This window comes from Pseudomonas sp. 11/12A, assembly GCF_000800055.1.
Classification (GTDB): domain Bacteria; phylum Pseudomonadota; class Gammaproteobacteria; order Pseudomonadales; family Pseudomonadaceae; genus Aquipseudomonas; species Aquipseudomonas mohnii.
This window is the reverse complement of sequence record NZ_JUGV01000001.1, coordinates 4,982,879-5,038,826: the sequence shown is the minus strand read 5'-3', so window position 1 is coordinate 5,038,826 and position 55,948 is coordinate 4,982,879. Positions and strand designations below refer to the sequence as shown.

Here is a 55,948-nt window from a genome sequence, read left to right as displayed (position 1 = left end):
ATACGAATGGCGATACCGTAGGTCACCTGATTGAGGATCACCGAGTGCGGGCCGTCGGCCACCGCCGACTCAATCTCCACGCCACGGTTGATCGGCCCCGGGTGCATCACGATGGCATCGGGCTTGGCGCCGGCCAGGCGCGCAGTGGTCAGGCCGAACAGGCGGTAGAACTCGCCTTCGCTCGGCAGCAGGCCACCGGTCATGCGCTCGCGCTGTAGACGCAACATGATCACCACGTCGACGTCTTTCAGGCCTTCGGCCAGGTCGGTGTAGACCTTCACGCCGTATTGCTCGATGCCGATCGGCAGCAAGGTTTTCGGCGCGATCACGCGGATGTCCGGGCAGCCCAGGGTTTTCAGCGCCAGCATGTTCGACCGCGCCACCCGCGAGTGCAGGATGTCGCCGACGATGGCCACCGAGAGGTTCTCGAAACCGCCCTTGTGCCGGCGGATGGTGAGCATGTCGAGCATGCCCTGGGTCGGGTGGGCGTGACGGCCGTCGCCGCCGTTGATGATCGCCACTTGCGGGCAGACATGCTCGGCGATGAAGTGCGCGGCGCCGGAGTCACCGTGACGCACGACGAACATGTCGGCCGCCATGGCTTCCAGGTTGCGCAAGGTGTCGAGCAGGGTTTCACCCTTGCTCGCCGACGACGTGGACACGTTAAGGGTGATCACGTCCGCCGACAGGCGCTGGGCCGCCAGTTCGAAGGTGGTGCGGGTGCGGGTGGAGTTCTCGAAGAATACGTTGCACACGGTCTTGCCGCGCAGCAGCGGGACCTTCTTCACCGCGCGGGCGCCGACCTCGAGAAACGAGTCGGCGGTGTCGAGGATTTCCGTCAGCAGCTCGCGGCGCAAACCGTCGAGCGAGAGGAAGTGGCGCAGCTGGCCCTGATCATTGAGCTGCAGCGGGCGCTTGGTTTCTAGAGGCGTCATCGCAAGGGGGACTCTCAATAGGGCGAATTAAAGGGCGAGGTCTTGCACTTCGAGCTTGAGCTCCGGGCCGGACAGCTTCACGCGCTCGTGGGCGGCGAGTGACAGCGTGGCGCCAACCACGTTCGGGCGGATCGGCAGTTCGCCGGCGTCCAGGTCCAGCAGGCACACCAGCGTCACGCTGGCCGGACGCCCGTAGTCGAAGAGTTCGTTCATGGCCGCGCGGATGGTCCGACCGCTCATCAGTACGTCGTCGATCAGCACCAGGTGCTGCCCTTCGATTTCGAACGGCAGGGCAGACGGACGCACTTGAGGGTGCAGGCCGTTCTGGCTGAAGTCGTCGCGGTAGAAGGAAACATCGAGCGTGCCGAGGGGCTCATGGCTGCCCAGCTCTTTGAGCAGGGCCTGGGCGACCCAGACGCCGCCGGTACGAATGCCGATGTAACGCGGTTCGCTGATGCCACGGTGTTCCAGGTGTGCCTTGAGACGGATCGCCATCTGGCTGATCAGTTCGGTGGGATTGGGCAGGCTCATGGTTGCTCCTTCTTGGGCCCGAGTCGGGTTGTGCTTGGGTTGGCTCGGGTTGTTACTAAAAGAGCCGCATGGCGACTCTTCAGGATTGGGTGCATCAGGATTCGAACAATGCGCTGTTTTCGTCGAGCCAGCCTTGCAGCAGCAGGGCGGCGGCGATGGCATCGACCGGGTTGTCGCGGTAACTGCCTTTCTGGCCGCCACGATCACGGCGTTCGCCCTTGGCCTCGAACGTGGTCAGGCGTTCGTCGTGGGTATAGAAGGGCAGGTTGAAGCGGCCATTCAGGCGACGGGCGAACTTTTCCGCGCGGACGCACATGTCGCTGGGCGTGCCGTCCATGTTCAGCGGCAGGCCGACCACCACGGCGTCGGGTTTCCATTCCTTGATCAGGGCTTCGACCTGATCCCAGTCGGGAATGCCGTTCTGCGCTTTCAGGGTACACAGCTCGCGGGCCTGGCCGGTAATCACCTGGCCGACCGCAACGCCGATCTGTTTGGTGCCGTAGTCGAATCCCAGGATCAGCCGCAGGGCCATCAGGCGTGCCCCGCCTGACTGGTCAGCAGGCTGAGGTTGACGCCCAGGTGTCGGGCGGCCGCTTCCAGGCGCAATTCACAGCTGGTGTTGAACAGGATGTCGGCGTCGAACGGGCAGGTCAGCCAGGCGTTCTGCGCCAGTTCGGCTTCCAGTTGCCCGGCTTCCCAGCCGGCATAACCGAGGGCGATCAGGCTTTTCGCCGGGCCGACGCCGTCGGCGATGGCGAACAGGACGTCCTGGGAGGTCGACAGGGATAACTCGCCTTCCAGATCAACGGTCGCCTGATAGCTCTGCCCCGAAGGATGCAGGACAAACCCGCGATCGGTCTGCACCGGGCCGCCGATGAAAATCGGCACATGCTGGCAGAGTGCAGGCGGTTCGATATCGGGGCGCAATTGCTCGAGGATATCGGCCAGATTCAGGTCTTGCGGACGGTTGACCACCAGCCCCATGGCACCGTTGGCCGTGTGCTCGACGATGTAGGTCAAGGTGTGCGCAAAGTTCGGGTCGACCATGTGCGGCATGGCGATCAGGAATTGATGCTTGAGGTAGCTGGGGCTGACGTTTTTCATGAGCGCTAGTGTGGCGTTGGAGGGGCAAACTGACAAGCTGGGGATGCGCAGGAAATGCTGTAAATTGCTGTTGGCGACACAATGCCTGTAGGCGCGAGCCTGCTCGCGATAACCCTGAGAACACCGCGTAGTGTCAATCTTCCAACGTTATCGTTGACGACCATCGCGAGCAGGCTCGCTCCCACAAGGTTACGCGAGGTCAGTTGCTTGAGAGTCTGTCCCCACGGGCAAACTTCCAGGTGCGAATGATTTCCAGCCGGTCAATATCCGACAGATCCCCGGTAAATGGAGCAAAGGGCGCGGCCAGGCGCACGATGCGCTGTGCCGCCTGATCCAGCAACGGTTGCCCGGAGGACTCCAGCACCAGTACCTCATACAGCGAGCCGTCACGGTTGATCGACACCATCAGGCGCAAACTGCCGTAAATCTGTTGGCGCCGGGCTTCTTCGGGGTAATTGAGGTTGCCGATGCGCTCGATTTTCTTGCGCCAATCTTCCTTGTACCAGGCGCCCTTGTCTTTCATGGTCGAGGCGGCGCTCAGGCGGTGGATGCGCGGGCGCTTGGCGTACAACTGTTGTTCATTGGCCAGTTCCGCTTCCAGGCTGGCGATGTCGCTGGACAACTGTTCAGTGTCAAACGTCGGCGCGGCCACGGCGGGTTTGGTGTCGGTCTTGGGTTCTTCGGTCTTGGCTGCGGCTTTTTTCGGCTTCGGCGCGACGGTGGTCACGGCCGCCTTGGGCGGGGCCTCCTGCACTTGAGGCTTGGCCGCTGGCGGTGGCGTGACTTTCTGAACCTTGTTGTCCTGGAACGGCGCGACCTCGGTGGTCTTGGGGATCGCCTTTTTATCCAGAGTGCCGCTGCCTTGCTGATTTTCCTGGGCGAGGAAGTCGGCTTTCTCAGGCTTCTTTTCGCTTTTGAAAGTGGCGAGGGTGATTTCCAGGGTTTTGCTGATTTGTTTGGGCTCGACCATCGTGAAGCCGACGCCCAGCAGCAAGGCCAGGTGAATCAGCGCCGCGAGAAACAGGGTAAAACCGAGGCGATCAGCCGGGCGCACGCCACGGTGGGCGAGTTCGGCGGGCAGATCGGACGGGAGGGTCATGGGGCAAAAAACCAACATCGCGTTTTCGTGGGCTGGGCATGATAACGCAATGTTGGTTTTTAGCTTCAAGCTTCAAGTGTCGAGCGACAAGATGTAGGGGGGCAGCCTCAAGCTGCAAGCCTCAAGCTGCAAGCTGCAAGCTGCAAGCTGCAAGCTGCAAGCTGCAAGCTGCAAGCTACAAGCTACAAGCTACAAGCTACAAGCTACAAGCCTCAAGCTACAAGGGAGGGGCAAACTCGCGTGCGCTTCAAGCTTGGAGCTTGGAGCTTGCAGCTTGCAGCTTCTTGTCGATAGCCTCCATCAGCAGGCCGCCAATGTCGGTACCGAACGCATTATCGATCTCGCGAATGCAGGTCGGGCTGGTGACGTTGATTTCCGTCAGGTGCTCGCCAATGACGTCCAGACCCACGAACAGCAGGCCTTTTTCCCGCAGGGTCGGGCCGACTTGCGCGGCGATCCAGCGATCTTTCTCGGTCAGCGGACGCGCTTCGCCACGGCCACCGGCGGCCAGGTTGCCACGGGTTTCACCCGCGGCGGGAATGCGCGCCAGGCAGTAGTCCACCGGTTCGCCGTCGATCATCAGGATACGTTTGTCACCATCGATGATGGCGGGCAGGTAGCCCTGGATCATGATCTGCTGCTGACCGTGCAGGGTCAGGGTCTCGAGGATCACCGAGAGGTTCGGGTGGCCTGCGGTGTGGCGGAAAATCGACGAGCCGCCCATGCCGTCCAGCGGCTTGAGGATTACGTCCCCGTGGTGGTCGGCGAATTCGCGCAGCACATCCGGGCGACGGCTGACGATGGTCGGCGGCGTGCACTGCGGGAACAGCGTGGCGAACAGTTTTTCGTTGCAGTCCCGCAGGCTCTGCGGCTTGTTGACCACCAGCACGCCAGCACGCTCGGCCTGCTCCAGCAGATACGTGGAGTAGACGAACTCCATGTCGAACGGAGGATCCTTGCGCATCAGGATCACATCCAGATCACTGAGCAGTGCGTCTTGTTCGGCTTCCAGCTCGAACCATTTTTCCGGATTGGCGAAGACCTTCAGCGGACGCATCCGCGCCCGGGCCTGGCCTTCTGCCTGGTACAGGTCGCGCTGTTCCATATAGAACAGTTCCCAGCCGCGCTTCTGCGCGGCCAACAGCATGGCCAGCGAGCTATCCTTTTTATAGGAAATGCTGGCAATTGGGTCCATGACAATCCCGACGCGAACGCTCATGGGTGTTTCCTCAAAAGTGGGGGCGTATGTGTGACCTGTAGGAGCGAGCCTGCTCGCGATGGGCTTGAGGGCGCCGCGTTTTTCCAGCCAGCCTGCGTCATCGTTGACGACCATCGCGAGCAGGCTCTCTCCTACAAAAGATCAGGCCGTAAAGTGGCGTCAGATTGGCGCTGAGTGTGTTCCCGGTCAAGGAAAAACCACCGCGAAGGCTGGCCGATAGATTGGTGTTGGAGACTGTGCTAAAAAGGCTGCCAAGTGGTACTGGCCCTTGAACATCAAGGGTTTCGAGCCCTCCGGTTACCGGAAATGGACAATTTGATTCGCAAAGGCGACGGCAGAGCATTTATGGAACAGCATTCCAGCGCCTTGAAGGTCATGGTGATCGACGACTCGAAGACGATTCGTCGCACTGCCGAAACGCTGTTGAAAAACGTGGGTTGTGAAGTGATCACCGCCATCGACGGTTTCGATGCCCTGGCCAAGATCGCCGACAATCACCCCGGAATCATCTTTGTCGACATCATGATGCCGCGCCTGGATGGCTATCAGACCTGCGCTTTGATCAAGAACAACCAAGCGTTCAAGTCCACGCCAGTGATTATGTTGTCGTCCAAGGACGGGCTGTTCGACAAGGCCAAGGGGCGTATCGTCGGCTCCGACCAGTTTTTGACCAAGCCTTTCAGCAAGGAAGAACTGCTGAACGCGATCCAGGCCCATGTTCCGGGCTTTGCCGCCGTTTTGCCGCAGTAAGACACCTACAGTGACGCTCGGCCAACGGGCCTGGCGCCGACAAGAATGGGGAAGACCATGGCACGTATTCTGATCGTCGATGATTCGCCGACTGAGATGTACAAACTGACCGGTATGTTGGAAAAGCATGGTCATGAAGTGTTGAAAGCCGAAAACGGCGCCGACGGCGTGGCCCTGGCCCGCCAGGAAAAGCCTGACGCCGTGTTGATGGACATCGTCATGCCCGGCCTCAACGGGTTTCAGGCGACCCGTCAGTTGACCAAGGACCCGGAAACCGGGCATATCCCGGTGATCATCATCACCACCAAGGATCAGGAAACCGACAAGGTCTGGGGCACGCGCCAAGGGGCCAGGGACTACCTGACCAAACCCGTCGACGAAGAAACCCTGATCAAGACCCTGAACAACGTATTGCCCGGTTGATCGTCCAGCCATGAGCGAGTCACTGACCGCCTTCGAGCTCCTGCTGCAGATCGACCAGCGTTGTCGTCTGCTGGCCGCGGACTTGCCGTCCCAGCCGCCCCGGCAGGACAGCTGGAGTGGCATCGGTTTTCGCGTGGGCGAACACTGGTATGTCGCGCCCATGGGCGAAGTCGGCGAAGTGCTGCACGAGCCGCGCTTCACGCAACTGCCCGGGGTCAAGCCTTGGGTCAAGGGCGTGGCCAACTTGCGCGGGCGGTTATTGCCGATCATGGACCTGTGTGGCTTTTTTGGTTACGAACTATCGAACGCGCGAAGGCAGCGACGGGTATTGGTGGTGGAGCACGAAGATGTGTTTGCCGGCTTGATGGTCGACGAAGTCTTCGGCCTCCAACACTTCGCTCGGGACAGCCTGGAGGCCCTGCCCGCTGACGAATTGCAGGGGCCGATGGCGGCGTTCGTCGAAGGCTGTTTTCAGGGCGAACAGCATTGGCGGGTGTTCAGCCCGTTTGCGTTGGCGCGATCCCAGGGATTCATGAACGTGGCCTTGTAAACCCTGTGGGAGCGAGCCTGCTCGCGATTGAACGATAACGCGGTTTTCCTGATGCGCCGCGGCGCCTGAATGAGCAAGCTCGCTCCCACAGGTACTTCGGCAAGCTTTAAAGGGTGTTGGTGACCGATGATAAAAGCAAAAACAGGCAAGCCAATGGAAGGGTCGCGCAGTCGGTCGCAGATCATCGTGCTGTTCATCGCACTGATCATCTTCATCATGCTGTTGTTCGCCAACTTCGCGTACCTCAACACCCAGGCCACCTACGATAAGCAGTACATCGGCCACGCTGGCGAATTGCGCGTGCTGTCCCAGCGCATTGCCAAAAACGCCACCGAGGCCGCTGCCGGCAAGACCGCGGCGTTCAAGCTGCTCAGCGATGCGCGCAATGATTTTGCCCAGCGCTGGGGCTATCTGAAGAAAGGCGACCCGGCGACTGGCCTGCCGCCAGCGCCGGCTAGCGTGCGCCCGGAAATGCGCGCCGTGCAGCTGGATTGGGAACGCCTGCTGAAGAACACCGACGCCATTCTTTCCAGCGAGCAGACCGTGTTGTCGTTGCATCAGGTGGCCGCGACGCTCGCCGAAACCGTGCCGCAGTTGCAGGTCGAATACGAAAAAGTGGTGGAGATCCTGCTGCAACGCGGCGCTCCGGCGGGGCAGGTGGCGATGGCCCAACGTCAATCGCTGCTGGCTGAACGGATTCTCGGCGCGGTGAACACGGTATTGTCCGGCGACGAAAACTCGCAGCAGGCCGCCGACGCTTTCGGTCGTGACGCGGCGCGTTTCGGTCTGGTGCTCAACGGCATGCTTCAGGGCAACGTGTCGCAGAGGATCAGCCAGGTCGAGGACCGCGATGCGCGCGCACGACTGATCGAGATTTCCGAGCTGTTCGAGTTCGTCTCCGGCTCCGTGGATGAAATCCTCGAAACCTCGCCCGAACTGCTCAAGGTGCGCGAATCGGCCACCAACATTTTCAGCCTGTCGCAAACCCTGCTCGATGAAGCCTCGCACCTGGCCAGCGGTTTCGAAAACCTGGCGGGCGGGCGCACTACCGATACCATTGGCGGTTACGTGCTGGGTTTGTTGGCGTTAACCTCCATCATCCTCATCGGTTTGGTGATGGTGCGTGAAACCAATCGCCAACTGCGGGAAACCGCCGAGAAAAACGAGCGCAACCAGAACGCGATCATGCGTCTGCTCGACGAGATCGAGGACCTGGCCGATGGCGACCTGACCGTCACGGCATCGGTCACCGAAGATTTCACCGGCACCATTGCCGACTCGATCAACTATTCCGTGGACCAACTGCGCGACCTGGTGGCGACCATCAACCTGACGGCCGGCCAGGTCGCGGCCGCCGTGCAGGAAACCCAGGCCACCGCGATGCATCTGGCGCAGGCGTCGGAGCATCAGGCGCAGCAAATCGCCGAAGCGTCTACCGCCATCAACGAGATGGCCGAGTCCATCGATCAAGTGTCGGCCAACGCCGCCGAATCTTCGGCGGTGGCCGAGCGTTCGGTGGAAATCGCCAACAAGGGCAACGAGGTGGTGCACAACACCATCCACGGCATGGACAACATCCGCGAACAAATTCAGGACACCGCCAAACGAATCAAGCGTCTTGGTGAGTCATCCCAGGAAATCGGCGACATTGTTAGCCTGATCGACGACATTGCCGATCAAACCAACATCCTCGCGCTCAATGCGGCGATCCAGGCGTCCATGGCCGGTGATGCCGGGCGCGGCTTTGCGGTAGTCGCCGATGAAGTGCAGCGTCTGGCCGAGCGTTCATCTGCGGCGACCCGGCAGATCGAAACCCTGGTGCGGGCGATTCAGACTGACACCAACGAAGCCGTGATTTCCATGGAGCAGACCACCACCGAAGTGGTGCGAGGGGCGCGGCTGGCGCAGGATGCCGGTGTGGCCCTGGAAGAAATCGAAGGGGTTTCCAAGACGCTGGCGGCGCTGATCCAGAGTATTTCCAACGCCGCACAACAACAGACGTCGTCTGCCGGTCAGATTTCCCTGACGATGAATGTGATCCAGCAAATCACGACGCAGACCTCGTCAGGTTCCACCGCCACCGCCGAGAGCATCGGCAACCTGGCGAAAATGGCCAGCCAGTTGCGGCGGTCGGTGTCCGGTTTCACCTTGCCGGCCGCCCAGGCGCAGGCGACGGACAACGCTTGAACCGCCTTCGGGCGTTGGCATTTTGACTGAAGTGGTAACTGGAGTGGTTATGGGTGATCGGCACGACTATGTGGCCCTCGAATGGGTCAAAGGCGAGATTGCCGAAACGCTGAAGCAGGCTCATCACGCCATCGAAACCCTGCTGGATGATCCGCAGGCGACGCACGCGCTGAGCGATTGCCTGGCGTGCATCCATCAGGTTCACGGCAGTTTGCAGATGGTCGAATTCTACGGCGCGGCCCTGCTCGCCGAAGAGATGGAGCAGCTTGTGTACGCCCTGCAACAGGACCGCGTCAGCCACCGTGACGAGGCGCTGCACCTGTTGATGCAAGCCTTGGGGCAACTGCCGATTTACCTCGAACGGGTCCAGGGCGCGCGTCGCGACTTGCCGCTGGTGGTGCTGCCGCTGATCAACGATCTGCGTAGCGCCCGTGGTGAAGGCCTGTTGTCGGAAACCAGCCTGTTCAGCCCACAGTTGCCTGATCTGCCGCCCCTGGATGAGGAATCGCTGGCGCTGCTGGAACCGGCGGAGCTGCCGAGCGTGCTGCGCAAATTGCGGCAAATGTTGCAGATGGCCCTGGTGGGCTTGCTCCGTGAGCAGGATGACGAGGCTAACCTCGGTTATCTGGCCAAGGTATTCAGTCGCCTCGAAAGCCTGTGCGGTAACGCACCCTTGAGCCCGTTGTGGCAGGTCGCTTCGGCGCTGGTCGAAGGCATGCGCGGCGGTGCGATTGCCAACAGCCCCGCCTTGCGCAGCCTGTTCAAGGACGCCGACAAAGAACTCAAGCGCCTGCTCGAACAGGGCATGCCCGCGATCAATCAACCGGCGCCGCCGGAGCTGCTCAAGAGTTTGCTGTTTTACATTGCCAAAGCCGAACACCCCACCGGGCAGATGCTGACCATGAAAGATCGCTATGGACTGGATGACGCGTTACCCGACAGCGCGATGGTCGATGAAGAACGCGCACGGCTGGCCGGTCCCGACCGCGATGCCATGCGTTCGGTACTGGCGGCGCTCTGCGAGGAGCTGGTGCGGGTCAAGGAGCGTCTGGACTTGTTCGTGCGCAGCGACCGTCAACACGCCTCCGATCTCGACAGCCTGTTGGCGCCGCTGCGGCAAATCGCCGACACCCTGGCGGTGCTGGGTTTCGGTCAGCCGCGCAAGGTCATCATTGACCAATTGGCGGTGGTGCTGAGTCTCGCCCAGGGCCAGCGTGCGCCCGATGACGCGATTCTCATGGATGTGGCCGGGGCCTTGCTCTATGTCGAGGCGACGCTGGCCGGCATGGTCGGCACCGTGGAACCGGAGAGTCAGGAAGAAAGCCGTCTGCCGACCACCGACCTGACGCAGATTCACCAGATCGTGATCAAGGAAGCGCGCATCTGCCTGCAACAGGCCAAGGACATGATCGTCGACTACATCGACGCCGACTGGGACCGTCAGCATTTACAGGCGCTGCCGGCCCTGTTGACCCAGGTTCGCGGTGCGCTGGCGATGATTCCGTTGAGCCGCGCGGCCAGCCTGATCGAATCCTGCAATCACTTCATCCGCGAGCACCTGCTGCTCGATCCCGGCCAGCCCGACTGGCAGGAACTGGACAGCCTGGCCGACGTTATCGCCAGCCTCGAATACTACCTGGAGCGCCTTAACGATGACCCGGAAGCCCCCGGTGAGTCATTGCTCGATATCGCCGAAAAAAGCCTGGCGTCACTCGGTTTCTTCCCCAGCGAACAGCACGTGCCAGTACTCGAGGATGTGTTGAGCCCGAGCGAAGCGCAGGTCATGCAACAGATGCAGGAACTGGACGGCCCGGCCATCGCCCAGACCCTGGCGGATGTGATGGCCAGCCCGGTCTCGGCGCTGAACCCGCCCGCCCTGACCACGCCGGGCAGCCTGCTGCCGCCGCCTGCCGGTGAAGCGCCGGTGGATGACGAACTGCGCGAAGTGTTCCTCGAAGAGGCCGACGAGGTGCTGCAAATCCTTCGGGAATACTTGCCGCGCAGGTCGGCCGCCCCCGATGACCCGTCAGCCCTGGGGGACGTGCGTCGCGCGTTCCATACGCTGAAGGGCAGTGGTCGAATGGTCCGTGCGCTGGTGCTCGGCGAACTGGCCTGGGCCGTGGAAAACCTGCTCAACCGCGTGCTGGAGCACAGCGTCGCACCGTGCGCTGCCGTGCAACAACTGTTGGCTGATGTGGTGGCGCTGCTGCCGGAACTGGTGGCCGAATTTGCCGCCGGTGCACAACGCCAGCGCAACGACGTCGACCAATTGGCCGCCCGCGCCCATGCCCTGGCCAAGGGCGAGGAATGGGCCGTCGATGAAGATACCCAGGACGTCGCGGCCCTTGATCCCTTGCTGCTGGAGATCTTCCGCAAAGAAGCCGAAACCCATTTGAACAGCCTCAACCGCTTCCTGGATCAGGCTGCCGAACACGTGCCGCTGCAGGCCAGCGATGAGTTGCAGCGCGCCTTGCATACCCTCAAGGGCAGTGCGTCGATGGCCGGGGTGTTGCCGATTGCCGAGCTGGCGGCGCCGCTGGATCAACTGGCCCGGGAATACAAGGCCCACCAGATCGCCCTGGATCTGGACGAAGTCGAATTGCTGTTGGAAGCCGAAGGTTTGTTCCGCCTCGGCTTGCGCCAACTCAAGACGGACCCGTTGGCCGAGATCCCTGACGCTGTTGCCTTGATCGAGCGCACCCAGGCACTGTTGGCCGAACGTCTGGCCAGCCTGTCGAACACCCCGAGCACAGGGCTGCGCATCAAGCGCGATCCGCAATTGATCAACAACTTTCTGGCCCAGGGCATGGACATCCTGCTGGACGCCGAAAGCCTGTTGCAACGCTGGCAGCAACACCCTGGCGAACGCCAGGAACTCAGTGCGCTGCTGGATGAATTGACCACCCTCGGCGAAGGTGCACACCTGGCCGATCTGCATCCGGTGGACGAATTGTGCGAAGCCTTGCTCGACCTTTACGGTGCGGTGGAAGAAAGCAGTCTGGCGGTCAGCGAGGCGTTTTTCCAGGAAGCGCAAAGTGCCCACGAAGCGCTGATCAACATGCTTGATGAACTGGCTGCCGGCCAGGAAGTCAGCCCGTGTCCGGAAAGGATTCGTGCCTTGCACGGTTTGCTCGATCAGAGCCTGGACCCATCGGCCATGGGCCTGATTCGTAGCGACGGCAGCCGCACCCTGAGCATCCGCGAACTGTCCGATGTCACCGCCGAACTCGAAAACAGCCTGCCCCCTGTGGGCGCTGGCTTGCCAGCGATGGTCGTCAACGATGACGCATTTTTATTGGAAAAACGCGGTGTCGGTGAGTCCTTCGCTGGCAAGCCAGCTCCTACAGAGAACCGTGGTAAGGACCTGGACGACGAGATTGTTTCGATCTTCCTCGAAGAGGCCGTGGATATCCTCGAAAGCGCCGGCCAGGCCTTGCAGCGCTGGTTGGGTGAACCGCAGAACGTCGCGCCGCTGTCGTCCTTGCAAAGGGACATGCACACCCTCAAGGGCGGTGCGCGCATGGCCGAGGTCCAGCCGGTCGGTGACCTGGCCCATGAACTGGAAAACCTCTACGAAGGCCTGGTCGACCGTCGTTACAGCTACAGCGTCGGGTTGACCGATTTGCTGCAACGCAGCCATGAGCGGCTGGCGCAAATGCTTGAGCAGCTGCAACAGCACCAGCCCTTGGGCGACTCGAGCGAGTTGATCGACGCGATCCGCGTGTTGCGCCAAGGGCAAGCGGGCCACGCCGATGTGATCGAACCTGTGGCCAGCCATGACTCGGCCCATCACGACAGCGAGCTGCTGGACATCTTCCTCGAAGAAGGTTTCGACATCATCGAAAGCTCCGGTGCGGCGCTGGTGCGCTGGCAGGCCGAGCCGTCGAATCGTCAGGAAGTGGAAACCCTGCTGCGCGACCTGCACACGCTCAAGGGCGGCGCCCGTATGGTGGAAATCGCCCCGATCGGCGATTTGGCCCATGAGCTGGAGTTTCTTTACGAAGGTTTATCCACCGGGGTGCTGAAACCAACGTCGGCGTTGTTCGAGCTGCTGCAACGCAGCCATGACCGCCTGGCGCAAATGCTCGACGCGACCCGCGCTGGCGAACCCTTGCCGCCGGCCGATCGGCTGATCGACGCGATCAAGAATTTCAGCCACCCGGCGCTGCCTGAAGCGCCAGCGCCAATGTCGTTGCCCGTCACCACAAAAACCGAAGCCCCGCAGCAGCCCGATGCCGGGGCCGACATGGTCAAGGTTTCGGCGGAACTGCTCGATGACCTGGTCAACCTGGCCGGCGAGACATCAATCTTTCGCGGCCGCATCGAGCAGCAGGTCAGCGATGCGCAAATCGCCCTGAACGAGATGGAAACCACCATCGAACGGATGCGCGATCAACTGCGTCGACTCGATATCGAAACCCAGGGCCGGATCCTCAGTCGCCAGCAAGTCGACGCCGAACGTCTGGGTTACGAGGAGTTCGATCCGCTGGAGATGGACCGTCACTCGCAATTGCAGCAACTGTCGCGGGCGCTGTTCGAATCGGCCTCCGACCTGCTCGACCTCAAGGAAACCCTCGACCGGCGCAATCAGGACGCGGAAAACCTGCTGCAACAGCAAGGCCGCATCAACACCGAACTGCAGGAAGGCCTGATGCATACGCGCATGGTGCCGTTCGAGCGGATGCTGCCGCGCTTGAAGCGCATCGTTCGTCAGGTGTCCGAAGAGTTGGGCAAGGACGTCGAGTTCATCGTCGAAAACGCTGAAGGCGAGATGGATCGCAACGTGCTCGAACGCATGGCCGCACCGCTTGAGCACATGCTGCGCAACGCCGTGGACCATGGCCTGGAATCTACCGAGGCGCGAATAGCGGCGGGTAAACCGGCGCAGGGACGGATCACCCTCGATCTGTTGCGCGAGGGCGGCGACATCATTTTCGATATCCGCGACGACGGTGCCGGCGTTTCCCTGGAGGCGGTGCGGCGCAAGGCGATCAAGCGCGGTTTGCTCGATCCGAACAGCGAGATCAGCGACCGCGACGTGCTGCAATTCATCCTGCAGCCGGGGTTCTCCACAGCCGAGAAAATCACCCAGATTTCCGGGCGGGGCGTCGGCATGGATGTCGTGCATGAAGAAGTACGGCAACTGGGCGGCAGCATGAGCATCGATTCCGTGCGGGGGCAGGGCGTGCACTTCCGCATTCGCCTGCCGTTCACGGTGTCGGTCAACCGCGCGCTGATGGTGCAATGTGGCGAGGATCAGTACGCGATCCCGCTGAACACCATCGACGGGATCGTCCGCGTATTGCCCAACGAGCTCGAAGGGCATTTCCGCCTCGACCCGCCGACCTATGAATACGCCGGGCAGCGTTATGAACTGTGCTACCTGGGCGAACTGCTGAAAACCAGTCCACGGCCAAAACTGCTGGGCCAGAACCTGCCGCTGCCGGTGCTGCTGGTGCAGTGCAACGAACGGCACATCGCGGTGCTGGTCGATGCCATGGCCGGCACTCGCGAGATCGTGGTCAAGAGCCTCGGCCCGCAGTTCGCGGCCGTGAAGGGCGTGTCCGGCGCGACGATCCTGGGGGATGGCCGGGTGGTGCTGATCCTGGATTTGCTGGCGCCGATCCGCGCCCTGCAAGCCCATGAACCACAGCGTCCGGCGAATCCCGATACCGAGAGCGAGCCGCAACGGCCGTTGCTGATCATGGTGGTCGATGACTCGGTCACCGTGCGCAAGGTCACCAGCCGCTTGCTCGAACGCCACGGCATGAATGTGCTGACGGCCAAGGACGGGGTCGACGCCATGCTGCTGCTTGAAGAACACATGCCCGACGTATTGCTGCTCGACATCGAAATGCCGCGCATGGACGGTTTCGAAGTGGCAACGCTGGTACGCAGCGACGAGCGTTTGAAGCACCTGCCGATTATCATGATCACCTCGCGCACCGGGCAGAAACACCGCGACCGCGCCATGGCCATCGGCGTCAACGACTACCTCGGCAAGCCGTACCAGGAATCGGTACTGCTCGAAAGCATCGCCCTATGGAGCAAAACCCATGCTTGAGCGGCTGATCGACCAGCGCACCAGCCACCTCACCGGCCTCTTGCTGCCACTGGCCGACCGTAACCTGATCCTGCCCAACGTCGCGGTCGCCGAACTGATCGACTACCAGCCTGCGGCATTCGACCTCGACACGCCGCCCTGGTATCTGGGGCAAGTACCGTGGCGCAACCGGCAAATCCCGCTGCTCAGTTTCGAGTCGGCGTGCGGCAGTAAAATTATCATCGGTGAGCGCGCCCGAATCGTCATCCTCAACGCCCTCGGCGGCCGCCCCGAGCTGAAATTCATCGCCATGCTGGTCCAGGGCATTCCCCGCTCGTACAAGCTCGACAGTCAGTTGAGCTATGTCGACGTGCCGTTGTGCTCGCTGGAAAAAGCCGCGGTGCAAGTCGGCGATCAAGTGGCCAGGGTTCCGGATTTGCTGGCGTTGGAAGAGTTGTTGGTGGAGGCGGGGTTGGTCTGACTGGCCCCATCGCGAGCAGGCTCGCTCCCACAGGGTTTTATGGACGCCGCAGACCCAATGTGGGAGCGAGCCTGCTCGCGATGGCGTCCGACGGTTCAATCATTAACCTGACCGTAACAATCCACCTCGCTGCTTGATTGATACCCCCCACCCAACGCTCCTAAGGTGACTCCACGACAGCGAACCCGTGGAGTGGTCATGACAACAACAATATCCCCCGACTCGCGATGGACGCGGCGGCGCAGCGAAAAGCAGCGGCGTCTCGAACGGGTGCGGGGCCTTGCCGACGGTGTGGTGTTGCCCACCGACAAGATCGTGGCGGCGCTGGAGGCGTTGATTCTGCCCGGCGACCGTGTGGTGCTGGAGGGCAACAACCAGAAGCAGGCGGATTTTCTCTCCCGCTCGTTGGTCAAGGCCGATCCAGGCAAGCTGCATGATTTGCACATGATCATGCCCAGCGTCGGACGCGCCGAGCATCTGGACCTGTTCGAACGCGGCATCGCCAGCAAGCTCGACTTCGCCTTCGCCGGTGCGCAAAGCTTGCGCATCAGCCAGTTGCTCGAAGACGGACTGTTGGAAATCGGCGCGATCCACACCTACATCGAACTCTATGCACGGCTGGTGGTGGACCTGATTCCCAACGTCGTGCTCTCGGCCGGTTTCATGGCCGACCGCGCCGGCAACATCTACACCGGGGCGAGTACCGAAGACACTCCAGCCTTGATCGAGCCGGCGGCGTTCAGCGACGGCATCGTCATCGTCCAGGTCAATCAGTTGGTGGACGACGTCAGCGAGTTGCCCCGCGTCGACATTCCTGCGTCCTGGGTCGACTTTGTGGTAGTGGCCGACAAGCCGTTCTACATCGAACCGCTGTTCACGCGCGACCCCCGGCACATCAAGCCTGTGCATGTGCTGATGGCAATGATGGCAATTCGCGGTATCTACGAAAAACACAACGTTCAGTCACTCAATCACGGCATCGGTTTCAACACCGCCGCCATCGAGCTGATCCTGCCGACCTACGGCGAATCCCTCGGTCTTAAAGGCAAGATCTGCCGCAACTGGACGCTCAATCCGCACCCGACGTTGATCCCGGCGATTGAAAGCGGTTGGGTCGAAAGCGTGCATTGCTTTGGCACCGAACTGGGCATGGAAAACTACATTGCCGCCCGGCCTGACGTGTTCTTCACCGGGCGTGACGGTTCCATGCGTTCCAACCGCATGTTCAGCCAACTCGCCGGTCAATACGCGGTGGACTTGTTTATCGGCGCCACCCTGCAAGTCGATGGCGACGGCCATTCTTCGACCGTGACCCGAGGACGCCTTGCCGGTTTCGGCGGCGCACCGAACATGGGCCACGACCCGCGTGGTCGGCGTCACGGTACGCCGGCCTGGCTCGACATGCGCCACGCCGATGCCGCCGAACCGATGCTCGAGCGCGGCAAGAAACTCGTGGTGCAGATGGTCGAGACCTTCCAGGAGGGCGGAAAACCGACCTTCGTCGAAACCCTCGATGCAATCGAAGTGGCGAAAAAAAGCGGCATGCCGTTGGCGCCGATCATGATCTACGGCGACGACGTCACCCACCTGCTGACCGAAGAAGGCATTGCCTACCTGTACAAGGCCCGCTCGCTGGAAGAGCGCCGCGCGATGATCGCCGCCGTCGCGGGGGTGACCGCCATCGGCCTGCGTCATAACCCCAAAGACACGGCGCGCATGCGCTGTGAAGGCCTGATCGCCTTGCCCGAAGACCTCGGCATCCGGCGCACCGACGCCACCCGCGAGTTGCTCGCCGCCAAAAGCGTGGCCGATCTGGTGGAGTGGTCCGGTGGCCTCTATAACCCGCCCGCCAAATTCAGGAGCTGGTAATGCACGCATTCAACCTGCAAGCGAAAACCCTGACCCTGGCCGAACGGCTGGCGGACCTGGCGGTGGACGCGCTGATCGACGAAGCGGACCTGTCGCCGAAACCGGCGTTGGTGGACCGACGCGGCAGCGGTGCCCATACCGATTTGCACCTGGGGCTGATGCACGCCTCGGCACTGGCATTGTGGCCGGCGTTCAAGGAAATGGCTGAAGTCGCCATCGAGATCGGCGAGATCGGTTTGCCCCTGCGTGAGGCCATCGGGCTGATCGGTCGAGAGGGCGAGCAAGCGATGCTCGCCACCACCCACGGCGTGAATACCCATCGCGGGGCCATTTGGGCGTTGGGCCTGTTGGTTGCGGCAGCCGCGCTGGAGCCTGAATCCGCGGCCGCAAGTTCCATCGCCCTGCGCGCCGCACGCCTGGCCTTGCTCGACGACCGCCATGCGCCACGGCCCCTGAGCCACGGTGCCCAGGTCACCCTGCGCTACGGCGCTCGCGGTGCCCGGGAAGAAGCGCAGTTGGGCTTTCCGGCAGTCACCCAACGCGCCCTGCCGCAGCTCAAACGCAGCCGCGCCGCCGGCCATGGCGAACAGAACGCCCGGCTCGATGCGCTGCTGGCGATCATGACCCGACTGGCCGACACCTGCGTGCTGTACCGCGCCGGCGAACAAGGCCTGTACACCATGCAACGTGGCGCCCAGGCGGTACTCGACGCGGGTGGCAGTGCCAGCCTGGCCGGTCGCCGTCGTTTGCATGACCTGGACCAACAATTAATCGCGCTGAATGCCTCGCCCGGCGGTGCTGCCGACCTGCTCGCCGCCTGCCTGTTCATCGACCGCATCGAGTCCGGCGACGGCATCAACCAGGGAGCCTTTTGATGGAAACCTTATCCTTTGAATTCCCCGCCGGGCAGCCGCCACGCGGCCGCACACTGGTGGGCTGTGTCGGCTCGGGCGATCTGGAAGTGCTGATCGAGCCGGGTCAGGCCGGCAAGTTGACCATCACCGTGCACACCTCGGTCAATGGCAGCGAACAACGCTGGCAGCACCTGTTTGCACGAATGTTCGACGGTCAGACACCGCCGGCGATGGACATCGACATTCACGATTTCGGCGCCACCCCTGGCGTGGTGCGTTTGCGCCTGGAGCAGGGTTTCGAGGAGATCGGCCATGACTGACAGCGCAGAACTGCTGCACAAGCACAGCTTCGTCGAACTCGGCGCCCGCCAACGGGCAAAGGCCTTGCTCGATGCCGGCACCTTTCGCGAATTGCTCGACCCGTTTCAACGGGTCATGTCGCCCTGGTTGTCGCGTCAGGGCGTGGTGCCACAGGCCGATGACGGCGTGATCATTGCCAAGGGCAGCATCGACGGTTTGCCGGTGGTGGTCGGGGCTATCGAAGGGTCGTTCCAGGGCGGCAGCCTCGGTGAAGTGGGCGGGGCGAAACTGGCCGGTGCCTTGGAACTGGCGGCTGAAGACAACCGCAACGGCATCCCGACCCGTGCCGTGCTGCTGCTGGAAACCGGTGGCGTACGTTTGCAGGAGGCCAACCTCGGCTTGGCGGCGATTGCCGATGTTCATGCGGCGATTGTCGATCTGCGCCAGTACCAACCCGTGATTGGCGTGGTGGCGGGCAGTGTTGGCTGCTTCGGCGGCATGTCGATTGCCGCCGGCTTGTGCAGCTACTTGCTGGTCACCCAGGAAGCGCGTCTCGGCCTGAACGGCCCGCAGGTGATCGAACAGGAGGCCGGACTTGAGGAATACGACTCGCGGGATCGTCCGTTCATCTGGAGCCTGACTGGCGGCGAACAACGGTTTGCCACCGGCCTGGTGGATCGCTACGCCGAGGACGACGTGGCGCAGATCCGCCAGCAGGTCAGCGCGTTGCTCAAGCAGGGTTTGCCCGCGCAGCAACGCAGCACACAGGCCGAACTGTTTCTGCAACGGCTGGCGCGTCTGGACGCCGGGCCGCAAATCGAGCCTTCAGTGGTTCGCGATCTGTATCAAGGAGAGCGCTCATGAGTGCGTATTCCCTGAGGGGCTTGAACTGGTTCAACGCCTTGAGTGCTGGCGCCAAAGCGGTCGAAGGTTTACCGGCGTCGCTGAAGGTGGCGGATGGCTTTCTAGGTGAACAAGCCGTTCGGTTTATCGCGGTGGTGGCCGATCCGGACAACCGTTTCGTTCGTGCCCGTCATGGTGAAGTCGGCTTGCTCGAAGGTTGGGGCCTGGCCAAGGCGGTGGACGAAGTCATCACGGCCGATCAGGACAAACCGCAAAAACGGGCCTTGATCGCCATCGTTGATGTACCGAGCCAGGCTTATGGCCGGCGCGAAGAAGCGCTCGGCATTCATCAGGCCCTGGCCGGTGCCGCCGACAGCTATGCCCGTGCCCGACTGGCCGGCCATGCCGTGATCGGTTTGCTGGTGGGCAAGGCCATGTCCGGGGCGTTTCTCGCCCACGGCTATCAAGCCAACCGGCTGATTGCCCTGCGTGATCCTGGGGTGATGGTGCATGCCATGGGCAAGGCTTCGGCGGCGCGGGTGACGCTGCGCAGTGTCGAAGAACTGGAAGCCCTGGCCGCCAGCGTGCCGCCGATGGCCTATGACATCGACAGTTATGCCAGCCTCGGTTTGCTCTGGGAAACCTTGTCGGTGGAGCAGATCGAACAACCCTCGGCGAACGATCTGGCGCGAGTGGCTGAGTGCCTGACATTGGCCATCGGCGATGTCGCTGCCAAGGGACGCGACCTGAGTGGCCGCCTCGGTGCCACCAATCGCACGGCCTCCAGCCAGGTTCGCCAATTGCTGAGGGCGCAGTGGTGAACACGCTGCTGGCGCACGACCTGCTCTGGGGGATGACCCCGGAGCAGTTGCCAGCGGATGCGCCGGCGTGGGCGATCGAGTCGGTCCTCGCCGGGCAACCGGTCGTGGTGCGGCGCGCCTTGTCAGCGGCCGGGCAGGTCGCGGTCGGTGTGCGTGGCCGTCAGCGCGAACAGCGTTACGCGGCGTCGATGGCGATTGCTTCGATCACCCGTCGGGTGTCGCCGGAGGCGCTCTGTCATGTCGATATCGACCGGGACTTGCCGGTGCTTCAGGCCCTGGCTCAATTGCGGCCGACGCTGGAGGGTTGCGGTCGGGTCTGGGGTGTCAGCGGCAGTGCCGGGTTTGAACTGGCCAGCGGGTTTTCAGCCTTGCATGAGGGCAGCGATCTCGACCTGATACTTCGTACACCGCAGCCGCTGAGCCGTGCTGAATCTCGGGCGCTGGTGGCGATTCTGGACCGCGCCATCTGTGTAGTGGACATGCAGTTGCAGACGCCATTCGGCGCCGTCGCGTTGCGCGAATGGGCCGGTTCTTCGAATCGCGTGCTGCTTAAGAACGCAAGCCAGGCTTCTCTGGTGCTCGATCCATGGAACCCGCAGGAGCAGGCAGCGTGAGCAGCTTGTTGGTGTTCCCCGGTCAGGGTGCGCAGCAGCCGGGCATGCTTCAGCGCGTGCCTCGGGAAACCCTGATCGAGGCCAGCGACGTGCTCGGTGAGGATGTCTTGCTGCTGGATTCTGCTTCGGCTTTGCAGTCGACGCGGGCCGTTCAGTTGTGTCTGTTGATCGCCGGTGTGGCGGCTTCGCGGCAGTTGTCCGTCGCTGCGGACTACGTCGCCGGTTTGTCCATCGGCGCCTACCCGGCAGCGGTGGTGGCCGGTGCCCTGAGTTTCAGCGATGCGTTGCATCTGGTCAGCCTGCGCGGTGAGTTGATGCAGCAGGCTTATCCTCTGGGCTACGGCATGACCGCGATCATCGGTCTGGATCTGGCGACGGTCGAAGGTTTGCTGGCCCAGGTTCACGGCGACGACACGCCGGTTTACCTGGCCAACATCAACGCGGATAACCAGGTGGTGATCGCCGGCAGCGATGGCGCGATGAAAGCCGTCGCCGAACGGGCGAAAGGTCGTGGTGCCGGGCTGGCCAAGCGTCTGGCGGTGAGCGTGCCATCGCACTGCCCGCTGCTGGATGCCCCGGCGAAGGTCCTGGCCGAGGCCTTCGCCGGGGTGCCACTGAAAACGCCGGTCCTGGGTTATCTCAGCGGCAGCCGCGCGCGGATGGTGACCAACATCGAAGCGTTGCGCGACGACCTCGCTTTCAACATGTGCCGCGTGGTGGATTGGCGCGGCACGGTACAAAGCGCTTATGAGCGTGGCGTACGTCTACAGATCGAACTGCCGCCCGGTGCGGTGCTGACCGGGCTGGCGCGCCGGGTGTTCGAACAGGGGACCGTGATGGCTTTCGACGGTGCCCGGCTCGATACCCTGCAGGCGCTGTTGCGTGAGGAGGGAAGCCGCCAATCCTAGATCACTGACTCAGGCTTCGAACAACAAAAACAATATTCGACGATGCAATTTGAGGACTACAACAATGATTATTTACGGTGTGGCGCTGTTGGCGATCTGTACGCTGGCAGGGGTGATCATGGGTGACATGCTGGGCGTGTTGCTGGGCGTCAAATCCAACGTCGGCGGGGTCGGGATCGCGATGATCCTGCTGATCTGCGCGCGGTTGTGGATGCACAAGCGTGGCGGCATGACCAAGGACTGCGAGATGGGCGTCGGTTTCTGGGGCGCGATGTACATTCCGGTGGTGGTGGCAATGGCCGCGCAGCAGAACGTGGTCACGGCGCTGCACGGCGGCCCGGTGGCGGTGCTGGCGGCCATCGGCTCGGTGGTGGTCTGCGGCTGCACCATTGCTCTGATCAGCCGGACTCACAAAGGCGAACCCTTGCCCGATGAGCCGGCAGAAATAACCCCGGTTGGCGCATCGGCAGGAGGTCGCTGACATGTGGGATCTCATCGAGAAAGGTCTGGAACATAACGGTCTGGTCACGGCGTTCGCGTTCGTGGGCGTAATCATGTGGGTGTCGGTGGTGTTGTCCAAACGCCTGACTTTCGGGCGCATTCACGGCTCGGCGATTGCCATCGTCATCGGCCTGGTCCTGGCCTGGGTCGGCGGCACCATGACCGGCGGGCAAAAAGGCCTGGCGGACCTGACGCTGTTTTCCGGCATCGGCCTGATGGGCGGCGCCATGCTTCGCGACTTTGCCATCGTCGCCACGGCGTTCGAAGTGCAGGCGACGGAAGCGAAAAAGGCCGGTTTGATCGGGGTGATTGCGCTGCTGCTGGGCACGGTGTTGCCGTTCATTGTCGGTGCGAGCATCGCCTGGGCATTTGGTTATCGCGATGCGGTGAGCATGACCACCATTGGCGCTGGCGCGGTGACCTACATCGTCGGGCCGGTGACCGGGGCAGCGATTGGTGCCAGTTCCGATCTGGTGGCGTTGTCGATTGCTACCGGGCTGATCAAGGCGATTCTGGTAATGGTCGGCACGCCGATGGCGGCGCGCTGGATGGGCCTGGATAACCCGCGTTCGGCCATGGTGTTTGGCGGCCTGGCCGGGACGGTCAGCGGCGTGACGGCGGGGCTGGCGGCGACGGATCGGCGGCTGGTGCCTTACGGTGCGTTGACGGCGACCTTCCATACCGGGCTTGGGTGTTTGCTTGGGCCTTCGTTGTTGTTCTTCATCGTTCGGGGGATTGTCGGCTGATTTCAGATTCTGAGTTGTCTGGGCTATGCCATCGCTAGCAGGCTAGCTCCCACAGGGTGATCTGTTGGAACACCCTCTGTGGGAGCCAGCCTGCTGGCGATTGGCAGCAGCGCGGTCTCAGGCCTGTCGATTGGCATACATCCGACACTCGGCCAGCAACGCCAACAGATTCGGGTCACGCTCCTTGGCCTTGAGAAACACCACGCCGATGTGCTGCTGCAACCGGTATTTTTCCTGCAACGGGATCAGCTTCACCCGGTTCTCGTACACCGCCGCAATCCTGCCCGGCAGCAACGCATAACCCACCCCCGAACTGACCATGCTCAGCAAGGTGAAGATGTCGTTGACCTGCATCGCCACTTTTGGCTCGAACCCCGCCTGCTCGAATACCCGCTTGCCGTCCTGATGGGTGGCGAATCCCTGACTCAGGGTGATGAAGGTTTCGTCGCGCACTTCGGCGAGGTCGACTTCGGTGCGTTGGGCGAACTTCGAATCGGCCGGCGTGGCGAGAAAGATATCGTCGGAAAACAGTTGGATCTGCTCGCAATCCGGGTCGTTGATGCTGTCGTCCAGGGACACCAGGATCGCATCCACTTCCATGTTCTTGAGCTTGTAGAGCAGGTCGAAATTCGAACCAAGGATCAGGTCGATGTTGAGTTCGCTGCGGCGGATTTTCAGACCCATGATCAACTGCGGCACGGTTTTCACGGTCAGCGAATACAGCGAGCCCAGTTTGAAGCGTTCAGCGGAAAATCCGGCGGCCTCGCGCGTCAGGCGTACGCTCTCGACCACGTCCTGAATCAGCTTCTGCGCCCGTTCTTCCAGCACGTAGGCGCTTTCCAGCGGGGTCAGGTTGCGGCCTTCGTGTTTGAACAACGGGCAGCGCAAGGCGCTTTCCAGGGAGTGGATCGCCCGGTGCACGCTGACGTTGCTGGTCTGTAACTCGGCCGCGGCCCGGGCCAGATTGCCGGTGCGCATGAAGGCCAGGAACACCTCGAGTTTTTTCAGGGTCAACTCTTCGTCAATCAGCATGGCGCGGACTCTTTTTGGAATGACCCGATTGTGCCTAATTGCATTGGGTTACGCAGACCTTTGTGGGAGCTGGCTTGCCAGCGATGGCGCCAGGAAGATCAACGTAAAACTTGAGGCCCGACAGCAGAAAGCCGGCCATTGTGTTCTGAAACATTGCGCTTTTAAGCTTCAGGCCTAAGCCTTGTACGTTGGGCTAATGATTTTCGAGGTGGATGACCGATGTATCACGGGGAAAGACTCAATGCCTGGACGCATTTGATCGGGGCGGTGGCGGCGTTTGTCGGGGGTGTCTGGCTGATCGTCGTCGCCAGTCTGGACGGCAGTCCGTGGAAGATTGTCAGCATGGCGATCTACGCCTTCACCTTGCTGGTGCTGTACAGCGCGTCGACCGTGTACCACAGCGTGCGCGGGCGCAAGAAAGTGATCATGCAGAAGGTCGATCACTTTTCGATCTACCTGCTGATCGCCGGCAGCTATACGCCGTTTTGCCTGGTGACCTTGCGCGGGCCCTGGGGCTGGACGTTGTTCGGGATTGTCTGGGGGCTGGCGCTGATCGGCATTTTGCAGGAGATCAAGCCGCGCTCGGAAGCGCGGATTCTGTCGATCGTGATCTACGCGGTGATGGGCTGGATCGTACTGGTGGCGGTCAAGCCATTACTGGCGGCGCTGGGTGGCGCCGGGTTTGCGTGGTTGGCCTCGGGCGGGGTGTTGTACACCGTGGGCATTATCTTTTTTGCCCTCGATCATCGCCTGCGCCATGCCCACGGGATCTGGCATCTGTTCGTGATTGCCGGGAGCCTGCTGCACTTCGTGGCGATTTTCTTTTATGTCCTGTGATCGCTCCTACAGATCCGGCGCAAGACCAGCAATGCGATCGAGTTGTGCCTGGGCCTGTCGACTGAACACCTGCAACAGGTCGCTCAAAGTGTGGGGCGGCGGTTCCGTGGCGCGGGTCACCGCGTACAGGGTGATGGGCAGCGGTGGCGCGAGAGGGCGAATAGTCGTTGTGGCGGGGGAGGCACCCAAGGCGGTGAATGGATCGATCACCGCCAGCCCTGCACCGGACTCCACCATCGCCCGGGCCAGCGAATAGGTCTGCACCGCGATGCGCACCCGGGGCGGCGGTTCGACCGCTTCGAGGTAGCTGTCGAGCCGGGCGGCCAGCGGGTCGGCACTGGACAAGCCAATCAGCGGCGCATCGGCCAGGGCCATCAATGACAATGGCATGCCGGCCTGCGCCGATGGCCAGTAACCCGCCGGTGCCAGCACCACCAATACACCGCCCGCCAAGGCTTGGGCCTTGAGTCCCGGATGATCCGGTCTTTGCAGCGTCAGGGCGACATCCACTTCACGCATCAGCAGGTTCTGCACCAGCTCACGGCTATGGGCGCTGGACAGTTCGCAGGCGATGTCCGGGTAGCGTGCGGTCCACTCGTGAATGGCCGGCGGCAACAACGACAGGGCCAGCGCCGGCGTGGCGCCGATCCGCAGGCTGTGGCCCGGTTCGCGGCGCAGGCTCTGGGCCAGGCGCCGCACGCCTTGCAAGCTTTCGCTGACCTTGTCGACCTCGCGCTCCAGCTCCAGCGCTTCGGGCGTCGCTTGCAACTTGCCGCGAACCCGCAAGAACAACGGGAACCCCAACTGCTGCTCGGCGTGCTGCAGCACCTTGGTCACCGCCGGTTGCGAGACGTGCAGCAATTGCGCGGCGGCGCTGATCGATCCGGTTTGGCGGATGGCCTGGAAAATCTCGATGTGACGGAGGCGCATGGCGAATCCATAACCTTTGTTTATGGGTTAAGCATCTTTATTCATTGTTCGCCGCCTGTCACCTGGCCCTAACCTCGGCTTCGTCATCACAACGGTTTTAAGGACGGACATGGCTCAGCGTGTGTGCATCATCGGCGGCGGTGTGATTGGTCTGGCAACGGCCTATGCGCTGGTGCGCGACGGCTTTGAGGTAACCGTCATCGAGGCGCGGGACGCGTTGGGCAGCGAAACCAGTTTCGCCAATGGTGGGCAGCTCTCCTATCGCTACGTCGCACCTTTGGCTGACGCCGGTGTGCCGTTGCAGGCCATTGGCTGGATGCTGCGCGGCGATTCACCCTTGAAGCTGCGCCCGCGGTTCGACGCTGCGCAGTGGCGCTGGATGGCGTCTTTTCTCGGCGCTTGCCGCCGCTCGGTCAACCGTGAGAACGCCGCACACTTGCTGCGGCTGGCGCTGTTCAGTCAAGGCACATTGAAGGCATGGCGCGAAGACGATGGGCTTGCAGGCTTCCAATGGCGGCGCAACGGCAAACTGGTGACCTTCCGGGAGCGCGCCAGCTTCGAGCATGCATGCCAGCGGCTGGCCGACCATCAGCAGCAACAGGTGCTGTCGGCGGCCGAGTGCGCTCAACTTGAGCCGGCCCTGGCCGATGCACCCTTTGTCGGTGCGATTTATACGCCGGACGAAGAAGTGGGCGATTGCCATGCTTTCTGCCGGCTATTGGCTACACGGTTGCTAGCGTCCGGGCGTTGCGAATTACGCCTGGGGCAAGCGGTGACCGGTATTCGCCACGCCAACGGCAGCGTCAGCGCCATCGATCTGGGCGAGCAAGTGTTGCCGGTCGATCAATTGGTGATCGCCGCCGGCCACCGCAGTCCGCTGTTGGCATTGCCCGGTCTGCAATTGCCGTTGTATCCGCTCAAGGGCTACAGCCTGACGGTGCCCATCGGCCCCGAACACCAGGCCCCGGATGTGAGCATCACCGACTATGACCGCAAGATCGTATACGCACGGATCGGCGAGCAGTTGCGGGTGGCCGCGATGGTCGACATCGTTGGCTTTGATCCTGCTATAGACCCCAAGCGACTGGCGCTGATCAAGCGTCAGGCCCGTGACACCTTCCCCAATGCTGGGGCCTATGACGCGGCCACCGAATGGGCCGGGATGCGCCCGGCCACGCCGAGCGGCGTGCCGCTGCTGGGCGCAACGGCCTACCGCAACCTGTGGCTCAACATCGGTCATGGCGCGTTGGGTTTCACCCTGGCCTGTGGCAGTGGGCGGTTACTCAGCGAACTGATCGGCCAGCGCCGGCCCTCCATCGATATGCACGGTTTCAACCACCGGGCCGCCTGATCTTTTATTTGCCAAGAGGACACTGCAATGACCATTACCCGACTCCACAGCAACCCGAGGTTGTCTGGCGCCGTGACGTTTGGCGATCTGGTATTTCTCTCTGGCCAAGTGCCGGGTGAAGCCTCGGACGTGGGCGGTCAGACCCGCGAAGTGCTGGCCAGGATTGATGCGTTGCTGGCCGAAGCCGGCAGCCACAAGGATCAAATGCTCAGCGCGACCATTTACTTGAAAAACATCACCGACGATTTTGCCGCCATGAATGAGGTCTGGTCGACCTGGCTATCGCCAGGGCAGGCCCCGAGCCGCACGACCGTGCAGGCCGAGCTGGCGAGACCGCAGGTGCTGGTGGAAATCACTGTCATCGCCGCTCGTTTGAAATGACCGTCATCTAAAACCCACAACGGAGAATAACAATGCAAAAAATCACGTTGCTCGGCTGCACCCTCGGACTGTTGCTCGCGAGTCAGGTCCAGGCCAACGAGGCCCCACTGACCGGCACCCTGAGCAAGATCGCCAACGCCCAGAGCATTACCCTGGGCTATCGCGATGCGTCAGTGCCGTTCTCTTACGTGGGTGATCAAACCGGTAAACCGATGGGCTATTCGGTGGATCTGGCGGGCAAGATTGTCGAGCGTATCCAGCAACAATTGGCGTTGCCGGACCTGAAGGTGAAGTACAACCTGGTGACCTCGCAAACACGCATTCCTCTGGTGCAGAACGGTACCGTGGACCTGGAGTGTGGCTCCACGGGCGTGACCGCCGAGCGGCAGAAGCAAGTGGCGTTTTCCTATGGCTTCATCTATGTAAAAGGCCAATTGCTGACCGCCAGGGACAGCGGTATCAAAAGCTTCGCCGACTTGCGTGGCAAGAACGTGGTGACGACTGCCGGTACGACCAACGAGCGCTTCCTGAAGAGCTACAACGTCGACCACAAGATCGACATGTTCGTGATCAGCGCCAAGGACCACGGCGAAGCCTTTCAGATGCTGCAATCGGGTCGTGCCGCCGCTTTCTACATGGACGATGCGCTTCTCTACGGCGAGCGCGCCAAGGCCCATGACCCACACAAGTGGGTGGTGGTGGGAGAGGAACAATCGCGGGAAATCTACAGCTGCATGGTGCGCAAGGACGACCCGCAGTTCCTGGCGCTGGTCAACGGCGCACTGGGGGATCTGTACAGTTCGGGGGAAATCAACGGCATCTACCAGCGCTGGTTCGAACAGCCGATTCCGCCGAAGGGTTTGAACCTTGAGTTTCCGATGACCAGCGAACTCAAGGCGATCATTGCCAAGCCGGTGAGCGATCCGGTGCAATAGTTATCTGTGCTCTTCCCGTAGACCGCGTCGCGGCCATCGCGAGCAGGCTCGCTCCCACAGTGGAACGCATTTGAAATGTGGGAGCCTGCTCGCGACAGGGACCTAGAAATCGCCCCAAAGCTGCTGGGCCACCGCCAAGGCAACCACCGGCGCGGTCTCTGTGCGTAACACTCGTGGCCCCAGCCGGGCCGCATGAAAACCTGCGCCCTTGGCCTGATCCACTTCCGCATCCGATAACCCGCCTTCTGGGCCAATCAGAAAGGCCAGCGTCGCAGGCTTGGCATGACTGACCAGTGGTTCGGCCACCGGGTGCAGCACCAGCTTCAATTCAGCCTGAGTCTGCTTCAACCAATCGGCCAGCAGCACCGGCGGATGAATCACCGGCACCCGTGAGCGCCCGCATTGCTCGCAGGCGCTGACCGCGACCTGGCGCCAGTGCAGCAGGCGTTTATCGGCGCGCTCGTCCTTGAGCCGGACTTCGCAGCGTTCGCTGAAGATCGGGGTGATTTCGCTGACACCCAATTCAGTGGCTTTCTGGATCGCCCAGTCCATGCGCTCGCCACGGGACAGGCCCTGACCGAGATGGATCTGCAGTGGCGATTCGACCTGGCCGGCGAACTGCTCGTCGATCTGCACCACGACACGCTTCTTGCCGACCTCAACCAGACTGGCACGGAACTCCTGGCCCGAGCCATCGAACAGTTGCAGCAGATCGCCCTCGGCCATGCGCAACACGCGGCTGATGTAATGGGCCTGGGCTTCGGGCAATTCGTGTTCGCCGGTACTCAGGGGGGCGTCGATAAAGAAACGGGACAGTCTCATTTGAGTTCTCTACTAAATTCGATCGGAGTCGCTTTTGTGGCGAGGGCGCTTGCTCCCGCTCGACTGCGCCGCCGTCGTAAATCCAGTGGATGCAAGACCACTGGAAAAATCGGGTTGCAGGTTTGGGGCCGCTTCGCAGCCCAGCGGGAGCAAGTTCCCACGCCACAGGGTCGTGCAGTGACGGTCAGCCCGGATCACGGAACCCCGGATGGAAGTCCTTCGGCACCGAAACACTGACGCTGTCGCGAGTCGCGATGTCGATGCCTTCGCTGGCCACTTCGGCCAGAAAGTCGATCTGCTCCGGCGTGATCACATACGGCGGCAGGAAATACACCACGCTGCCCAGAGGTCGAAGTAAAGCACCGCGCTCCAGCGCATGCTGGAACACCTTCAGGCCACGGCGCTCCTGCCACGGATAGGCCTCTTTGCTGGCCTTGTCCTTGACCATTTCGATGGCCAGGACCATGCCGGTCTGGCGCACTTCGCTGATGTTCGGGTGATCCACCAGGTGCGCCGTGGAGGAGGCCATGCGCCGCGCCAGGGCCTTGTTGTTCTCGATGACGTTGTCTTCTTCGAAGATATCCAGCGTGGCCAGCGCCGCCGCACAGGCCAGCGGGTTGCCGGTGTAGCTGTGCGAGTGCAGGAAGGCGCGAAGGGTAGGGTAGTCGTCGTAGAAGGCGCTATAGACGTCTTCGGTGGTCACGCAGGCGGCCAGCGGCAGATAACCACCGGTCAGGGCCTTGGACAGGCAGAGGAAATCCGGACGGATGCCGGCCTGTTCGCAGGCGAACATGGTGCCGGTGCGGCCGAAGCCGACGGCGATTTCGTCGTGGATCAGGTGCACGCCATAACGGTCGCAGGCTTCGCGCAGCAGCTTGAGGTACACCGGGTGGTACATGCGCATGCCGCCGGCACCCTGGATCAGCGGCTCGACAATCACTGCCGCGACCGTGTCGTGGTTCTCGGCCAGGGTCTGTTCCATGGCGGCGAACATCGTGCGCGAGTGTTCTTCCCAGCTCATGCCTTCGGGGCGCAGGTAGCAATCCGGGCTTGGCACCTTGATGGTGTCGAGCAGCAGGGCTTTGTAGGTTTCGGTGAACAGCGGCACGTCGCCCACCGACATCGCCGCCATGGTTTCGCCGTGGTAGCTGTTGGTCAGGGTCACGAAGCGCTTCTTGTTCGGCTGACCGCGGTTGAGCCAGTAATGAAAGCTCATCTTCAGCGCCACTTCGATGCAGGACGACCCGTTATCGGCGTAGAAGCACCGCGTCAGGCCTTCCGGCGTCATCTTCACCAGGCGCTCGGACAGCTCGATCACGGGCTGATGGCTGAAACCGGCGAGGATCACGTGTTCGAGTTGATCGACCTGATCCTTGATGCGCTGGTTGATGCGCGGGTTGGCATGGCCGAACACATTGACCCACCAGGAGCTGACGGCATCGAGGTAGCGCTTGCCTTCGAAGTCTTCCAGCCAGACGCCTTCGCCGCGCTTGATCGGGATCAGTGGCAGTTGTTCGTGATCTTTCATCTGGGTGCAGGGATGCCACAACACCGCGAGATCGCGTTCCATCCACTGTTTATTCAGGCCCATTTTCACTCTCCTGGAGGCGGTCCGTGACAAGCGCGGACCTACAATCGCGCAAGCCTATGCAATGCATCGCGTGGGGACAACCCATTGTGTCGATTGAGCTACTTTGTATAGGGCGAAAGACGCTGCTGGCAGGTGTCTGACGCCTGACGTATCCTTCGCGGTTCTTGAGCCGACTGGCTCGTAAAAACCGCTATTTTTTCGTGTATTTCCGGAGTTCGCTGAATGTCTGTCGGTTGGCTGCGCGCCTGTGCGCTGGTGATGTTGGGGCTGTTCAGCGTGTCTGCGCTGGCCAAGGATAAAACCGCGATCGTGATCGGCGGTGGGGTTTCGGGCCTCACGGCGGCTTACGAGCTGCAGAACAAGGGCTGGCAGGTCACGCTGCTGGAAGCCAAACCGAGCCTGGGCGGTCGCTCCGGCATGGCCACCAGCGAGTGGATCGGCAACGACAAGACCCAGCCGGTTTTGAACAAGTACGTCTCGACCTTCAAGCTGAGCACCACGCCAGCGCCTGAGTTTGTGCGTACCCCGGGCTATCTGATCGACGGCGTGTATTACAGCGCTGCCGACCTGGCGACCAAGGAGCCGGCCACCGCCGACGCACTCAAGCGCTACGAAAAGACCGTGGACGACCTGGCGCGTTCGATCGACGACCCGCAGAACCCGGCCGCCACCAACACGTTGCACGCCCTGGATCAGATCAACGTATCCAGCTGGCTCGACAAGCAAAACCTGCCGGCCACCGCGCGCCAGTTGATCAACCAGCAAATTCGTACTCGCTACGACGAACCTTCGCGCCTGTCGCTGCTGTACTACGCGCAGCAGAGCCGTGTTTATCGTGGCGTGTCGGACCGTGACCTGCGCGCTTCGCGTCTGGTCGGGGGCAGCCCGGTGCTGGCCCAGGCCTTGGTCAAGCAGCTGAAAATCATCAAGACCAACTCCCCGGTCTCGGCCATCACTCAGGACAAGGACAGCGTCACCGTCAAGGTCGGCAGTGTCGGCTATCAAGCTGACTACGTCGTGCTGGCCGTGCCGTTGCGCGCCCTGAACAAGATTCAGATGACCCCGGCGCTGGACGCCCAGCATCAGGCGGCGATCAAAGGCACTAACTACGGTTGGCGCGACCAGATCATGCTCAAGTTCAAGACGCCTGTGTGGGAAAGCAAGGCGCGCATGTCCGGCGAGATCTACAGCAACACCGGTCTGGGCATGTTGTGGGTCGAGCCGGCGTTGAAGGGCGGTGCCAACGTGGTGATCAACCTGTCCGGCGACAACGCCCGGGTGATGCAGGCGTTCGGCGACAAGCAAATGGTCGATCAGGTGCTGATTCGCCTGCATGCGTTTTACCCACAGGCCCGTGGTGCGTTTACCGGTTATGAAATCCGTCGCTACAGCACCGACCCATCGATGGGCGGCGCTTACCTGGCGTTCGGTCCCGGCCAGATCAGCAAGTTCTGGCGCCTGTGGGAACGTCCGGTCCAGCGCGTAGCCTTTGCCGGCGAACACACCGACACCTTGTACCCTGGCACCCTGGAAGGCGCATTGCGCACCGGTCAGCGTGCGGCCAGTCAGGTAGAAGACCTGGCGGCGGGCAAATCGTTTGAGCCGGAGAAAGTGCTTCCGGTGGCGGCTGCGGCAGCAGGTGCTGGCGCGGTGGCGGCGAAGAAGGGCAACTTCTTCACCAATCTGTTTGGTGGCTCGGATGACGAGAAGAAACCGGCACCGGTCAAGGCCCCTGAGCCTGTCGCGCCACCAGCGCCGGCTCCTGCTCCTGCACCAGCGCCGGCCGCTGCGCCAGCCCCGGTCGAAGCAGCGAAGCCTGCAACACCGGTGAAAGCCGAGCCGGCCAAGAAAGCTCCGGCGAAGAAACCGGCAGCCAAGACCGAGGCGAAAAAAGCCCCGGCCAAGGCGCCTGCCAAGAAGGCCGAACCGGCTAAGAAGCCGGCGGCCAAACCGGCAGCCACTCCGGCTCCGGCAACGGAGGCGAAGGCTCAGTAACCTTCAGGTGGAAAAAAAGCGCGGCCCATGGGTCGCGCTTTTTTTTGCCATAAATTCCGGTTTCAACTGCGCGGTCCTACACGCCTCAAGGATGTATCAGATGCGTCCCACAATCGAATCAGAGCGAAATGATAGATGGCGGCTGCTCTTGAACCCCAGGATCTTCAAAACCTGGAGGTCCTATGAAAGCACTCGCACTGCCCGTTTTATTGATGGCCCTTTCTGGCTGTGCAAACGGCCATTTTTTTCCCAAAGGACATGGTTATGAATCGGACTTCAAATGTCAGATGAACCCTTACGATCCTGTATGCCTAGAGATACGTAAGGTCTACCACAATTAAGGGAGACAGCCAGAGCGAGCCCAGGGCCCCGTTCTTTGCTTGAGGAGAAACCGTGAGCAGAGATCGAATAAATTGTTCAGTACAGGTGTTCTCAGATTTGTATTCACTTTTTCTGACAATTTGGCCTTTAATCTTTTCTTAACTCAGCGATTTCACACTCTTGATCGTATTTCTCGATATTTCAAAGCAAAATTTTCCGCTTTAATTCGATAGATAACTCGATAGTCTTGGGCCAGCACTTACAGGGATCTAGGCAATGCAGCTACGTAACTCCACTTCTCGCTATGGCTGGGTCAGCATCTTCCTGCACTGGGGGGTAGCGCTGGCGGTGTTCGGTTTGTTCGCCCTGGGTCTGTGGATGGTCGATCTGGGTTACTACGACCCCTGGCGTAAAGCCGGGCCGGACATCCACAAGAGCATCGGGCTGATACTCCTGGCGTTCATGGTGTTGCGCGTGTTGTGGCGTTTCATCAGCCCACCACCGCCGACGTTGAGCAGCTACAGCCCCATGACGCGTCTGGGCGCCAAGTTGGGCCATGCCTTTCTGTATCTCTGTTTGTTTGCCGTGATGATTGCCGGTTACCTGATTTCCACCGCAGAAGGTGTCGGGATTCCGGTGTTTGACTGGTTTGAAGTGCCTGCACTGGTTTCCGGACTACCGGACCAGGCAGATAACGCCGGTGCGATTCACCTCTACCTGGCATGGGCGCTGGTCATTTTTTCCGGCCTCCATGCGTTGGCAGCTTTGAAACACCACTTTATCGATCGTGATGTGACCCTCAAGCGAATGCTGGGTCGCAAAGCCTGAAGTTCAACCTCGACTCCCAAGGAAAACCAAGCATGTTGAAAAAGACTTTCGCCGCTCTGGCAATCGGTTCCGCCCTGCTGTCCGCCAACGTCATGGCAGCTGACTACGTTGTCGATAAACAAGGCCAGCACGCCTTCGTTGACTTCAAAATCAGCCACCTGGGTTACAGCTACATCACCGGTACTTTCAAGGACATCGACGGTACGTTCAGCTTTGACGCTGCCAAGCCTGAAGACAGCAAGATCGAGTTCAACGTGAACACCGCCAGCGTCTTCACCAACAACGCTGAGCGCGACAAGCACATCTCCAGCAAAGACTTCCTGAAAGTGGCTGATTTCCCCAAGGCTACGTTCAAGTCCACCAGCGTTAAAACCACCGGCAAAAATGCCGACGGTAAAGCCACTGCTGACGTGACCGGCGACCTGACGATTGCTGGCGTGACCAAACCAGTCGTGGTCAAGGCCACTTTCCTGGGTGAAGGCAAGGATCCATGGGGCGGCTACCGTGCCGGCTTCGAAGGCACTACCAGCATCAAACGTACTGATTTCGGCAAGATGATGGACCTGGGTCCACAGTCCGACGCCGTTGAGCTGTACGTCACGTTTGAAGGTGTGAAAGCGAAATAATTTTTCGCCCCTGACACAAAAAACGCCCGCTGCTTTCCCGAGCACGGGCGTTTTTTATTGCCGAGCACACATCCCTGTGGGAGCGAGCTTGCTCGCGAAAAACCCATAGGCGCCGCTGGGCATCTGGTTTAACGCGTTATCGTTCACGACCATCGCGGGCAAGCCCGCTCCCACAGGGATTGTTTTTGGCCCATAAAAAATGCCCCGGCTCTTTCGAGTCGGGGCATTTTTATTTCGGCGATAAATCAGCGATTGCGGGTCAGCAATGCCGGTTTTTCTCCGCGAGGACGGCTTGGCAGTTGATCCAGTTGCTCAGGTGTCGGGAAGCGATCAGCCTTCGACTCCTTGTGCATGATCTTCGGCGCCGGGCCACGCGGGTTCTGCACGGCCGGTTCCGAACGAGGCTGGTCGTCGCGGGCCGGACGGCGGTTGCGCGAGTCTTCGCGACGGGCCTGGCCGTCACGAGGTGCACCATTGCGTGGGCCGCTGCGTTTGGCCGGTGGCGTGCCGGTGCTGGCGCCATCGCTGCTGCGCGGACCGTTCTGGCGACCTTGTGGCTTGCCGCCACGTGGTGCGCCCGAACCGGCTGTCGTGCCTTGTGCCGGAGCACCCGGACGGCGGCCACGGCCCTGGGCCGGCTTCTGCTGTGGCACGTAGTCGACGCGGTTACCGAAGTTATCGACATCGTCGTCCAGGAACTCGTCCGGGGCCCGATCAGCAGCGGCACGTGGCGGCTGGCTTGGCTGGCGCTGTTCGCGGGCCGGCGTGCCTTCGCGTGGCTTTTGCTCACGGGCCGGGCGCTCGCCGCGACCGGAGGCCGCTGGTTTTTCCTTGCCTTTGTCCTTGCCCTTGTCCTTGCGGCCGCCACCGCCGCCGTTCGGGCCATCGCCGCGCGGGCCACGTGGATTGCGCGGGTTACGCACATCCGGACGCTCGCGAACTTCAGGCTTCTCGGCTTCCACGGCGCTCGAATCGAAGCCCATCAGATCGCCGTCGGCGATTTTCTGCTTGGTCATGCGTTCGATGCTTTTGAGCAGCTTCTCTTCGTCCGGTGCCACCAGCGAGATCGCTTCACCCGAACGACCGGCACGGCCAGTCCGGCCGATACGGTGCACGTAGTCTTCGTCGACGTTCGGCAGTTCGAAGTTGACCACGTGTGGCAATTGGTCGATGTCCAGGCCGCGGGCGGCGATGTCGGTGGCGACCAGGATGCGTACGTCACCGGCCTTGAAGTCGGCCAGGGCTTTGGTGCGGGCGTTCTGGCTCTTGTTGCCGTGGATCGCGACGGCGCTCAGGCCGTGTTTGTCCAGGTACTCGGCCAAGCGGTTGGCGCCGTGCTTGGTGCGGGTGAACACCAGCACCTGTTCCCAGGCGCCTGCGGTGATCAAATGCGCCAGCAGCGAGCGTTTGTGGTTGGCCGGCAGGCGGAAGACTCGCTGTTCGATACGCTCGACCGTGGTGTTCGGCGGCGTGACTTCGATGCGTTCCGGGTTATGCAGCAACTTGCCGGCGAGGTCGGTGATGTCCTTGGAGAAGGTTGCCGAGAACAGCAGGTTCTGCCGCTTGGCCGGCAGGCGGGCCAGGACCTTTTTCACGTCATGGACGAAGCCCATGTCGAGCATGCGGTCGGCTTCGTCCAGCACGAGGATTTCCACGTGGGACAGATCGACGCTGCCTTGGCCGGCGAGGTCGAGCAGGCGGCCAGGGCAGGCCACCAGCACGTCTACACCGCGGGACATGGCCTGAACCTGCGGGTTCATGCCGACGCCGCCGAAGATGCAGGCGCTGACGAATTTCAGGTCACGTGCGTAGACCTTGAAACTTTCGTGCACTTGCGCGGCGAGCTCGCGAGTAGGGGTCAGGACCAGTACGCGCGGTTGACGCGGGCCATGACGCTGGGATTTGTCCGGATGACCGTTGGGGAACAACCGCTCCAGGATCGGAAGGGCGAAACCGCCGGTTTTACCAGTACCTGTCTGTGCCGCGACCATCAGGTCGCGACCTTGCAACACGGCGGGAATGGCCCGCTGTTGCACCGGAGTAGGCTCGGTATAGCCCGCTGCCTCGATGGCGCGGACTAAAGCCTCGGAGAGACCGAGGGAAGCAAAGGACATGAGTAATCCTGTTTTAGTTAGGGCTTGGCCCAATGGGAGTCTTGCCTGGCGCGAATAGCGTTTAAGAGGAACGCAATCCCGTCCGGTCCTACTGGGTTTCGAAAGCTCGTCTGGAGCGCTCGCGCGGGCCGCAAAGCTGCGCTGTAGCGGGGTCGAGATGCCTTGAACGATTCCGAGCGTCCGGGCGTGAGCCTGGCGGGAAGGCCGGAGTATAACAGAGCAATCACTGCGCGCCGCTTTCCTGCTGCTCAACGGTTTTTGCCGTAGTGGCGGTGGGGCCCGGCGGGTTCACCACGGTGGCCGGGTCGGCACCGTATCGGGCGCTTAGCTCTGCGTAGGCCGGCTCACGCTTGAAGCGCTTGAGTTCAGCGCCGAAGCGTTGCACCAGCAAGTCCATGCCGGCATTGCGTCGCACTGCCAGGAATTGGCTCTGCTGGCTGATGACAGTCGGGTTTTCGGTGATTTGGTCGCGGATGTGCAGTTCGTCGAGCAGGTGCTGGCCGACCCGGCGATCGGTGATCAGCAGGTCGATTCGCCCGCGCACCAGTTTGCCGAAGTTGGCTTCATGACTCGGCGCCGGTTCACGGGTGAACAGTGTCGATTCCCTGAAGTCCTGGCTGTACAGATAGCCCGGTGAGGTGCCAATGGTCAGGCCGCGCAGTTCGTCGAGCGTGCGAAAGGGGTGCGGTCGTTCGTTGGCGTAGAACATCACGAACTGCACTTCGGAGAGCGGTTCGCTGGGGTAGAGCAGGGTCGCGTCGCGTTCATCGCTGTGGAAAATGTCCAGCGCGCCATCGGCCTGGCCGGTTTCAAGCATCGACAGGCAGCGTTTCCACGGCAGGAATTGCCACTCGACTTCGATACCCAGGCGCTTGAAGACGATTGCCGTGGTTTCGTAGTCCAGCCCCAGGGATTTACCATTCTCCTCATATACGTAAGGAGCCCAGGGTTCCGTGACAATGCGCAATTTCTCGCCCCGGGCGGCAAAGCTCAGGCAAGTGAAAACAAGCACGGCGAATAACTGTGTGATCAAAGGCATAGGTTTGAGATTACGACGAGAAACGGGAAAGAGCCAGAAACTGGATCCAGAAGCTCTATCTCCATGTGTTGCGCATCAACAAATGTGCTGTGAAAAGCAAAAAATCGCCGCCTGCGAGGTGCCTGCAGAAACGTCGGTTTCCATGCAGGCGCCTTTGCGGGCGGCGATCTTTTGGTCTTGCTTTGATCGCTTTTAGCGCGGCAACTTCAGATTGTTCCACACCGCCAGGCTCGCTTCGGCCTGATTCAGTGTGTAGAAGTGCAGCCCTGGCGCACCACCTTGCAGCAGGCGTTCGCACATCTCGGTGATGACTTGTTCACCAAAGCGTTGAATGCTCTGGGTGTCATCGCCGTAGGCTTCCAGTTGCTTGCGGATCCAGCGCGGAATTTCCGCACCGCAGGCGTCGGAGAAGCGTGCGAGTTTGCTGTAGTTGGTGATCGGCATGATCCCCGGCACGATCGGGATGTTCACGCCCAGGGCCCGTACACGCTCGACAAAATAGAAGTAGCTGTCGGCATTGAAGAAGTACTGGGTGATTGCGCTGTCGGCGCCGGCTTTGGCCTTGCGGACGAAGTTGGCGATATCGTCTTCGAAATTGCGCGCTTGCGGGTGCATCTCCGGGTAAGCGGCCACTTCAATGTGGAAATGATCACCGGTCTCTTCACGAATGAATTCAACCAGGTCATTGGCATGGCGCAATTCGCCGCTGGCCATGCCCATGCCCGAAGGCAGGTCACCACGCAGGGCAACGATACGCTTGATGCCGGCAGCCTTGTACTGGCTCAACAGGCCGCGCAAGTCATCCTTGCTGTCGCCCACGCAAGACAGGTGCGGCGCGGCAGGTACTTTGACTTCGCTTTCGAGCTGCAACACGGTGTTGAGGGTGCGATCACGGGTCGAACCGCCTGCGCCGTAGGTGCAGGAGAAGAAATCGGGGTTATAGGTTGCCAACTGGCGGGCAGTGGCGAGCAGCTTTTCATGCCCAGCGTCGGTCTTCGTAGGGAAGAACTCGAAGCTGTAGCGACGGTCTTGGGACATGGAGGGGCCTCCAGCTGCAAGCTGCAAGTTGCAAGCTACAAGAGGGCGTAGCGCCGACTCTCGTCGTTGAAACCCGCAACTAACTGCTGCGTAATAGCGATGAAGAAGCGAGCAACAAGCCTCAAACCTCAAGTAAACGAACCGCTTTTACTTGCCGCTTGAAGCTTGCCACTTGCAGCTGCTGTCAGTAGCGATAAGCGTGTGGCTTGAACGGACCTTCGACGGTCACGCCGATGTAGTCGGCCTGGGTCTTGGTCAGTTGAGTCACCACGCCGCCGAAGCCACGGACCATTTCCAGGGCCACTTCTTCGTCGAGTTTCTTCGGCAGTACTTCAACGGTCAGGCGCTCGGCTTTCTGGGCTGGCGACAGGTCGGCGTACTTTTGACCGAACAGGAAGATCTGAGCCAGAACCTGGTTGGCGAACGAGCCGTCCATGATGCGGCTTGGGTGGCCGGTGGCGTTGCCCAGGTTAACCAGACGGCCTTCGGCCAGCAGGATCAGGTAGTCATCGTTCTGCGGATCGAAGCTGCCGGCACCGGTACGGTGGATCTTGTGTACCTGTGGCTTCACTTCTTCCCATGCCCAGTTCTTGCGCATGAAAGCGGTGTCGATTTCGTTGTCGAAGTGGCCGATGTTGCAGACAACAGCGCGCTTCTTCAGGGCTTTGAGCATGTTCGAGTCGCAAACATTGACGTTGCCGGTGGTGGTCACGATCAGGTCGATCTTGCCCAGCAGTGCCTTGTCGATGCTGGCTTCGGTGCCGTTGTTGATCCCGTCGATGAACGGCGAAACCACTTCGAAACCGTCCATGCAGGCTTGCATGGCGCAGATCGGGTCGACTTCGGATACTTTAACGATCATGCCTTCCTGACGCAGGGACTGAGCCGAGCCCTTGCCCACGTCACCGTAACCGATGACCAGCGCTTGCTTGCCGGACAACAGGTGGTCGGTACCGCGCTTGATCGCATCGTTCAGGCTGTGACGGCAGCCGTACTTGTTGTCGTTCTTGCTCTTGGTGACCGAGTCGTTGACGTTGATGGCCGGGATTTTCAGCTCGCCCTTGGCCAGCATGTCCAGCAGGCGGTGTACGCCGGTGGTGGTTTCTTCGGTCACGCCGTGGACGCGATCCAGAACCTGCGGGTACTTCTTGTGCAGCAGCTCGGTCAGGTCGCCGCCGTCGTCGAGGATCATGTTGGCATCCCAAGGCGCGCCATCCTTGAGGATGGTTTGCTCCAGGCACCACTCGTACTCTTCTTCGGTTTCGCCTTTCCAGGCGAAAACCGGAATGCCGGCAGCGGCGATGGACGCAGCGGCCTGGTCTTGAGTCGAGAAAATGTTGCAGGACGACCAGCGTACTTCGGCACCCAGGGCAACCAGGGTTTCGATCAGCACGGCAGTCTGAATGGTCATGTGGATGCAGCCGAGGATCTTCGCGCCCTTGAGCGGTTGCTCTTCGGAGTACTTGCGGCGCAGACCCATCAGGGCTGGCATTTCGGATTCGGCGATGATGGTTTCGCGACGGCCCCAGGCTGCCAGGGACATGTCGGCCACTTTGTAATCGGTAAAATCTGCAGGCGTGATAACAGCGCTCATGAAGAGCCTCCATTCGTAATGTATGCGAATGGGCGCCGTTGTGCGTTTAGTGTCTGGCCGATGACAGCCAAGCAACGCCCCATCCGAGCCTGACAGGTTGAACCTGCTGCAGCGCCCCTCGGACAGGTGGCGGGAAAACGGTACCAGGTTGAGGTTACCGTTTTGAAACGGGGGCGATTATAGCGGGCTATGCTGATCTTCCAAAGTCTTTCTGTTGGTCAATGTCCGAACGGTAATCGAGACCATAGTCGATGGTTAATAGAGCTCTAGCCCGGGGTCTGCCAAGATAGCGCCCATCATTCGGCAAGACGCTCAGGAGTGAATATGAATTTCCACACCCGCAAATGGGTTAAACCAGAAGACCTCAACCCCAATGGCACCCTGTTCGGCGGTAGCCTGTTGCGCTGGATCGACGAAGAGGCGGCGATTTACGCCATCGTCCAGTTGGGCAACCAGCGCGTCGTCACCAAGTACATTTCGGAAATCAACTTCGTCAGCGCCTCGCGCCAGGGCGACATCATTGAGCTGGGCATCACCGCCACCGAATTCGGTCGCACCTCGATTACCCTGACCTGTGAAGTGCGCAACAAGATCACCCGCAAAAGCATCCTCACCGTTGAAAAAATGGTGTTTGTGAACCTCGGTGAAGACGGTCTGCCGGCGCCCCACGGCCGCACCGAGATCAAGTACGTCAAAGACCAGTTCAAGGAAGATGAATTGGTTACGAAGTGACATCGGCGTTGGCTTCATCGCGAGCAGGCTCGCTCCCACAAGGCGCGCGTTGCACCTGTGGGAGCGAGCTTGCTCGCGAAAGCGGTTGTGCCGTCACCGAAGATTTACCCGCCTACTGAACAGCCGTGAGCCACGGGGGTCGTAGCTAAAAGCCCCCACGGTGACAACGTCATGATCACGCCAACAGACGGCAAGACCCCCGACCTCTCGACGAAAGAACAGCACGAAGTCGAAAAAAGCCAGCCACCGCGCGCGGCGGTACTGCACGAAATCATCCGCACCCAGGGCGATCAGGAGCTTGAGCGCAGCATCGCGGCGCTGTGGTGGTCGGCGCTGGCCGCCGGCCTGACCATGGGCCTTTCCCTGATGGGCATGGGCTTGCTCAATTCCCGGCTGCCCGAGGGTGAAGGCTTCAAGGTGATTGCCAGTTTCGGTTACTGCGCGGGTTTTCTCGCGGTGATCCTCGCCCGTCAACAGTTGTTCACCGAAAACACCCTGACCGCCGTATTGCCGATCATGAGCAAGCCCACGCTGGCCAACTTCGGTCGCTTGTTCAGGCTGTGGACGGTGGTGCTGGTCGGCAATCTGTGCGGCACCTTGCTGGTGGCCTACGTCATGCTGAAGCTGCCGATCTTCGACAGCAAAACCGATTTGGCCTTTCTCGACATCGGGCGCAAGGTCATGGAGAACGATGCCGGCCAGATGTTCGCGAAGGGCATCGTCTCCGGCTGGATGATCGCCACCATGGTCTGGATGATTCCATCCATGGAGAGCGCCAAGATGTGGATCATCATCCTCATCACCTACCTCATGGCACTGGGGGATTTCACCCACATCGTGGTCGGTTCGGCCGAGGTTTCCTACCTGGTGTTCGCTGGTGAATTGCCGTGGAAGGATTTCTGGCTGGTGTTCGCCGGGCCGACGCTGGCGGGGAATATCATCGGTGGCAGCTTCATCTTCGCGCTGATCAGTCATGCGCAAATTCGTAGCGAAGGCGATGCACCAAAGGAAGCTGCGGACCGAGACCGGGAGTCCGATCCGCAGAAGGTCGAAAAGTGATCAGGCCCGCAAGGCGTTGGTTTAGCCGGATACGTTGATGGCGGCGGTATCGCGCCGTTGCAGATAGATGAAATACAGCGCTGTCAGTACGGTCAAGCCGCTGACCAGCGCGCCCGTCCAGGGCAGGTCGGCCAGGTCGGCACCGCTGGCCACCACCAGGCCGCCGATCCAGGCGCCCGCTGCGTTGCCGAGATTGAATGCGCTCTGATTCAGGGTCGAGCCCAGGTTTGGTGCCTCATGGGCCTGGTCGATGATCAGCAATTGCAGGATCGGGCACAGGGCGAAGGCAAAGACTCCCCACAGCACCAGCGTGATGGCGGCCGGGATCACCGAGTGGCTGGTCTGGCTGAATGCAGCCAATACCACCACCACGGCCAGCGCCATGCCGACCAGTGACGGCAGCAGGCGGCTGTCGGCCAGGCGCCCGCCGAGCATGCTGCCGGCGGTCAATCCTACGCCGAACAACAGCAGCATGATGGTCACGCCGTGGGGGCTGACGCCGGTGATGTCCTGCAGGATCGGTGCAATGTAGGTGAACACGCTGAACAGACTGGTCGATGCCAGCACGCTCATGCCCAACGCCAGCAGCACGTTGGTTTTGCCCAATACCTTGAATTCGCTGGCCAGGTTGGCTTTGTCCATCGCGATGTTCCTGGGCAGCCACACCCACTGCGCAATCGCGGCGATCACGCCGATCACCGACACCGCCCAGAAGGTCGATCGCCAGCCGGCATATTGACCGAGCGCCGTGCCCAGTGGCACGCCGAGCACGTTGGCCAGGGTCAGGCCGGTGAACATCATGGCAATCGCCTGGGCCCGTTTGTTCGGCGCCACCAGTCCGGCGGCCACCACTGAGCCGATGCCGAAGAATGCACCGTGACAGAGCGCCGTAATCACTCGCGCGGCCATCAGCGTGGCGTAGTTCGGCGCCAACGCGCAAAGCATGTTGCCCAGAATGAACATCAGCGTCATGCCCAGCAGCGTGGCCTTGCGCGGCATGTTCGCCGTGCCGACGGCGAGGATTGGCGCACCGAACACTACGCCCAGTGCATAGCCGGTGATCAGCAAACCGGCATGAGGAATGCTCACGGCCAGATCGCGGGCGACGTCGGGCAACAGGCCCATGATGACGAATTCGGTGGTGCCGATGCCGAACGCGGCAACAGCGAGGGCAAGCAAAGCGAGTGGCATGCGCAAGGTCTCTGTCGGTAGTCTTGACGCTGTGATCAGGCATACGCGTGCCAACGTCCGTTCTCGACGAGAGCGGGCAGGGGCAGATTTTATTGGAATTAGTCTGTGCGCAACTGAGTGCGGCGTGGTCGCTTGCAGTATAAACAGCCGCTGATATATGGCGAATCAATTATCTGCCCCGAATATTGTAGGAGCGAGCCTGTCGAATCGTCGCACCGTCGCGATGGACGTGAACGAAGACGCGTAGTCACTGGCTGGCTGCGTTGCCTTCACGCTTTTCGCGAGTAGGCTCGCTCCTACAGGTTAGGGTTCAACAAAAGGAGTGTGCCGTGCTTGCAACAGCACTGGTGTTGGTAGCGGCGCTGTTGCACGCGGCGTGGAATACCCTGATCAAATTCAGCGCCGAACGGCTGCTGGTGGTGGCCTGCATGGACAGCGTGGCGTTGCTCTTTGTCGCCATCATGCTGCCATTCGTGGCGTTACCGCCGCTGGACATCTGGCCGTGGATCCTGGCATCGGCGGCGTTCGAGTTGCTCTATCGCTACTTGCTGATCCAGGCCTACCGGGTCGGCGACCTGGGGTTGGTCTATCCCCTGATGCGAGGCTTGTCGCCGCTGGTGGTGCTGGCGCTGACCCTGATCTTTGCCGGCGAGTCGCTGACGGATCAGCAGATTTTCGGGATTCTGTTGATCCCGCTCGGCATGTTGTGCCTGCTTTGGCAGGGCGGCGGCGGTGCGCGTTTGCCGTGGTCGATGTTGCCGGTGGTGGCGCTGATCGGCTTGTGTATTGGTTGCTACACCTACATTGACGGCCAGGCGCTGCGGCGCTGGTCGCATCCGCTGGATTACCTGGTCTGGGTGACGTTGCTCAGTGCCTGGCCATTTCCGTTGCTGGCCTGGGTGAGCAAGCGGCCGGCGTTCAAGCTGTTTTGGCGTGAGCAGTGGCGATTGGGGCTGGCGGTCGGGTTCTGCGTATTGTTCAGCTACGCTCTGGTGCTGTGGGCCATGCAGTTGGGCTCTATTGCCGAAGCGGCGGCGTTGCGCGAGATCAGTGTGATTCTGGTGGTGCTGTTCGGCATGCGCTATCTGAAAGAACCTTTCGGCAGACCTCGGCTCTTAGCTTGTGGGCTGGTGTTGGTTGGCATGCTGGTCATGAAGTTCTGACCGGCCCGCGAGGGAGCCCGATTGTCTATAACGTGAAGAAAGGACTGCTTTATGACGGTTGCTCTATGGTGCATTTTGATTGCGATTTTCCTGCCCTATCTGTGCACGGGTATCGCCAAGGCCAGTGGCAGGTTCAACCTGAAAGACAACCATGACCCCCGGGACTTTCTCGAGTCGCTCAATGGTTTTGGTCGTCGCGCGCACGCGGCGCAATTGAACAGTTTCGAAGTGACCCCGGCGTTTGTGGCAGCCGTGATCGTGGCGCACCTGGTCGGCAATGCCGAACTGGTGACGATCAATGTGCTGTCGGTGTTGTTCATCACCAGTCGGCTGCTTTACATCATTTGCTATCTGGCGGACTGGGCGATCTTGCGGTCGCTGGTCTGGCTGGTGGGAATGGGCCTGATTGTGTCGTTTTTTGTTGTATCTGTTTGAATCTCCACGGCCGATAACTGCCGCTTCGCGAGCAGGCTCGCTCCCACAGGGGTATGCATTCCAATGTGGGAGTGAGCCTGCTCGCGAAAGCTATCCAGCTGCCAGCGCTGGTCTCAGGGTTTAGTCGTTTCCGCGTCGGCCACCTGCGGTACCTGGGGCAATGCCGCCCCTTTGGGCCACAGCATCCAGATCTGCCCCTGCTGCTTCATGTCCCCGGCCAATTGCCCGGCGGCTTCGCCCGTGCCCCAGAACAAATCCGCACGCACTTCGCCGGCAATCGCGCCGCCGGTGTCCTGTGCCGCCACGGGGCGTACCAGCGCCGTGCCGTCCGGTTTGGTGGTGGACAACCACAGAAGGCTGCCCAGCGGTATCACTTTGCGATCCACCGCCGCGCTGTAACCCGCCGTCAGCGGAACGTTCAGCGAGCCGCGAGGCCCTTCGTTGCTGTCGGGGTTACGGGTGAAAAACACGTAGCTGGGGTTGCTGCCGAGCAGTTCCGGAATGCGCGTCGGATTCGCCTTGGCCCAAGTACTGATCGCACCCATGGTCACGTCTTCTTTCTTCAGCTCGCCTTGCTCGACCAGCCAGCGACCGATTGGCCGATACGGGTGGCCGTTCTGATCGGCATAGGCGATGCGCAACTGACGGCCACTGTCGAGCTGGATGCGACCCGAGCCCTGGATTTGCAGGAATTGCAGGTTCATCGGGTCGGTCAGCCAGGCCACCACCGGCGCCTTGACGCCCTTGCTCTCGATGGTGGCTGCATCGTCATAGGGTTTGAGCACGCGACCTTCGAGCCGGCCCCGCAGGCGTTTGCCTTTGAGTTCCGGATAGAGGCTGTCCAGAGAGACGATGATCATGTCTTCAGGCACGCCATACACCGGGATGTTCGCCGTTGCGGTCTGGGTCAGGCTGCCGGGATACACCGGTTCGTAGTAGCCGGTGATCAGGCCGTTGGGATTATTGTTGGCGGCGCGCAGGCCGTAGACATCAAGGTTCTGCTTGAGAAAACCACGAATCTCGTTGGCGGTCTGCGGGACGTTGGCCGCCGCTGTGCAGGTCGTGCCCCAGACCGGGTCAGCCTTGAGTCGGTTGCAAGCGCTGCGCCACGAGCCGAAACCGGCGACAAGGTCGTTATCCGACACCGCCGGCAGCGCTTCCCACGTGGCACTGGAGTAAGTGGCCAGGGCGTGGGTTTTCGGTTTGTTGTTGTCACCACCGGTGCAGCCTGCGAGCAGGGCCACCATCGGCAGGGTCCAGGCCAGGCTGTGACGCCACGCCTTGAAACGGCTGTTCATGGAGTAATTTCCTTTGCCGGTTGCCTGAGTGCTCCATGCGCTCATGCAACCCTTATTGATAATAGGGCTATTGGTGTTTGCTGTTGACGCGAGGATACTGGCCGCCGTTTCCAGTGACTTGAAGCCACCATGACTCTTAAAAGACTTTCTGTTGTATTGCTGGCCTGCCTGACGTTGACCGCTTGCGGCGGTGTCGATCCCAACTCGCCACTCGGTCAGCGCAAGGCTATTTTCAAGCAGATGCTCAAGACCGGTGAAGACTTGGGCGGCATGTTGCGTGGCCGGATTCCGTTCGATGGCCAGAAATTCGCTGACGGTGCGGTGAAGCTCGACGCGTTGTCCCATGAGCCGTGGAAGCATTTTCCTCAAGTGCGCGAAGAAGATCACACCAGCGCCAAAAGCGATGTCTGGGAGCAGCAGGCACGCTTTCAGGCCATGGCCCGCGACCTTGAAACGGCGACCGGTGAACTGGTGATCGCCAGTCAGGTTCAGCCCTACAAGGCCGGCAACCTGGGGCCGGCGGTGCAGAAGGTCGAAGACGCCTGTAGCGCGTGTCATAAAGCGTTTCGGGATCATTGATCGGCGGTACCCGGCCTTACGTCTTCGCGAGCAGGCTCGCGAAGGCCGATTTGGCAGCACCAGAGATTCCTGATTGTTATCCGTTCTTACTTATCCAGCTCATCCAGTGCGTCCTGCAATTCCTTGCGGGACTCGGCGAGTTTGTCCTTGCGCTTGTTGATCTTGTCGGCATCGCCTTTCTTCATGGCCTTGTCGAGGTCGGCCTGACGCTTGCTGACTTCATGCTTGGCGTCGAGGACCCTGTTTTCCCGTTCCTTTTTCAATGAGGCATCGGTGCAATGTTCGGTGACTTCGCTCAAGGCTTTTTCCAGGCCGGCCTGCTGGTCCGCATTGCCGTGGGATTTGGCCAGTTCGATCTGATTGATGATGCCTTGCTTCTTGGCGGCGCAACCGGTCAGCTCCGGTGCCTCTTCGGCGGCCATCAGCGGGGTGGCCAACACGCTGCAGAGGGTCAACAGGGCGAGCGGTGAAAGAAATTTCATAAAAGCTCCAGGTGAAAAGGCAATCGGGTCGACGCAGCGATGGCTTGTTTGAGCTCATCGGTACCACAGGGTTCCCGCGCGGGCAGGCATTCTGGATCGTTAAAACCCGTCGATCCCCACCCCACGTAAAGTTTCACTCAAGGCCAGCACCTGCGGGTCGCGGAAAAATGCGCTCAATTGCGCCGCGCGTCCCGGGCCGATCCCGGCCTCGGCCTGCCATTGCTCGGTGTCTCGTTGAGCCAGTTCCTGCCATGAATCGGCAAGGTTTGCCTGGCCTGTCGGCGGCAAGCCCAGTGCTTTCAGCCAGCGTACAAAAGGACGCTGCCGGGCACTGTTGAAACTTTCCGCGAGTCGAGTGGCACTGCGCTCGCCGAAACCGTCAATGTTAGCAAGCTCTTGAGCATCGAGGGTCAACCAATCCAACAGGTTGTTCAGACGGCCTGTTGCAAGCAGTCTTTCCCAGGTACCAGGGCCGACATGAGGCAAGGCAAGGCCCTGCTTGCCACTGAGCCAGGACAGGCGCGCGAGAAACTGGCTTTCGCATCCCGGCGTCGGTTGCCAGCAACTGAGCGGATGAAAGTCTTCTACCGCCGGCACCCTCAATTCGGGTCGTACGGTGCTACGCAATACAACGCCATCCAACCTCGGAATGGTCAAGCCCGCCAGGCTGATGGCGACCTGGTCGCCCGGGCGAATATCCAGGGTTTGCCAGCGTTGCAGGGAGCCCACGCTGACGCGTTTGATTTGCCGGTCATCGAGTGTCACCGGTGTCAGTTCCAGCAGGGGAGTGATGCGCCCGGTCCGGCCAATCTTGAAGTGAACCTTGCGCACTTCGGCCAGGGCCTGGGCGAAGGGGTACTTCCAGGCGGCGATCCAATACGGCGGTTTGGCCTGCCAGCGTTCGGCAGGCGGGCGCTGCTCCTGACGCAGGACGATGCCATCACTGGCAAAGGGCAGGGGCGAGCGGTACCAGTGATCACGCCAGCGCTCGGCGTCGGCAAAACCACCAATCGGCTGGCTGTAGGCGGCGGTATCCGGGAAGCCGAGCGCATTCAGGGCCGCATGGCGGGCGAGCAATGTCGCGGGCCCCTGTGGCCAGTCCCAGACAAACAGGCCGATACCCGCCGCCTGTCCGGCATCCAGCACCTTGCGGGCCATCAGGCCGGCCACCGTGGTGCGGGCGTTGAGGCTGCCGGCTTGAGCTTGTACGTGGTCGGTCAGGCCCCAGTAGAGTTCGCCTTGCACCAGCAAATCCCGTGGTTGCGACAGTTGTCCGGGAATGGCCGGGATCTGGCGCGCTGTGCCCGTCCAGTCCTGGCCGCTTACGCCGTCGCCACGGCTGATGGCCTTTACCAGCAGGCCATTGCGATACACCAGGGTGACCGCCACGCCGTCGACTTTGGGTTGAACCCAAACATCGGAGCGGCCGCGCAGCCAATGCTCGACGGCGCGGGCGTCGCGCAGTTTTTCCAGGCCAGTGTGGACGACGGGGTGGGGAACCGTGCCCCGCGCGGTGCGCAGTGGTTCTGTGGATGAGCCGAGCTTGAAGCAGTGGCGCCATTCGGCAAGGCGTGCCAGGGATTGGTCATACAGCTCATCGGCGACCAGCGAGCGACCCTGGCGGTGATAGTGATCGTCCCAGGTTTCGATTTGCTTTTGCAGGGCGGTGACTTCGATCAAGGCCCGTTCAACAGGCCAGTCGGGGCATTGCTCCGCATGGGCGTTCAGGCAGGAGAAAATGAGCAGACAGGTGAAAGACAGGCGCAGGTTGCGGAACATCGTGAGCGTCCTTGCTCATGGGGGTGTTTGAAAGCTAGGTCATTAATGGTGGGTGCGAGGAGCGGGAGTTTTTCCGGGTATTTCTGCTGGCAGTGCCGGCCTCTTCGCGGGCAAGCCCGCTCCCACAGGGTTCGATGGTGTACGCAGAATATGCGCCCCCCAATCCTTGTGGGAGCAAGCGAGAAACCAAAAAAAAGCCCCGCACGGCGAACCGTGCAGGGCTTTTGGGTACCGCGGGGGAAGGCTTACAGGCCGGCAGCAGAACGCAGTGCGTCGGCGCGGTCGGTTTTTTCCCAGGTGAATGTGGTGAAGGTGTCGTCGCCCACAGTCTTGGTCGTCGGGGTACGACCGAAGTGGCCGTAAGCAGCGGTTTCCTGGTACATCGGGTGCAGCAGGTCGAGCATCTTGGTGATGGCGTATGGGCGCAGGTCGAAGACTTCGCGGACCAGTTTGACGATTTTTTCGTCGCTGATCTTGCCGGTGCCGAAGGTGTTCAACGAGATCGAAGTCGGCTGAGCGACGCCGATGGCGTAGGAAACCTGGATCTCGCAGCGCTCGGCCAGGCCGGCAGCGACGATATTCTTGGCGACATAACGGCCGGCGTAGGCTGCCGAACGGTCAACCTTCGATGGATCCTTGCCGGAGAACGCGCCACCGCCGTGACGGGCCATGCCGCCGTAGCTGTCAACGATGATCTTGCGACCGGTCAGGCCGCAGTCGCCCACCGGGCCACCGATGATGAACTGGCCAGTCGGGTTGATGTGGAACTGGGTGTCCTTGGACAGCAGTTCGGCAGGCAGCACGTGCTTGACGATCAGCTCCATCACGCCTTCGCGCAGGTCGTTGTACGACACTTCCGGGTTGTGCTGGGTCGACAGAACAACGGCGTCGATGCCGACCACCTTGCCGTTTTCGTAACGGCAGGTCACTTGCGACTTGGCGTCCGGACGCAGCCAAGGCAGCAGGCCGGATTTACGGGCTTCAGCCTGTCGCTGCACGAGTTGGTGCGAGAAGGTGATCGGTGCAGGCATCAGCACGTCGGTTTCGTTGCTGGCGTAGCCGAACATCAGGCCCTGGTCGCCGGCGCCTTGATCTTCAGGCTTGGCACGGTCAACGCCCTGGTTGATGTCAGGGGACTGCTTGCCGATGATGTTCATCACGCCGCAGGTCGCGCCGTCGAAGCCGACGTTGGAGCTGGTGTAGCCAATGTCGATGATCACGTCACGGACGATCTGCTCCAGGTCAACCCAGGCCGAAGTGGTGACTTCGCCGGCGATGATCGCCACGCCCGTTTTCACCAGAGTCTCGCACGCCACACGGGCGAACTTGTCTTCAGCAATGATGGCGTCCAGCACCGCATCAGAAATCTGGTCGGCGATTTTGTCCGGATGCCCTTCAGACACGGACTCGGAGGTGAAAAGGGAGTATTCGCTCATCTCGATGTTTTCCTGATATTTACCGATGGTGAGTGTTGCCAGCCGGTCGCTGAAAATGGCGGACCTGGATCTGGAAACCATTACGTAAGCCTACATAGAGGCTTTCCCCGGGAACGAGTCCCGCAGCGGTGGCCCAACGGGCCAGATCGTCCTGTTCAAACCCCAACCAGAGATCACCGCAGGCCTCCTTGGCCCAACTCTGGTTATGGCTACATAACTCTGTCACTAACAGGCTACCGCCTGGTTTCAGCAAGTCGGCCATGCGCTTGAGCGCTTCGGCCGGCGCGGCGAAATGGTGCAACACCATGTTCAATACAACGCAATTTGCCGTCAGGCTGACGCCGTTCAATGCATCGGCCAGTTGCAAGGTAACGTTAGCCAGCGCATCGCGTTCGCAAACCTGGCGGGCCAGTTCAAGCATCGCCGGGCTGTTGTCCAGCGCGGTGACCTGTGTGAAGCGGCGCGCCAGTTCCGGCAGAAACGCGCCGTCGCCGGGGCCGACTTCAATCGCCGAGGCGCCAGCGCCGAAGCTCAATTTGTCGAGCAGGGCCACCACGCTTTCGCGGTACTGCGGCAGGCCTGCGATCAAATCTTGCTGGGCGCGAAATTTCTCCGCGACCCGTGAAAAAAAATCCTGGCTGGCCGCCGCCCGTTGCCCGTGGACCAGAGTGATCCGTGACTGCACATCGGCAGGCAAGGACAGGTTGTCCACTTCTTCGAGCAAGGCTGCGTGCAGCTTGCCACCCAGCAGTTCGGTGTGGGGCAGGGCGCGACGGTAGAAAATCGCATTGCCTTCACGGCGGGTCGCCACCAGGTCGGCCTGGGCCAAGACCTTGAGGTGATGACTCATGCCTGACTGGCCGATGCCGAAGATCTGCGCCAGTTCCAGTACGCCAAACGAGTCGTTGGCCAGGGCGCGCAATACATTCAACCGCAGAGGATCGCCGCCAGCCTTGCACAGGGCTGCCAGCTCATCGCAATCGTCATGTTGAATGGAAGGCACGCGTAAATTCATAAGGCCGGCAGTCTAGACACGCGTCGAAAACACCGCAAGGGCAATATCAAAAAGTTTTGATATTGCTCGATGGATGGCACTTCTTACGAGGTGGTTAACTCTACAAACGAACAGCGGAAAGGTTTCATCAGGCGAAAGCGTCGCAATCCATGGGAAAAACGCCTCCAGATGACTATCTGTCATTGCCCCGAGGCGTCCGTGTGAGGGAAAATGCTCGCCTTTTTTCCGTTTCATTTTTATCACTCTCGATTCAGAACCCGCAGGAGAACAGCGATGCCCAGCCGTCGTGAGCGTGCCAACGCCATTCGTGCACTCAGCATGGATGCCGTGCAAAAAGCCAACAGCGGCCATCCCGGTGCCCCTATGGGTATGGCAGATATCGCCGAAGTGCTTTGGCGCGACTACCTCAAGCACAACCCGACCAATCCATCGTTCGCCGACCGTGACCGCTTCGTGCTGTCCAACGGTCATGGTTCGATGTTGATCTATTCGCTGCTGCACCTGACCGGCTACGACCTGTCGATCGACGACCTGAAGCAGTTCCGTCAACTGCACAGCCGCACCCCGGGCCACCCGGAATTCGGTTACACCCCGGGCGTCGAGACCACCACCGGTCCACTGGGCCAGGGCCTGGCCAACGCCGTGGGTTTTGCCCTGGCTGAAAAAGTCATGGCGGCCCAGTTCAACCGTCCAGGGCACAACATCGTCGACCACCACACCTACGTGTTCCTGGGTGATGGCTGCATGATGGAAGGCATTTCCCACGAAGTCGCTTCCCTGGCCGGTACCCTGGGCCTGGGCAAACTGATTGCCTTCTACGATGACAACGGCATTTCCATCGACGGCGAAGTCGAAGGCTGGTTCACCGACGACACGCCGAAGCGTTTCGAAGCCTACAACTGGCAAGTGATCCGCAATGTCGACGGTCACGACCCGGAAGAAATCAAGACCGCGATCGAGACGGCACGCAAGAGCCCGCTGCCGACCCTGATCTGCTGCAAGACCACCATCGGCTTCGGTTCGCCGAACAAGCAAGGCAAGGAAGACTGCCACGGTGCCCCGCTGGGTGACGCGGAAATCGCCCTGACCCGTGCGGCGCTGAAGTGGAACCACGGCCCGTTCGAAATCCCGGCCGACATCTACGCCGAGTGGGACGCCAAGGAAGCCGGCCGCGCCGTCGAAGCCGAGTGGGACCAGCGTTTCGCGGCCTATTCCGTTGCTTTCCCGACTGAAGCCAACGAACTGATCCGTCGCCTCAGCGGCGAACTGCCGGCAGACTTCAGCGAAAAGGCCGATGCCTACATCGCCGAAGTGGCCGCCAAAGGCGAAACCATCGCCAGCCGCAAGGCCAGCCAGAACGCGCTGAACGCTTTCGGTCCGCTGCTGCCTGAGTTCCTCGGCGGTTCGGCTGACCTGGCCGGTTCCAACCTGACCCTGTGGAAAGGCTGCAAGGGCGTCACGGCTGACGACGCCAGCGGCAACTACATGTACTACGGTGTGCGCGAATTCGGCATGACCGCCATCATGAACGGCGTTGCCCTGCATGGCGGCCTGGTGCCTTACGGCGCGACTTTCCTGATGTTCATGGAATATGCCCGCAATGCCGTGCGCATGTCGGCCCTGATGAAGCAGCGCGTGATCCATGTCTACACCCACGACTCCATCGGTCTGGGCGAAGACGGTCCGACTCACCAGCCAATCGAGCAACTGGCCAGCCTGCGCTGCACGCCGAACCTCGACACCTGGCGTCCAGCCGATGCCGTTGAATCGGCCGTGAGCTGGAAGTATGCGCTGGAGCGTAAAGACGGTCCTTCGGCCCTGATCTTCTCGCGTCAGAACCTGCAACACCAAACCCGTTCTGCCCTGCAGATCGCCGACATCAGCCGCGGTGGCTACGTGTTGAAAGATTGCGCGGGCGAGCCTGAGCTGATCCTGATCGCGACCGGTTCGGAAGTCGGCCTGGCCGTTCAGGCCTTCGACAAACTGACCGAGCAAGGCCGCAAGGTGCGTGTGGTTTCCATGCCGTGCACCAGCGTGTTCGATGCCCAGGATGCCGGTTACAAGCAGTCGGTTCTGCCATTGCAAGTCAGCGCCCGTATCGCCATCGAGGCCGCTCACGCGGACTACTGGTACAAATACGTCGGCCTGGAAGGTCGCGTGATCGGCATGACCACCTACGGCGAGTCGGCGCCTGCGCCTGCCTTGTTCGAAGAGTTCGGTTTCACCCTGGAAAACATCCTGGGTCAGGCTGAAGAGCTGCTGGAAGACTGAACACGTCGCGGTGGTTTCAAGACCACCGCGATTCCCCTGTAGGAGCGAGCCCGCTCGCGATGGTCGTTAACGATAACGCTGGGTGTCTGAATGCCCGCGTTGTCTGGGCCACCATCGTCGGAACGCCGCCCGGAGCCGGCTCGCTCCTACATGGGGCGTGTTGCACACAAGAATTTCGTCTGACTGCGTCTATCGAGAACCCCATGCCTCAACCGCGTCCCTACAAAGTTGCACTCAACGGCTACGGCCGCATTGGTCGTTGCGTCTTGCGTGCGTTGTTCGAGCGAGGCGAGAAGGCCGGGTTTGAAATTGTCGCGATCAACGATCTGGCCGACATGGCCAGCATCGAATACCTGACACGCTTCGACTCCACCCACGGGCGCTTTCCCGGCGAGGTGAAGGTCGACGGCGATTGTCTGCATATCAATGGCGACTGCGTGAAGGTCCTGCGCAGTGCCACCCCCGAAGGCATCGATTGGGCGTCCCTGGGCGTCGATCTGGTGCTGGAATGCTCCGGCGCCTACCACACCCGTGTAGACGGCCAGCGTTTCCTCGACGCCGGCGCCCCCCGGGTGCTGTTTTCCCAGCCGATGGCCAGCGAGTCGGATGTCGACGCCACCATCGTCTACGGCGTGAACCAGGATTGCCTGACCGGCGATGAACTGCTGGTGTCCAACGCGTCCTGCACTACCAACTGCGGCGTGCCGTTGTTGCGCCTGCTGGATCAGGCCATTGGTCTGGAGTATGTGTCGATCACCACCATTCACTCGGCGATGAACGATCAGCCGGTGATCGATGCGTATCACCATGAAGACCTGCGCCGCACCCGTTCGGCGTTTCAGTCGGTGATTCCGGTGTCCACTGGTCTGGCGCGCGGCATCGAACGCCTGTTGCCGGAACTTGCCGGGCGAATTCAGGCCAAAGCCGTACGTGTGCCAACGGTTAACGTGTCTTGCCTCGACATTACGATGCAGACCGTCAGCGATACCGACGCCGTGGAGGTCAACCGGATCTTGCGTGAGGCGGCCACCAGTGGCCCGCTCAAAGGCCTGTTGGCCTATACCGAGCTCCCCCATGCAAGCTGTGATTTCAATCATGACCCACATTCGGCCATCGTCGATGCCAGTCAGACCCGTGTTTCCGGCCCCCGGCTGGTCAACATCCTGGCCTGGTTCGACAACGAATGGGGTTTTGCCAACCGAATGCTGGATGTAGCAGAGCATTATCTGCAAACAGCTACTTCACTTTCTGTCTCTACAAAACAGTAACTCAGGAAATGCGACCCATGACCGTGTTGAAGATGTCCGACCTCGATCTGCAAGGTAAGCGCGTATTGATCCGCGAAGACCTCAACGTCCCAGTCAAGGACGGAGTTGTCACCAGCGACGCGCGAATCCTGGCTTCGCTGCCGACCATCAAGCTGGCCCTGGAAAAAGGCGCGGCCGTGATGGTTTGTTCGCACCTTGGCCGTCCGACTGAAGGCGAGTTCTCGGCCGAGAACAGCCTCAAGCCAGTCGCCGACTACCTGAGCAAGGCCCTGGGCCGTGAAGTGCCGCTGGTGGCTGACTACCTGGGCGGCGTCGACGTCAAGGCCGGCGACATCGTGCTGTTCGAAAACGTGCGCTTCAACAAGGGCGAGAAAAAGAACGCTGACGAACTGGCCCAGCAATACGCCGCCCTGTGCGACGTGTTCGTGATGGACGCCTTCGGCACCGCTCACCGTGCCGAGGGTTCGACCCACGGCGTGGCCAAGTTCGCCAAGATCGCTGCGGCAGGTCCCCTGCTGGCCGCCGAGCTGGACGCACTGGGCAAAGCCCTCGGCGCTCCGGCCAAGCCAATGGCCGCCATCGTCGCTGGCTCCAAGGTGTCGACCAAACTCGACGTACTGAACAGCTTGAGCCAGATCTGCGACCAGTTGATCGTCGGCGGCGGCATCGCCAACACCTTCCTCGCGGCTGCCGGTCACCCGGTCGGCAAATCCCTGTATGAGCCGGACCTGCTCGACACCGCCCGCGCCATTGCCGCCAAGGTCAGCGTACCGCTGCCGGTGGACGTGGTGGTGGCCAAGGAGTTCGCCGAAAGCGCCGAAGCTACCGTCAAGCTGATCGCCGACGTCGCTGCCGACGACATGATCCTGGACATCGGCCCACAGACCGCAGCGAATTTCGCCGAACTGCTGAAGTCATCGAAAACCATCCTGTGGAACGGCCCGGTCGGCGTGTTCGAGTTCGATCAGTTCGGTAACGGCACCAAAGTGCTGGCCCAGGCCATCGCGGACAGTGCGGCGTTCTCGATC

General features: G+C 61.2%; 51 protein-coding genes and 1 riboswitch (2 of these 52 cut by a window edge). Of the genes, 30 read left to right on the top strand and 21 right to left on the bottom strand.

Annotation, left to right across the window (positions count from 1 at the left end; all coding sequences use genetic code 11):
* From GQ39_RS23205 to gshB, 6 genes are all read right to left on the bottom strand, one after another.
* Nucleotides 1-935, bottom strand: the 5' portion of a protein-coding gene (locus tag GQ39_RS23205; RefSeq protein ID WP_047534513.1) for an aspartate carbamoyltransferase catalytic subunit. 70 nt of this gene lie to the left of the window's left edge; only the first 935 of its 1,005 coding nucleotides appear in the window; it begins with the start codon at nucleotides 933-935; its stop codon lies beyond the left edge, outside the window.
* Between the two features lie 27 nt (nucleotides 936-962).
* Nucleotides 963-1,466, bottom strand: coding sequence for a bifunctional pyr operon transcriptional regulator/uracil phosphoribosyltransferase PyrR (gene pyrR / locus GQ39_RS23200; protein ID WP_047534509.1), 504 nt, complete (start codon nucleotides 1,464-1,466; stop codon nucleotides 963-965).
* Between the two features lie 94 nt (nucleotides 1,467-1,560).
* Nucleotides 1,561-1,998 carry a Holliday junction resolvase RuvX gene (ruvX, locus tag GQ39_RS23195; RefSeq protein WP_047534506.1) on the bottom strand — a complete coding sequence of 146 codons (438 nt, stop codon included), beginning with the start codon at nucleotides 1,996-1,998 and terminating at the stop codon, nucleotides 1,561-1,563.
* Nucleotides 1,998-2,570, bottom strand: coding sequence for a YqgE/AlgH family protein (locus GQ39_RS23190; protein ID WP_047534504.1), 573 nt, complete (start codon nucleotides 2,568-2,570; stop codon nucleotides 1,998-2,000). Before GQ39_RS23190 ends, ruvX begins: the two co-directional genes overlap by 1 nt.
* Nucleotides 2,571-2,769: 199 nt before the next feature.
* Entirely contained in the window at nucleotides 2,770-3,669 is a 900-nt protein-coding gene (locus tag GQ39_RS23185; protein WP_047539128.1) for an energy transducer TonB, read from the bottom strand.
* Nucleotides 3,670-3,916: 247 nt separating this feature from the next.
* On the bottom strand, nucleotides 3,917-4,888 hold the full coding sequence (gene gshB / locus GQ39_RS23180; protein WP_047534501.1) for a glutathione synthase: 972 nt from the start codon (nucleotides 4,886-4,888) through the stop codon (nucleotides 3,917-3,919).
* Between the two features lie 345 nt (nucleotides 4,889-5,233).
* Here gshB and pilG point away from each other — a divergent pair, with 345 nt between their 5' ends.
* From pilG to madM, 15 genes are all read left to right on the top strand, one after another.
* Nucleotides 5,234-5,638 carry a twitching motility response regulator PilG gene (gene pilG, locus GQ39_RS23175; protein WP_047539125.1) on the top strand — a complete coding sequence of 135 codons (405 nt, stop codon included), beginning with the start codon at nucleotides 5,234-5,236 and terminating at the stop codon, nucleotides 5,636-5,638.
* A gap of 57 nt (nucleotides 5,639-5,695) precedes the next feature.
* Nucleotides 5,696-6,061, top strand: coding sequence for a twitching motility response regulator PilH (pilH, locus tag GQ39_RS23170; RefSeq protein WP_047539122.1), 366 nt, complete (start codon nucleotides 5,696-5,698; stop codon nucleotides 6,059-6,061).
* Between the two features lie 10 nt (nucleotides 6,062-6,071).
* Nucleotides 6,072-6,611 carry a chemotaxis protein CheW gene (locus GQ39_RS23165; protein WP_047534499.1) on the top strand — a complete coding sequence of 180 codons (540 nt, stop codon included), beginning with the start codon at nucleotides 6,072-6,074 and terminating at the stop codon, nucleotides 6,609-6,611.
* Between the two features lie 126 nt (nucleotides 6,612-6,737).
* Nucleotides 6,738-8,798, top strand: coding sequence for a methyl-accepting chemotaxis protein (locus tag GQ39_RS23160; protein ID WP_047534494.1), 2,061 nt, complete (start codon nucleotides 6,738-6,740; stop codon nucleotides 8,796-8,798).
* Between the two features lie 49 nt (nucleotides 8,799-8,847).
* On the top strand, nucleotides 8,848-14,862 hold the full coding sequence (locus GQ39_RS23155) for an Hpt domain-containing protein (RefSeq protein ID WP_047534493.1): 6,015 nt from the start codon (nucleotides 8,848-8,850) through the stop codon (nucleotides 14,860-14,862).
* Complete coding sequence (locus GQ39_RS23150; RefSeq protein ID WP_047534491.1) at nucleotides 14,855-15,322, top strand: chemotaxis protein CheW; 468 nt, start codon at nucleotides 14,855-14,857, stop codon at nucleotides 15,320-15,322. Before GQ39_RS23155 ends, GQ39_RS23150 begins: the two co-directional genes overlap by 8 nt.
* A 198-nt stretch (nucleotides 15,323-15,520) precedes the next feature.
* A complete protein-coding gene (gene mdcA, locus GQ39_RS23145; protein ID WP_047534489.1) occupies nucleotides 15,521-17,191 on the top strand; it encodes a malonate decarboxylase subunit alpha in 1,671 nt (556 codons plus the stop codon).
* Nucleotides 17,191-18,066: a triphosphoribosyl-dephospho-CoA synthase gene (locus GQ39_RS23140; RefSeq protein WP_047534487.1), complete on the top strand. Its 876-nt coding sequence runs from the start codon at nucleotides 17,191-17,193 to the stop codon at nucleotides 18,064-18,066. Before mdcA ends, GQ39_RS23140 begins: the two co-directional genes overlap by 1 nt.
* Nucleotides 18,066-18,365 carry a malonate decarboxylase subunit delta gene (locus tag GQ39_RS23135; RefSeq protein ID WP_047534481.1) on the top strand — a complete coding sequence of 100 codons (300 nt, stop codon included), beginning with the start codon at nucleotides 18,066-18,068 and terminating at the stop codon, nucleotides 18,363-18,365. Before GQ39_RS23140 ends, GQ39_RS23135 begins: the two co-directional genes overlap by 1 nt.
* Nucleotides 18,358-19,209 (top strand): biotin-independent malonate decarboxylase subunit beta, encoded by an 852-nt coding sequence (locus GQ39_RS23130; RefSeq protein WP_047534477.1) that lies wholly within the window; start codon nucleotides 18,358-18,360, stop codon nucleotides 19,207-19,209. Before GQ39_RS23135 ends, GQ39_RS23130 begins: the two co-directional genes overlap by 8 nt.
* Nucleotides 19,206-20,009: a biotin-independent malonate decarboxylase subunit gamma gene (gene mdcE / locus GQ39_RS23125; RefSeq protein WP_047534475.1), complete on the top strand. Its 804-nt coding sequence runs from the start codon at nucleotides 19,206-19,208 to the stop codon at nucleotides 20,007-20,009. Before GQ39_RS23130 ends, mdcE begins: the two co-directional genes overlap by 4 nt.
* Entirely contained in the window at nucleotides 20,003-20,623 is a 621-nt protein-coding gene (locus GQ39_RS23120) for a malonate decarboxylase holo-ACP synthase (protein WP_047534472.1), read from the top strand. Before mdcE ends, GQ39_RS23120 begins: the two co-directional genes overlap by 7 nt.
* Entirely contained in the window at nucleotides 20,620-21,531 is a 912-nt protein-coding gene (mdcH, locus tag GQ39_RS23115) for a malonate decarboxylase subunit epsilon (protein ID WP_047534469.1), read from the top strand. Before GQ39_RS23120 ends, mdcH begins: the two co-directional genes overlap by 4 nt.
* Before the next feature lie 64 nt (nucleotides 21,532-21,595).
* Entirely contained in the window at nucleotides 21,596-22,012 is a 417-nt protein-coding gene (madL, locus tag GQ39_RS23110; RefSeq protein WP_047534468.1) for a malonate transporter subunit MadL, read from the top strand.
* Nucleotide 22,013: 1 nt separating this feature from the next.
* Nucleotides 22,014-22,778 carry a malonate transporter subunit MadM gene (madM, locus tag GQ39_RS23105; RefSeq protein WP_047534467.1) on the top strand — a complete coding sequence of 255 codons (765 nt, stop codon included), beginning with the start codon at nucleotides 22,014-22,016 and terminating at the stop codon, nucleotides 22,776-22,778.
* A gap of 117 nt (nucleotides 22,779-22,895) precedes the next feature.
* On the opposite strand, the gene GQ39_RS23100 is transcribed toward madM, so the two are convergent.
* Nucleotides 22,896-23,810: a LysR family transcriptional regulator gene (locus GQ39_RS23100; protein ID WP_047534466.1), complete on the bottom strand. Its 915-nt coding sequence runs from the start codon at nucleotides 23,808-23,810 to the stop codon at nucleotides 22,896-22,898.
* Between the two features lie 219 nt (nucleotides 23,811-24,029).
* Here GQ39_RS23100 and trhA point away from each other — a divergent pair, with 219 nt between their 5' ends.
* Nucleotides 24,030-24,647, top strand: a complete 618-nt coding sequence (trhA, locus tag GQ39_RS23095; RefSeq protein WP_047534461.1) for a PAQR family membrane homeostasis protein TrhA — start codon at nucleotides 24,030-24,032, stop codon at nucleotides 24,645-24,647.
* Nucleotides 24,648-24,653: 6 nt separating this feature from the next.
* Here the strand turns inward: trhA and GQ39_RS23090 are convergent, their stop codons facing one another.
* Nucleotides 24,654-25,577 carry a LysR family transcriptional regulator gene (locus tag GQ39_RS23090; protein ID WP_047534460.1) on the bottom strand — a complete coding sequence of 308 codons (924 nt, stop codon included), beginning with the start codon at nucleotides 25,575-25,577 and terminating at the stop codon, nucleotides 24,654-24,656.
* A gap of 109 nt (nucleotides 25,578-25,686) precedes the next feature.
* Between GQ39_RS23090 and GQ39_RS23085 the strand changes: the two genes are divergently transcribed.
* Genes GQ39_RS23085 through GQ39_RS23075 form a run of 3 tightly spaced genes read left to right on the top strand, consistent with a single transcriptional unit; the run spans nucleotide 25,687 to nucleotide 28,244 of the window.
* On the top strand, nucleotides 25,687-26,928 hold the full coding sequence (locus tag GQ39_RS23085) for a D-amino acid dehydrogenase (RefSeq protein ID WP_047534458.1): 1,242 nt from the start codon (nucleotides 25,687-25,689) through the stop codon (nucleotides 26,926-26,928).
* Between the two features lie 27 nt (nucleotides 26,929-26,955).
* Nucleotides 26,956-27,309 (top strand): RidA family protein, encoded by a 354-nt coding sequence (locus GQ39_RS23080; RefSeq protein ID WP_047534456.1) that lies wholly within the window; start codon nucleotides 26,956-26,958, stop codon nucleotides 27,307-27,309.
* Nucleotides 27,310-27,341: 32 nt separating this feature from the next.
* Entirely contained in the window at nucleotides 27,342-28,244 is a 903-nt protein-coding gene (locus tag GQ39_RS23075) for a transporter substrate-binding domain-containing protein (RefSeq protein ID WP_047534454.1), read from the top strand.
* A gap of 102 nt (nucleotides 28,245-28,346) precedes the next feature.
* Here GQ39_RS23075 and GQ39_RS23070 read toward each other — a convergent pair whose 3' ends face one another.
* Nucleotides 28,347-29,066 (bottom strand): 16S rRNA (uracil(1498)-N(3))-methyltransferase, encoded by a 720-nt coding sequence (locus GQ39_RS23070; protein WP_047534452.1) that lies wholly within the window; start codon nucleotides 29,064-29,066, stop codon nucleotides 28,347-28,349.
* A gap of 184 nt (nucleotides 29,067-29,250) precedes the next feature.
* Nucleotides 29,251-30,657, bottom strand: a complete 1,407-nt coding sequence (locus GQ39_RS23065; protein ID WP_047534450.1) for an adenosylmethionine--8-amino-7-oxononanoate transaminase — start codon at nucleotides 30,655-30,657, stop codon at nucleotides 29,251-29,253.
* Between the two features lie 222 nt (nucleotides 30,658-30,879).
* Between GQ39_RS23065 and GQ39_RS23060 the strand changes: the two genes are divergently transcribed.
* The 3 genes from GQ39_RS23060 to GQ39_RS23050 all read left to right on the top strand — a co-directional run bounded on the left by GQ39_RS23060 (nucleotide 30,880) and on the right by GQ39_RS23050 (nucleotide 34,427).
* A complete protein-coding gene (locus GQ39_RS23060) occupies nucleotides 30,880-32,652 on the top strand; it encodes a flavin monoamine oxidase family protein (RefSeq protein WP_047534449.1) in 1,773 nt (590 codons plus the stop codon).
* A 597-nt stretch (nucleotides 32,653-33,249) separates the two neighbouring features.
* Nucleotides 33,250-33,801, top strand: a complete 552-nt coding sequence (locus GQ39_RS23055; RefSeq protein WP_047534448.1) for a cytochrome b — start codon at nucleotides 33,250-33,252, stop codon at nucleotides 33,799-33,801.
* A 32-nt stretch (nucleotides 33,802-33,833) separates the two neighbouring features.
* Nucleotides 33,834-34,427: a YceI family protein gene (locus GQ39_RS23050; RefSeq protein WP_047534446.1), complete on the top strand. Its 594-nt coding sequence runs from the start codon at nucleotides 33,834-33,836 to the stop codon at nucleotides 34,425-34,427.
* A gap of 245 nt (nucleotides 34,428-34,672) precedes the next feature.
* Here the strand turns inward: GQ39_RS23050 and GQ39_RS23045 are convergent, their stop codons facing one another.
* From GQ39_RS23045 to ahcY, 4 genes are all read right to left on the bottom strand, one after another.
* A complete protein-coding gene (locus tag GQ39_RS23045; RefSeq protein ID WP_047534444.1) occupies nucleotides 34,673-36,541 on the bottom strand; it encodes a DEAD/DEAH box helicase in 1,869 nt (622 codons plus the stop codon).
* A 223-nt stretch (nucleotides 36,542-36,764) separates the two neighbouring features.
* Complete coding sequence (locus GQ39_RS23040) at nucleotides 36,765-37,580, bottom strand: substrate-binding periplasmic protein (protein WP_047534442.1); 816 nt, start codon at nucleotides 37,578-37,580, stop codon at nucleotides 36,765-36,767.
* Between the two features lie 192 nt (nucleotides 37,581-37,772).
* Nucleotides 37,773-38,618, bottom strand: coding sequence for a methylenetetrahydrofolate reductase [NAD(P)H] (gene metF, locus GQ39_RS23035; protein ID WP_047534440.1), 846 nt, complete (start codon nucleotides 38,616-38,618; stop codon nucleotides 37,773-37,775).
* A gap of 184 nt (nucleotides 38,619-38,802) precedes the next feature.
* Nucleotides 38,803-40,212: an adenosylhomocysteinase gene (gene ahcY, locus GQ39_RS23030; RefSeq protein ID WP_047534438.1), complete on the bottom strand. Its 1,410-nt coding sequence runs from the start codon at nucleotides 40,210-40,212 to the stop codon at nucleotides 38,803-38,805.
* A gap of 23 nt (nucleotides 40,213-40,235) precedes the next feature.
* Nucleotides 40,236-40,338: riboswitch (S-adenosyl-L-homocysteine riboswitch) on the bottom strand.
* A gap of 198 nt (nucleotides 40,339-40,536) precedes the next feature.
* Here ahcY and GQ39_RS23025 point away from each other — a divergent pair.
* Nucleotides 40,537-40,944 (top strand): acyl-CoA thioesterase, encoded by a 408-nt coding sequence (locus GQ39_RS23025; RefSeq protein WP_003229043.1) that lies wholly within the window; start codon nucleotides 40,537-40,539, stop codon nucleotides 40,942-40,944.
* A gap of 171 nt (nucleotides 40,945-41,115) precedes the next feature.
* Complete coding sequence (locus GQ39_RS23020; RefSeq protein WP_047534435.1) at nucleotides 41,116-42,003, top strand: formate/nitrite transporter family protein; 888 nt, start codon at nucleotides 41,116-41,118, stop codon at nucleotides 42,001-42,003.
* 21 nt (nucleotides 42,004-42,024) lie between these two features.
* Here GQ39_RS23020 and GQ39_RS23015 read toward each other — a convergent pair whose 3' ends face one another.
* Entirely contained in the window at nucleotides 42,025-43,194 is a 1,170-nt protein-coding gene (locus GQ39_RS23015; protein ID WP_047534432.1) for an MFS transporter, read from the bottom strand.
* Between the two features lie 329 nt (nucleotides 43,195-43,523).
* On the opposite strand from GQ39_RS23015, the gene GQ39_RS23010 reads away from it, so the two are divergent.
* Nucleotides 43,524-44,357, top strand: coding sequence for an EamA family transporter (locus GQ39_RS23010; RefSeq protein ID WP_047534429.1), 834 nt, complete (start codon nucleotides 43,524-43,526; stop codon nucleotides 44,355-44,357).
* 51 nt (nucleotides 44,358-44,408) lie between these two features.
* A complete protein-coding gene (locus GQ39_RS23005) occupies nucleotides 44,409-44,792 on the top strand; it encodes an MAPEG family protein (protein WP_047534427.1) in 384 nt (127 codons plus the stop codon).
* 113 nt (nucleotides 44,793-44,905) lie between these two features.
* Here GQ39_RS23005 and mltA read toward each other — a convergent pair whose 3' ends face one another.
* Nucleotides 44,906-46,090, bottom strand: a complete 1,185-nt coding sequence (gene mltA, locus GQ39_RS23000) for a murein transglycosylase A (protein WP_047534425.1) — start codon at nucleotides 46,088-46,090, stop codon at nucleotides 44,906-44,908.
* A 129-nt stretch (nucleotides 46,091-46,219) separates the two neighbouring features.
* Here mltA and GQ39_RS22995 point away from each other — a divergent pair, with 129 nt between their 5' ends.
* A complete protein-coding gene (locus tag GQ39_RS22995; protein WP_047534422.1) occupies nucleotides 46,220-46,669 on the top strand; it encodes a c-type cytochrome in 450 nt (149 codons plus the stop codon).
* A gap of 86 nt (nucleotides 46,670-46,755) precedes the next feature.
* On the opposite strand, the gene GQ39_RS22990 is transcribed toward GQ39_RS22995, so the two are convergent.
* From GQ39_RS22990 to GQ39_RS32630, 5 genes are all read right to left on the bottom strand, one after another.
* On the bottom strand, nucleotides 46,756-47,151 hold the full coding sequence (locus GQ39_RS22990) for a DUF1090 domain-containing protein (protein WP_047534420.1): 396 nt from the start codon (nucleotides 47,149-47,151) through the stop codon (nucleotides 46,756-46,758).
* Nucleotides 47,152-47,250: 99 nt separating this feature from the next.
* Entirely contained in the window at nucleotides 47,251-48,930 is a 1,680-nt protein-coding gene (gene ligB / locus GQ39_RS22985) for an NAD-dependent DNA ligase LigB (RefSeq protein ID WP_047534418.1), read from the bottom strand.
* A gap of 245 nt (nucleotides 48,931-49,175) precedes the next feature.
* The gene (gene metK / locus GQ39_RS22980) at nucleotides 49,176-50,366 is read right to left on the bottom strand and encodes a methionine adenosyltransferase (protein ID WP_047534415.1); all 1,191 of its coding nucleotides are present in this window, start codon (nucleotides 50,364-50,366) and stop codon (nucleotides 49,176-49,178) included.
* A 19-nt stretch (nucleotides 50,367-50,385) separates the two neighbouring features.
* On the bottom strand, nucleotides 50,386-51,381 hold the full coding sequence (locus GQ39_RS22975; RefSeq protein WP_047534412.1) for an ArsR/SmtB family transcription factor: 996 nt from the start codon (nucleotides 51,379-51,381) through the stop codon (nucleotides 50,386-50,388).
* Between the two features lie 12 nt (nucleotides 51,382-51,393).
* Complete coding sequence (locus tag GQ39_RS32630; protein WP_139213636.1) at nucleotides 51,394-51,615, bottom strand: hypothetical protein; 222 nt, start codon at nucleotides 51,613-51,615, stop codon at nucleotides 51,394-51,396.
* 39 nt (nucleotides 51,616-51,654) lie between these two features.
* On the opposite strand from GQ39_RS32630, the gene tkt reads away from it, so the two are divergent.
* From tkt to GQ39_RS22960, 3 genes are all read left to right on the top strand, one after another.
* On the top strand, nucleotides 51,655-53,652 hold the full coding sequence (gene tkt, locus GQ39_RS22970; RefSeq protein WP_047534409.1) for a transketolase: 1,998 nt from the start codon (nucleotides 51,655-51,657) through the stop codon (nucleotides 53,650-53,652).
* A gap of 203 nt (nucleotides 53,653-53,855) precedes the next feature.
* On the top strand, nucleotides 53,856-54,920 hold the full coding sequence (gene epd, locus GQ39_RS22965; protein ID WP_047534406.1) for an erythrose-4-phosphate dehydrogenase: 1,065 nt from the start codon (nucleotides 53,856-53,858) through the stop codon (nucleotides 54,918-54,920).
* 17 nt (nucleotides 54,921-54,937) lie between these two features.
* Nucleotides 54,938-55,948 carry the 5' portion of a phosphoglycerate kinase gene (locus GQ39_RS22960; protein ID WP_047534404.1) on the top strand. 153 nt of this gene lie beyond the right edge of the window, so 1,011 of the gene's 1,164 nt are visible here — the first part of the coding sequence; the start codon lies at nucleotides 54,938-54,940; the stop codon falls past the right edge of the window.

What these genes read in the sequence shown, in the direction of transcription:
- pyrR (WP_047534509.1), bottom strand. Translation starts at nt 1,466, where the DNA reads ATGAGCCTGCCCAATCCCACCGAACTGATCAGCCAGATGGCGATCCGT.
- ruvX (WP_047534506.1), bottom strand. Translation starts at nt 1,998, where the DNA reads ATGGCCCTGCGGCTGATCCTGGGATTCGACTACGGCACCAAACAGATC.
- GQ39_RS23190 (WP_047534504.1), bottom strand. Translation starts at nt 2,570, where the DNA reads ATGAAAAACGTCAGCCCCAGCTACCTCAAGCATCAATTCCTGATCGCC.
- GQ39_RS23185 (WP_047539128.1), bottom strand. Translation starts at nt 3,669, where the DNA reads ATGACCCTCCCGTCCGATCTGCCCGCCGAACTCGCCCACCGTGGCGTG.
- gshB (WP_047534501.1), bottom strand. Translation starts at nt 4,888, where the DNA reads ATGAGCGTTCGCGTCGGGATTGTCATGGACCCAATTGCCAGCATTTCC.
- pilG (WP_047539125.1), top strand. Translation starts at nt 5,234, where the DNA reads ATGGAACAGCATTCCAGCGCCTTGAAGGTCATGGTGATCGACGACTCG.
- pilH (WP_047539122.1), top strand. Translation starts at nt 5,696, where the DNA reads ATGGCACGTATTCTGATCGTCGATGATTCGCCGACTGAGATGTACAAA.
- GQ39_RS23165 (WP_047534499.1), top strand. Translation starts at nt 6,072, where the DNA reads ATGAGCGAGTCACTGACCGCCTTCGAGCTCCTGCTGCAGATCGACCAG.
- GQ39_RS23160 (WP_047534494.1), top strand. Translation starts at nt 6,738, where the DNA reads ATGATAAAAGCAAAAACAGGCAAGCCAATGGAAGGGTCGCGCAGTCGG.
- GQ39_RS23155 (WP_047534493.1), top strand. Translation starts at nt 8,848, where the DNA reads ATGGGTGATCGGCACGACTATGTGGCCCTCGAATGGGTCAAAGGCGAG.
- GQ39_RS23150 (WP_047534491.1), top strand. Translation starts at nt 14,855, where the DNA reads ATGCTTGAGCGGCTGATCGACCAGCGCACCAGCCACCTCACCGGCCTC.
- mdcA (WP_047534489.1), top strand. Translation starts at nt 15,521, where the DNA reads ATGACAACAACAATATCCCCCGACTCGCGATGGACGCGGCGGCGCAGC.
- GQ39_RS23140 (WP_047534487.1), top strand. Translation starts at nt 17,191, where the DNA reads ATGCACGCATTCAACCTGCAAGCGAAAACCCTGACCCTGGCCGAACGG.
- GQ39_RS23135 (WP_047534481.1), top strand. Translation starts at nt 18,066, where the DNA reads ATGGAAACCTTATCCTTTGAATTCCCCGCCGGGCAGCCGCCACGCGGC.
- GQ39_RS23130 (WP_047534477.1), top strand. Translation starts at nt 18,358, where the DNA reads ATGACTGACAGCGCAGAACTGCTGCACAAGCACAGCTTCGTCGAACTC.
- mdcE (WP_047534475.1), top strand. Translation starts at nt 19,206, where the DNA reads ATGAGTGCGTATTCCCTGAGGGGCTTGAACTGGTTCAACGCCTTGAGT.
- madL (WP_047534468.1), top strand. Translation starts at nt 21,596, where the DNA reads ATGATTATTTACGGTGTGGCGCTGTTGGCGATCTGTACGCTGGCAGGG.
- madM (WP_047534467.1), top strand. Translation starts at nt 22,014, where the DNA reads ATGTGGGATCTCATCGAGAAAGGTCTGGAACATAACGGTCTGGTCACG.
- GQ39_RS23100 (WP_047534466.1), bottom strand. Translation starts at nt 23,810, where the DNA reads ATGCTGATTGACGAAGAGTTGACCCTGAAAAAACTCGAGGTGTTCCTG.
- trhA (WP_047534461.1), top strand. Translation starts at nt 24,030, where the DNA reads ATGTATCACGGGGAAAGACTCAATGCCTGGACGCATTTGATCGGGGCG.
- GQ39_RS23090 (WP_047534460.1), bottom strand. Translation starts at nt 25,577, where the DNA reads ATGCGCCTCCGTCACATCGAGATTTTCCAGGCCATCCGCCAAACCGGA.
- GQ39_RS23085 (WP_047534458.1), top strand. Translation starts at nt 25,687, where the DNA reads ATGGCTCAGCGTGTGTGCATCATCGGCGGCGGTGTGATTGGTCTGGCA.
- GQ39_RS23080 (WP_047534456.1), top strand. Translation starts at nt 26,956, where the DNA reads ATGACCATTACCCGACTCCACAGCAACCCGAGGTTGTCTGGCGCCGTG.
- GQ39_RS23075 (WP_047534454.1), top strand. Translation starts at nt 27,342, where the DNA reads ATGCAAAAAATCACGTTGCTCGGCTGCACCCTCGGACTGTTGCTCGCG.
- GQ39_RS23070 (WP_047534452.1), bottom strand. Translation starts at nt 29,066, where the DNA reads ATGAGACTGTCCCGTTTCTTTATCGACGCCCCCCTGAGTACCGGCGAA.
- GQ39_RS23065 (WP_047534450.1), bottom strand. Translation starts at nt 30,657, where the DNA reads ATGGGCCTGAATAAACAGTGGATGGAACGCGATCTCGCGGTGTTGTGG.
- GQ39_RS23060 (WP_047534449.1), top strand. Translation starts at nt 30,880, where the DNA reads ATGTCTGTCGGTTGGCTGCGCGCCTGTGCGCTGGTGATGTTGGGGCTG.
- GQ39_RS23055 (WP_047534448.1), top strand. Translation starts at nt 33,250, where the DNA reads ATGCAGCTACGTAACTCCACTTCTCGCTATGGCTGGGTCAGCATCTTC.
- GQ39_RS23050 (WP_047534446.1), top strand. Translation starts at nt 33,834, where the DNA reads ATGTTGAAAAAGACTTTCGCCGCTCTGGCAATCGGTTCCGCCCTGCTG.
- GQ39_RS23045 (WP_047534444.1), bottom strand. Translation starts at nt 36,541, where the DNA reads ATGTCCTTTGCTTCCCTCGGTCTCTCCGAGGCTTTAGTCCGCGCCATC.
- GQ39_RS23040 (WP_047534442.1), bottom strand. Translation starts at nt 37,580, where the DNA reads ATGCCTTTGATCACACAGTTATTCGCCGTGCTTGTTTTCACTTGCCTG.
- metF (WP_047534440.1), bottom strand. Translation starts at nt 38,618, where the DNA reads ATGTCCCAAGACCGTCGCTACAGCTTCGAGTTCTTCCCTACGAAGACC.
- ahcY (WP_047534438.1), bottom strand. Translation starts at nt 40,212, where the DNA reads ATGAGCGCTGTTATCACGCCTGCAGATTTTACCGATTACAAAGTGGCC.
- GQ39_RS23025 (WP_003229043.1), top strand. Translation starts at nt 40,537, where the DNA reads ATGAATTTCCACACCCGCAAATGGGTTAAACCAGAAGACCTCAACCCC.
- GQ39_RS23020 (WP_047534435.1), top strand. Translation starts at nt 41,116, where the DNA reads ATGATCACGCCAACAGACGGCAAGACCCCCGACCTCTCGACGAAAGAA.
- GQ39_RS23015 (WP_047534432.1), bottom strand. Translation starts at nt 43,194, where the DNA reads ATGCCACTCGCTTTGCTTGCCCTCGCTGTTGCCGCGTTCGGCATCGGC.
- GQ39_RS23005 (WP_047534427.1), top strand. Translation starts at nt 44,409, where the DNA reads ATGACGGTTGCTCTATGGTGCATTTTGATTGCGATTTTCCTGCCCTAT.
- mltA (WP_047534425.1), bottom strand. Translation starts at nt 46,090, where the DNA reads ATGAACAGCCGTTTCAAGGCGTGGCGTCACAGCCTGGCCTGGACCCTG.
- GQ39_RS22995 (WP_047534422.1), top strand. Translation starts at nt 46,220, where the DNA reads ATGACTCTTAAAAGACTTTCTGTTGTATTGCTGGCCTGCCTGACGTTG.
- GQ39_RS22990 (WP_047534420.1), bottom strand. Translation starts at nt 47,151, where the DNA reads ATGAAATTTCTTTCACCGCTCGCCCTGTTGACCCTCTGCAGCGTGTTG.
- ligB (WP_047534418.1), bottom strand. Translation starts at nt 48,930, where the DNA reads ATGTTCCGCAACCTGCGCCTGTCTTTCACCTGTCTGCTCATTTTCTCC.
- metK (WP_047534415.1), bottom strand. Translation starts at nt 50,366, where the DNA reads ATGAGCGAATACTCCCTTTTCACCTCCGAGTCCGTGTCTGAAGGGCAT.
- GQ39_RS22975 (WP_047534412.1), bottom strand. Translation starts at nt 51,381, where the DNA reads ATGAATTTACGCGTGCCTTCCATTCAACATGACGATTGCGATGAGCTG.
- GQ39_RS32630 (WP_139213636.1), bottom strand. Translation starts at nt 51,615, where the DNA reads ATGAAACGGAAAAAAGGCGAGCATTTTCCCTCACACGGACGCCTCGGG.
- tkt (WP_047534409.1), top strand. Translation starts at nt 51,655, where the DNA reads ATGCCCAGCCGTCGTGAGCGTGCCAACGCCATTCGTGCACTCAGCATG.
- epd (WP_047534406.1), top strand. Translation starts at nt 53,856, where the DNA reads ATGCCTCAACCGCGTCCCTACAAAGTTGCACTCAACGGCTACGGCCGC.